Genomic DNA, 57,671 nt, shown 5'->3' on the forward strand with positions numbered 1-57,671 from the left:
CACGGCGCGGACCATCCGGGCCGCACCCCACCCGGCAGCCCACAGCGCGGCCAGCAGGATCAACTTGACCACAAGGCCACCGTCGACGACGGTGCTCATCGTTGCGAGCAGAGCGTCCTGTGGCACCGCCCGTGCGGCGGCGTCGGTAAGCCCGAGGGCCGAGTCGGTCAGATACGAGCGGGGGGTGCTGACCGCGTCGCGTATCAGCAGATAGCCGGGGCCGAGCAGGGGTCCGAGAATCAGAACCGCGAGAATCAAGCTGTAGACGGCCGGGACGAGAGGTGCACGAGGCCGGACGGTCATGGGCCGCCACATTACGTGGTGCACGGGCTCGTCTCGCACGGTACGTAGTGCATCATAAGCGAATGCCACGCCAGACCCTCACCAGCTCAGCGGTCGCTGGGGTGACGATGGTGACGGCGGGCTCGATGATCGCGAATATCGCCTCCTACCTGCTGCATTTGCCCGCGAGCCGTTGGCTCGGCCCTTCTGGGTACGGGGAGTTCGCGAGTCTGTTGGCCGCCCAACTGGTCCTCGCCGTGCCTGCGCTCGCGTTGCAGACCGTGGTCGCACGTGAGGTGGTCCGGGGAAAGGGTGCCCACGCCGTGCGACTGCTCGGGTACCGATGTGCCGTGATCGTCGCGGTGGTGGCCGCAGTTCTCGTCCCCGTGGTCTCGGTAGCACTCGACACCGGCTTTCTTGCCACATCCTCGGCGCTGATCGCAGCCCCGCTGCTGGTCCTGCTCGCCACCGAGCAGGGGCTCCTGCAGGGTGCGGCGCGTTTCGGTCCGTTGAGCGGCGTCCTCGCAGCTGCAGGCGTCGCCAAGGTGGTTCCAGCCGTCGTGGTGCTGGCCGCAGGGGCCGGGCCCGGCCTGGCCCTTGCGGCCAGTGCGGTCGGAACTGGTTTGGTGGCCCTCGTTGCGAGACTGATCGCCGACTCGGGTGTTCAGGGGGAGGCGGGCACTCGAATCGGCGTCGTGGCCGTCCTGAAGGCGTCGCAGGTGCAGTTGGCGCTGATCGCGCTGTCGTCGATGGACCTCGTGGTGGCCCGGATCGTCCTCAGCAACGACGACGCGGGCCTCTACGCCCTCGGCGCAGTTGCCACCAAGGCGGCGTTCTGGCTACCCCAGGCCGTCGGTGTGGTCCTCTATCCCCGAATGGCGAACCCTGCACAATCTGTGCAGGCAATCCGATCGGCTCTGGCAATTCTCGTGGGCTTGGGCGCGGTGCTCGTGGCGGGGGTCGCGGTGGCCGCACCCCTCGTTCCACTCGTCGTCGGCTCCGCCTACCAGCCTGTCCAGTCGCTTCTGTGGGCTTTCGCGTTGCAGGGTGCCTGTTTGGCCGTCCTGCAGGGGGCACTTCTATCGGCGATCGCGGGTGAGCGAACTCACCTGGCGGCGATTGCCTGGGGCGGATTGGCAGTTGAGATGACAGCCATGCTCACCGTCGCGTCCACTATCGGACAGTTCATCGGAATCGCGGTAGTAGTGGCAGCGAGCACCGCGCTGGTCGTGGCCGTCCGTGCGGTCCGCGGCGCGCGACGAGATGCCGTGACCGCCTAGACCCGACTCGCATCGAGCTGCGGGCGGTGTGTGCTCCGTGTATGCCGAAGGGGACCTCGATCCTCATCGAGGTCCCCTTCGGTACCGATTACGCGACGTTCGGCTGCCCTGCGTTACTGCAGCCGAACAGCGTCACTGTTCGTCGCCCTGCCTACGCGGGTCGGTGACGGGAATCTCTTCCGTCTTGTCCGCGGTCCAGTCGTGCTGCTCCGTGGGGGCATCATCATCCTGATAGTGCCGACCCCCCTGGCTCGGGGGCACATCGTCGTCACCGTTGGCGGATGCGGGCTGATCGCTCTTCCCGCCACGAAGTCCCAGAACGATTCCGGCGATCAGGGCGATCAGCCCGAGGACGCCGGCGATGATCGGAACGGTGCGACCGAACGTGTTGATCGTATCCAAGCCGTCCCTGGCCTGCTCGATCTGAGCCTCGATGGTCTGCTCGTCGAAGGGCAGCGTCGCATTCAGGACGTCGATCTCCGGATTTGCACTGTTCCGGGCATAGTACTGGTGCATTTGTTCCTGGCCCTTGACGATGACACCGGTCTGGGGCTCGACCCACACGTCGCGCACATTGGCGTACCAGCGAGTCATCGTCACCGGGATGGTGCCACCGGGAACGCCCCAGGCCTCAGCGGGCAGCGTCAGCTTGTTGGTCGGCGAGTCGACCACCGCCGACAGGTCCACGGGATCGATGGTCTGGCTGTAGTGGTACACCCTCAGGCCGTTGATCTCCGTCTCCTCGACGAAGTTGATGTCCTGAGTGGTGCGAGAGTTCAGGTCGAAGTAGGGGTAGCTCTTCTGCTCCGAGTCGAACGGGAACTTGTACTGCAGTCCGTCGCGCGGAACTTCCTGGGCGGGCTGGTCTGCGTCAACCTGGATGGTGCCCACCGGGTCGTTGGTCGGCATCGACGTCTTGCGGTCGATGGTGGTGCGGTCCACGATCGCGGACAGCAGGCCGGTGTCGCCCTGCACGTCGGTGCGGAACAGTGTCTGACCTGCCTGCAGCGTGACCTCTGTGGCGTTGGAAGGCTCTTCGGTGGTCACATAGCGCTGCGACACCAGAGGAACGTCGGTATCGACCTGCGCACTGCCCGCGAGAAGAGACGCCGCGTCGAGCACGCTGCCGGTCCCCGAGGCGATCGTGGTCACTTCCAGGTCCAGGGGCGTCTTCTTCAACTGGCCCACCGTGTAGGTGGGAATGAGAATAGCGACGGCCAAGAGGAAGGCACCGAGGCCCACCAGAATAGAAGCAAGTATCCGGCTCGGCCCTGAGCGCTTCGCCATGCTGTCTCTCCTAACTCAAATCTGTCGATTGAGATTCCCCCACCGGCAGCATGGCTGCACGGATCGCATGGAGTCCATATCGACACCACGTGAGGCAAAACACTAACAGTCCCGGGTGCTTGTTTGCCGCATCGGATAGTAGTCGCGTCGCCGGATTCACAATGAGCTGGCATGGTAGGAGTTTTTCGTCACAGCGCAGGTGTTAGGCACACTGTTCCTGATGAGTACATCGGTCACGAAAATGGAAACACCTGCGCCCCCTGCCGCACCGGTCCCTCGCGGCTTCATTCCTGCGCTCGAAGGGCTGCGCGGTGTCGTGGCGCTCGGTGTGCTGGTGACGCACGTCGCGTTCCAAACCGGGTTTACGCAGGTTCCCGTCGTGGGGCGAATGGTCGAACGATTGGACCTGACGGTGGCGGTGTTCTTCGCGTTGTCAGGATTCCTGTTGTGGCGCAGCCACGCGGCGGCGGCCCGTGGCATGGGTCCGACGCCGAACGTCTTCCACTACTGGATCTCGCGTGTGACGCGCATCCTGCCGGCGTACTGGGTTGCGGTGGTCGTGGTGCTCCTGTTTCTGCCGACTGCCGACGGGAGCTTTCGTACGTGGTGGGCGAACCTGGGCCTGGTCCAGGTGTTCGTGCCGCTCACGCTGACCAGCGGCCTGACCCAGATGTGGAGTCTGTCGGTGGAGGTGGCCTTCTACCTGACGCTCCCGTTACTGGCAATCATGCTGTTCCGGTTGCGGGGTTCGGCTGCGCGGCTGCGTGTTCCGGTGATACTCGCGATGATCGCGGTGAGCCTGGTGTGGGCGTTCCTGCCCGTCCCGGCCCCGAATGGTATACATCACGAAAACTGGTTGCCTGGCTATCTGCCGTGGTTCGGATCCGGGATGTTGCTGGCAGAGTTGTCGGTAAGTTCGCCGGGAAGAATCCACCGCTGGGCGCGACACCGGGTCCGGATGTCTCTGGTAGCCGCGACGGCATTCGTGCTCACGGCGACCGATCTTGCGGGGCCCGCGGGGCTGGAGCGTCTCGAGCCGTGGCAGTTCGCCATCAAGGTCGTGCTGGGAGCGGTCATCAGTTTCATGCTCATGGCCCCGTTGGTACTGTCCGACAGGTCGCGGCCCCGGTTCCTCGAAAGTCCTGTCGCGTTGGCTGTCGGCCGCTGGTCGTACGGCATCTTCATCTGGCATCTCGCGGTGCTTGCGACGGTCTTTCAGGTATTCGGTCTGGTGCCGTTCGCCGGCAACTTCGCGTATGCCCTGGCGCTTACTGCCCTGATGAGCATCGCGGTTGCGTCGGCAAGCTACGCATTGGTGGAAGAACCGGCACGCCGCGCGGTAAGGCGCTGGGAGATGCGGCGCAACAGTGTCGTACGCCCCAGCGGCAACACGGCCAGCCCCGTGGCAACCAGTGCAACCAGCAGCGGGAACTGAACGAGGAACGAGTGCCCGACGTATCCGTCGGGCGCACGCCACGGGCCGGTGGACAGTATCGCCATGCCGAGCATCGCCGACGCACCGGCGATGCCGACCAGGATCCGTGCGGTGGCGGTGGTTCCGCGTAGGCGGACGAGCGCGGCGACGAGCGCGGTCATCGTGACAGTCGTCGCCGCCCCGACGAGTCCGCCGATCAGGGTGGCTGTGGCCAGGATTCCCAGCCATCCGACCGAGGCGCTGGCCCACGGCCTGGGCGGCGAACCCGGGTCACGCCCGCGACTCGGCGAGCGACGCGGCCACAGTGCAACGGCGATCAAAGGGATGAGCAGCAGCAAGCCACCGAAGATTCCCAGTCTGTACCACCGATCGGTGGGGAAGTCGAGGCTCAGCGTGCCTTCGGTTCCTGCAGGAACAATCCACCCCTGCTGCCATCCGTCCACAACGACCGGAGTCAGTTCGGTGCCGTCAGGGGCTGTCGCGACCCAGCCGATATTGGTGCTCTCAGGAACGACGACCAGGCGCTCCGAGTCCGAGCGCTCAATAGTCAGTTCCCGGTGGTTCTCGGTCCACGCGGTCGTTGCGACCTGCTCGGTCGGAACCGACGATGGCTGCGCCCCTGCGTTGAGCCGCAAACTGTCGACGAAGAACGCAGGCCCCGGTTCCACCGAGACGTCCTGGGAGCCGGCGTCCAGAGTCACCGGAAAGCCTGGGTCGCACACGGTAGCGGGTATCGGAGCGCCGGAGAGAATCTGTTCGACAGGTGCAGTGATGCTGGTACGAACCGCTTGGCCGCCGATCGAGATCACAGGCCCCTCGGCGCAGGATACGGATACGGTTCGGGCGCCCGGATCGTCGGTCGGGCCCGAACCGGGCAGCAGTGTGCCGTCCTGACCCAGCACTGCGACATCCGCGAGTCCGGCCGGCTGTGGCTGAGCGAATCCGAGAACGTTCCTGTCGATGATGTTCGGCCAGGACACCAGACTGAGCACTATCCGGTCGGTCACCAACGGTTCGAGGGAGACGGTTCCGTCATCCTCATCCACGTCACGCACCTGCGGACCGCTCCCCAGGTCGACGGCGACCCGGTCTGGGGCGGATGGTACGCGGCCCAGACTCGGTGTCAGTTCGAGACCTGTGACGAGCGTGGGTTCGGGAAGGTCGATGACGAGGGTGGGTTTCGAGCCCGCACCGCTCAAGGTCTCCAGCGCCGAAAACCAGCTGGTTCGCACGTCCCCGTCGGTCGCGGCGAATGCGGAACCACGCAGGTCACCGATGTCGCTGGTACCGTGCGCGGTGGGCCGATCCTGTTGGGTGAGCAACTCCTCTAGCGCGGCCCCCTGTCGAGCCCGCACCGTTAGTTGAGGTGTGACCGTAGTTGTTTCGGGTACCGACAACGTTCGTTCGAAGACGCCGACCTCTTCGGGCGGCAGGAGGAGGGCGTTGCTGCACCGGACTCGGTCGGGGGCCTCCGCGCAGGCGCTCCGGCCAGGAAGTTCCTGGCTCAGGTCCCAACTGGAGACGGACGCCCCAGCAGGAGTAGGGGGCAGCGCCGTGTGATACCGAATAGGGATGGTGACAGGGGCCCCTGGATCCGAGAAGTCCTCCACCGACAACTCACTGATTCCGAACTGCGTTCCCGCGGAGCCGTTTTGGGTCCGGGTCGCGGTTATCCGCACCCAGGGCGTGGCACCTCCCGGCACGGATACCGTGATCGGCTCTCCTGGGGCGTCCACCTTCACTGCCGTGGTGCCGTTGGGCGTTGACACCTCCATCCAACGCACGGGGACGCCGATCGCGGCAGGGCTCGTGGTGATGTGGAGTAGAGAACTGGTGAGTGGGGTGTCGAAGTCGATCTGGAGCCACTGGCCGAGCGCTCGCTCCATGACGTTACTGAACCAACCCGTCGCAGGGTCACCGTCCACGGTAGCCGCAGCACTGCTCGCTGGGGACACGTCGCCCAGTTGGGTGGCGTCGGACGCGGCGCTGGAAACGCTCAGTCTCGCGCCTTCCCACTGCCCCTCCACCAAAGGCGTGTCAGCGACCGCGTAATCGGGCACCAGATTGAAGGTGCGCCGCGGGTCGTCGGGAGTGCGCAGCGCCGAACTGTGATTGTCGACCTGCCCGTAGTCGGTTTCACGGTCTCTGGGGGTGTCGGTGACGATGACGTCGTCGACCGACAATCCGGCCCGTTCCGCATCGGCCGCCAGTAGCACGGGTCCGTCCCCGGGCAGTACATCGTTCTCCCGTAGACGCTGCAGCGACTCCGGACCTCCTTGCACGCGGGGAATCCCGTCGAGGTCCGCCGTATACGGACCGCTGGTGACCGGAGAGCCATCTGGCATCGACACCTCGAAGATCTCGATGGCCGGGTATCGGGGCCTCAAGTCGTTGTCGACCACCATGCCCTCGACTTCTCGGGGCCCGATGTCCTCGCCGAACTCGGCGACCAGCTCGAATCCGGGGGAACCGGTGATCGCCTGGTGGACCAGTATGGGCCGGGCCGACCGCGACGTGTCGGGGTCGAGATCGTTTCGGAGGACGAGGTAGTGGATGCCCTGCCCCAGCAGGGTTTGCGCCATGCCGTCCGAGGGCCTGCCGTCCGCGATGAGTCGCTGGATGGAATCCATCGCCCGAATGGCGCCGGGAGGGATGAGGGGGACCGCATCGCGTGAGGCCCACGGTGTGGATGCCAGCGCCTGTAAGGGCTCGTCTCGGGTAAGTCCCCAAACCTGGCTACCGAACGGTGCGCCTGGAACGAGGAGAGCGCGCTTCGCGTCGGAGGCGTCGGGACTCGTGCCCCCGGCATTGTCCGCCAACCACGTGGCGGCCTGATGCCAGTAGTCGGGTACAGCGGTGTAGGTGCCGCGAGGGGCGAGTTTGCCGGTCCATGCCAGCGACGTCGCCAGGGTGAGGGCGACAAGGATCAGGCTGGCGACCGCAACCATGGGTTCGCGTTCGGGGTGTGCGGCCGCGCTGCGCCAGCGCGCGCGCGGTACCGATCCGGGCAGCGGAACCTTCGCCAGTAGATGCGCCAGGCCGAGGACGAGCGGCAACCGGACGAGCGGCTCGAGTTTGTGCACGTTCCTCAGGGGGGCACCGCCCGAGTCGAGGAACAGTCGCACCTGGTCGGCGAACGGGGAGCTCAGCTCGCCGACGTATCCGGCTGCAAGGCCCGCGACACCGACCAAAAGGATCAGTGTCAGCCGTCCGCGAGCGGGCATCGATCGCATGCACAGCCCGGCAAGACCTGCGGCGGCAATGAGGCCTGTTGCGGCGACCGCCGCGGGTTGGGTGACGAGGACGGCGCCGGCAATGCGTTCGGGGGAGACGAACGGGGTCCAACTGTCGGTGCCGCGCAGGACTTCGGCCAGCGTCGTCCATTGCGTCGTCACCGAGGAGGACTCGATGTAGTCGAGGAACGGGGGGCTCACCTTGCCGAGTAGGAGCAACGGAACGATCCACCAGATGGTGGCCAGGATCAGGAACGGCAACCACCACGCCGTGAACGTCCACCATCGACGGTTCGGCCGGTGGGAAATCCACCACAGGGCCGCGACGAGGCATGCTGCCAGGGTCGCGACTGCGTTGACGGCACCCATCAGCGCGACCGCCAGTGCGGACTGCGCGGCCAATCGTGCGGGTGAGCGCAAGGACGGGTCCCCGCGCCCGACACCACTCACACGACCTGTGTTGCCAACCTGCCCGAAGGCCAAGATCAGTGGCAGAAGCACCCACGGTGCCAGCATCATCGGGAGGGTTTCCGACGAGATCGAACCCAATGTGGTCAGGACCCGGGGGGAGAACGCGAATGCGACTGCGGCGATGAGGCGGGAGGAGCGACTACCTATGCCCAGAGCCTCGGCGACCCGGATGATCCCCCAGAACCCGGCAACGAGCAGTAGGGCCCACCACACACGCTGAGTGATCCATGCCGGAACGTTCAGGATGTCGCCGAGCGCGAAGAACGAACCGTGCGGGAAAAAGTACCCGTAGGCCTGGTTCTGGACCTGGCCCATCGGAGCCTGGCTGCTCCACTGATGTGCCGCCCGCTCGAGGAATCCGATCGGATTCTGGGAGAGGTCGTACTTGGTATCGGCGGCCAGCCGGCCCGGGGATTGAAGAAGGGTGAGAAGAAGCGCTACGACAGAGGCGCCGAACAGCCACCGTCGTGACAGAGGCTCCCCGGAGGGCGCCATGGAGTACATGGCAGCCGAGCCGGGGGAAGTGCGGGAACTCGCGAAGCCGGCTCTCTCAGCGGCTGCCGTACTCAACCTGGTTCAGCAGTGAGGAACTTGGGTTGCCGCCCGGTTCGACCACGGGACGGGTGTTCTGCTGTGCGGCTGCGGTGATGCCGAGCGTCGCCACAGTGCCGAGCGCGAGACCGACCACGGCACTGACCGCACCGGGCACAAGGAACTTCCCCATCAGACATCTCCCACTGTCGTGTCATCGGCGTACACGGTTGCTCCCGCGCACGAACTGCTCGGGTCAAGGTATCACCCGGTGACCGCAGAACTGCAGATTGGTGCCCGGTGACCGCGTTCTGTCGCCTCTCCGTCGTGCCCCTTCTCCAGGGCGAGTGCACGGAGCAGGGTGCGCAGTTTGGTCGTTGTCTCGTCGAGTTCGGATACCGGGTCCGACTCGGAGACGATGCCTCCGCCTGCAGTCGCGATCGCCTCGCGACCGTCCGCGGCGATCTCTGCGCATCGTATTGCCACCACCCAGTCGCCATCGCCTTCGGCGTCACACCATCCGACGGTGCCGCCGTAGAACCGCCGGTCCTCCTCGATGTCCCTGATGGTCGCCAGGGCGAGGTCGGTGGGCGTTCCGCAAACGGCGGGAGTCGGGTGCAAGGCGGTAGCCAGGTTCAGGGCGCTCGTCGCGGGGTCACGCAGCGTGCCCTCGATCGGGGTATTGAGATGCCACACCTCATGTGTATTGGTCAATACGGGGGAATTCGGAACGGACAGATCCGTGCACAGCGGGGTCAGTACCTCTCTGATCCAGGCCGTGACGAAAGCGTGCTCGGCCAGGTTCTTGGCGGATTCCAGCAGGGAGCGGCCCTCTTGTTCGTCGGCAGTGGGATCGAGGCGCCGCGGTGCCGTTCCAGCGAGTGGGCTGCAGGTGACTCGTTGCCCCCGCCTGCTGAGTAGAACTTCGGGACTGGCGCCGACGAGGCTGTGGTCACGGAACCCGGCGCCGGCAGCAGTGAGGTCAACGGCGAATCCGTTGGCGGTTGGATCCAGGCGAACAAGTCTCGCGACCAACGCCTCCGCGGAGATGGGGGTGTCGGCCCCCAAAGTGACGCTGCGTGCGGCGACAACTTTTTGGAGAGTGCCCCCGCGCAGGCGCTCGACGAGCGACTGGACGCGGGCCACGTGCTCGGCGGGAGTAGGAACCTCCCGGGTCAGGCGCACACTCGGGAGGTCGGGGACGGTGTCGGGTCGCCAGGGCCCCTCGGTGAATTTCCAGGACTCGGGTGCTGTCAGAGCGGCAGGCTTCTCCGGATCGAACGGCAGAGCACCGACGATCAGCTCCGCATCACCATTCGCCAGCGCGGTGACAGAGGCCGCAGCATTGTCGTATGTGTGCCGCGCGCCGAACGTACGCAACGTTCGGTCGGCGCGGGAAAGTAGAAAACCGTCCATGGTGGACCTGACAGTAGTCGGGTGCGTCCGACTACCTCCCGGGAGGCACGATCAGCACCGGACGGTGGCTGTGTCGCAGGACGTGATCAGCGACACTGCTGTGCAGCAGCGACCGGAGTCCCGTCGTACCGCGGGTGCCCGTGACGATGATGTCGACGGCGAGTTCGTCGGCGGTTTCGACGATCGCCGCCCAGACGGTGGTGGTGCATTCGACGCACCGGCCTGCGGTGCTCAGGCCTGCGGCCTCCGCGAGTTCGGTGCCTTCCGCGTTGATGACCTTGGCGTCGGCGAGTGCGACGTCTTCGGTCTCCTCGTCTGGTACCCACTCCGGCTGCATCACACCCGAGATTCCGGACATGCGTGCGGCCTGCCGAGCCATCGGCTCCCACACCGTCACCAGCACCGCGCGATTGGAGGCGATGAACCGACCTGCGTACTGCACCGCACGTTTGGCGTCAGCAGATCCGTCATACGCAATCAAGATCAAACCAGCAGGCACGAGGACCTCCTGAGTACGGGTTTGTGCTACTCCCAGGTTAGCAAGACGGCAAACGGTGCTAGCTGGTTTCGGGCCTGTCACGAGGGCGTCGATGATGGGCCGGGCTACCGTCTAGTCATGCGGATCAAGTATTCACTCGCGCTCACCGCGTGCGTCGGCCTGCTCGCCGGATGTTCGTCGGGTGGTGTCGACGCGGTTCCGGAAGCTGCACTCGCCGCGCCGCTCTCGCAGTCCACTGCGGCGGCTTCCGTAGCTGAGCCGGTCACGTGCGAGGAGGAGTTCTTGCAGTCGTTGTCGTTGCGGCACAAGCTTGCTCAACTGTTGACCGTCGGTGTCACCGGAACAGCGGACGCTGTGAGGGTGGTTCGTGATGAACAGATCGGCGGCATCTTCATCGGTAGTTGGACCGACCGGTCCCTTCTTGCGAACCGCGAGGTCGCTCAGGTCGCGTCGGAGTCGCGCCTGCCGTTGATGGTGACCATCGACGAGGAGGGCGGCCGTGTCTCTCGCGCCGAATACCTTCTCGGGCCTGAGCCGTCCGCCAGACAGACAGCGGCGACGATGACGGAGGAGCAGACCTATCAAATGGCTCTCGAACGCGGCCGGGGGCTGAAGGAGTTGGGCGTCACAGTCAATTTCGCCCCCGACGTCGATGTGAGCAGCCAACCCGACAACAGCGTCATCGGCGACCGCTCGTACTCCGACGACCCTGACGTCGTCACCCGCTATGCCGGTGCCTATGCCCGCGGAATGCGGGACGCCGGAATTCTGCCCGTAATCAAACATTTTCCCGGCCACGGGTCTGCGTCTGGCGACTCGCACACCGGCGCCGTCACCACCCCGCCGCTCGACGAGTTGCGTACGAAGGATCTCATTCCCTTCCGCGACCTCGGTCCAACGGGTGTCGGCGTGATGCTCGGCCACCTCGAAGTTCCTGGGCTGACGGCTCCGGGCATTCCCGCGAGCATCAGCCCCGACGCGGTGGCCCTGCTACGCGATGGCAGCGGATACGGTGCGGCGCCGTTTACCGGACCTATCTTTACCGATGATCTGAGCGGAATGAAGGCGATCAGCGACCGCTATGACATAGCCGAGGCCGTTGAGATCGCGTTGGAATCGGGTGTGGACGTCGCACTGTGGCTCACTAACGACGACGTTCCGCGGGTGCTCGACCATCTCGAAAGTGTTGTGGAATCGGGCAAGTTGCCTCAACAGCGCATTGACGATGCGGTTCTGACGGTTGCACGTGCCAAGGGGGCGCTCGGCTGCTAGTGCCGATGCAATTGCAGCCAAAGGAGAACAAGCGGCTGCGGAACAATTAGCGCGATTCGGTGACGCCGTGTCGTCCGTCGATCGAACCCATCTTCTTACCTTCAAGTAAGATTGCGGATCGACAATCGATGGAGGACGTATGGCTGACGGCACCAAGCGACTGCCCCGCGCAGTGCGTGAGCAGCAGATGCTGGATGCGGCTGTTGACGTCTTTTCCGAGAGAGGATTTCACGAGACGTCGATGGACGCGATCGCGGCCAGGGCAAAGATCTCGAAACCGATGCTGTACCTGTACTACGGCTCCAAGGACGAACTGTTTGCCGCCTGCATTCGGCGGGAGGGCCTTCGTTTCGTCGAGGCGCTCGCGCCGGCGGGGGATCCCAGTTTGGCTCCGCGGGAACAGTTGCGCTGCGCACTGGAGGGATTCCTCGGATTCGTGAGTGCGCACCGCAAGTCGTGGATGGTTCTGTACCGCCAGGCCATGGGACAACAGGCATTCGTCGGCTCGGTGAAATCGAGTCGAGACCGGCTGATCGAGTTGACTGCGCGCCTGCTCGAATCGAGTACGCGGGACCCGGACACGGGCCAGGATTTCGAGTTGATCGCCATCGCTCTCGTCGGCGCGGGTGAGGCCGTGGCCGACCGTGTAGCGGGTGGCGAGATCGAGGTCGCAACGGCGGCGGATCTGCTCGAGTCTCTTGCGTGGCGCGGCCTCGCAGGAAAGAAGAAGTCCGAGTGAATGTACCTTTCAGACGCATTTGCGGCGCCGAAAGGTACATTCACTCGGAATCAATTACCGCAGCGTCGCGGTGAGGTGGGGGTAGCCCTTCGTCGGGTGCTTGATCGACAGATCCCAGCCGTCGTCGGACTGCTCGGCGTACACGTTGAGAGTGGCCGGTAACAGAATCGGCTTGCCGAAGCGGACGCTGTAGGTGACCGCATCCGGAATCCGCCCCTCCACCGAGCCGAGAACGGCAGCCGCGCTCCACATACCGTGCGCGATGGTCTTCGGGAATCCGAAAGCCTTGGCGCCCAATGACGACACGTGAATCGGGTTGCGATCACCCGACACCGCGGCGTACCTGCTGATCGTCTTCTGATCGACCCGAAGCGTTCGCAGTGGGTTCTGCGGTTCCGGTTTCGAGGTGGGCTCGGGACCGGGCTGCCCGGACAGCGATGTCTTCTGCTGACGCAACAGCGTGGATGTCTGCTCCCACACGAGTTCGCGCCCGACCCTGATCTCGCTGATCACATCGATCAGCAGGCCCTTGCGGTGCTCGCGTAGATTCGCCGCGCGCACCGACACATCGAGTGGTTCGCTCACCGAGATGGGCCGGAACTGCTTGATGACGTTCTCCGCGTGAACAGATCCGATGGCGGGGAAGGGAAATCCTTCCGACACCATCAACTTCATCATGATCGGGAACACCAGGGTGAACGGGTATGTCACCGGAAGGGTGTCTCCGAAGCGCAGGCCGGTCACCCGGTCGTACGCAGCCAGGTTGTCCGCGTCGACGCGCATCCCGTTCAGAACGAGCGTGGTGTCCGGTGCGTCCTGCCCACTGGCCCCGATCAGCGGCATTGCACTGGCGACTGCACGAGCGTAGATGTCGAGCGTCCTCGGCTTCTCGGTGAGTTGCACGACCTTGCCCACCATCACGCGCCCAGCAGGCTCTGGCCGCAGACCCGGACGACCTGCCCGGTTACGGCGTTGGATGCGGGACTTGCGAAGTAGGCCACGGTTTCCGCGACGTCGACGGTTTGACCACCCTGCAACAGGGAACTCATACGGCGTCCGGCCTCGCGCGTGGCGAATGGAACCGCCGCAGTCATTGCCGTCTCGATGAAGCCCGGTGCGACAGCGTTGATGGTGATCTTCTTCTTCGCCAATACCGGCGCACTCGCCTCAACCAAGCCGATGACGCCGGCCTTCGAGGTGGCGTAGTTGGTCTGGCCACGGTTGCCTGCGATACCGGCGATGGAGGAGACGTCGACCACTCGGCCACCGGCCTTCAGGGCATTCTTGGCGACGAGCGTATCGGTGATCTGTTGCGGTGCAAGCAGATTGACTCCGATCACCATGTTCCAGCGGCCCTCGTCCATGTTGGCGAGCGTCTTGTCGCGGGTGATACCCGCGTTGTGGACGATGATGTCCGCGCCGCCGTGTCGCTCGAGGACGAACTCGGCCAATTTGTCGGCCGCGTCGTCCGCAGTGACATCGAGCGCGAAGGACGTGCCGCCAACCTTGTTCGCCGTCTCGGACAAGGCATCTCCAGCGGCCGGGATGTCTGCGCAGATCACATGGGCGCCGTCACGGGACAGGACCTCGGCGATCGTGGCGCCGATCCCGCGGGCCGCGCCCGTCACGATGGCGACCTTGTCGGCGAGGGGCTTGTCCCAGTCGGCGGGTGCGACGGAGTCTTCTTTGCCGACCCGGACGACCTGGCCGCTGACGAACGCGGACTTGGCCGAAAGAAGGAAGCGGAGGGTCGATTCGAGGCCTGAGAGTCCGGTGGAGGCCTTCGGTGAGACGTAGACGAGCGTAGCCGTGGCTCCGCGCTTGACCTCCTTGCCGACGCTGCGCGTGAAGCCTTCGAGTGCGCGCTGGGCGACGTGTTCGTCGACACCGGACGTTTCTTCCGGGGTAGTGCCGATCACGAGGACTCGTGCGCATGGTGCGAGGTTGCGGATGACGGGCTGAAAGAACTCGAACATCTGCTCGAGTTCGGTGACCGAACCGATGCCGGTTGCGTCGAATACGAGACCGCCGTACTGGTGGTCACCTGTGCTTGCCGAAGGGTAGTCGGACAGCAGTTGACGCAGCGGTTCGGCGATACGGCCCTTTCCACCGATCAGGAGCGGACCGGGAAGCGCCGGTTCGCCGTGCTTGTATCGCCGAAGGTTCTCGGGGCGCGGCAGTCCCGCCTTCGTGGCGATGAATGCCCCAGGCGCCGATGAGAGGAATTGAGAATAGATGTCGGGAGCTCCCTTGCTGGCTGCCACTGTCCTACCTTCTGTCTCGTTCGTCTGTCGTCATTGTGGTCAGTCACCGGGCATCGAATGCGGTGCGGTGTCGACAAGAAACTTACTCCTGAGTAAGAATAGTAGCCAACAGGTAATCACACCAGATCCTTGGAGACGTTCAGTGACCAGCAAAGCTCGCACCAACTCGAAGTCCGCAGCGGCGGCGAAGCCACGCGGAAAGCAGCAGCGTCCCGTCGCCATCGTCGGCGGGAATCGAATTCCCTTCGCCCGCTCTGACAAGGCGTACGCGCATGCGTCCAACCAGGACATGTTCACAGCCACCCTCGACGGTCTGGTCAGCCGTTTCAACCTGCAGGGAGAAAAGCTCGGCGTCGTCGTCGGCGGCGCAGTCCTCAAGCACAGTCGTGACTTCAACCTGATGCGCGAATCCGTTCTCGGCAGCGCTCTGAGCCCCTACACCCAGGCTTTCGATCTACAGCAGGCTTGCGGCACGGGACTGCAGTCGATCGTTGCAGTCGGTGACGCCATCGCGGCAGGGCGGATCGATTCCGGAGTGGGCGGAGGCGTCGACACCACATCCGATGCACCGATCGGCGTGAACGACGAACTTCGCGAGTTCCTGTTGTCGCTCAACCGCGCGAAGACCACCAGCGACCGCATCAAACTCCTCGGCAACGTCCGCCCGTCCATGCTCGGCGTCGAGATCCCACGCAACGGCGAGCCCCGCACAGGCCTGTCCATGGGTGAGCACGCAGCCATCACGGCCAAAGAGTTCGGTATTCGCCGCGAGGACCAGGACGAATTGGCTGCAGCCAGCCACAAGAACATGGCCGCCGCCTACGACCGCGGATTCTTCGACGATCTGGTGACCCCGTTCCTAGGCCTCACCCGCGACGACAACCTGCGCCCTGGTTCGACAGTCGAGAAACTGTCGACACTGAAGCCGGTCTTCGGGGTGAAGGCAGGCGACGCGACGATGACCGCGGGCAACTCGACTCCGCTCACAGACGGCGCGTCTGCGGTCCTGTTGTCCAGCGATGAGTGGGCGGCGGAGCGCAAACTGCCGGTGCTCGCCCATCTCGTCGACTCCGAGACCGCAGCCGTCGACTACATTCACGGCAAGGACGGGCTCCTGATGGCGCCGACATATGCCATCCCGAGTCTGCTGGCCCGCAACGGCCTCACACTGCAGGACTTCGACTTCTACGAGATCCACGAGGCTTTCGCATCTGTCGTGCTGGCGACGCTCCAGGCCTTCGAATCGGAGGAGTACTGCAAGGAACGGCTCGGTCTCGACGGGGCACTCGGTTCCATCGACCGAAGCAAGCTGAACGTCAACGGGTCGTCATTGGCGGCAGGGCACCCATTTGCCGCTACCGGCGGGCGCATAGTCGCATCGCTGGCCAAGGCGCTCGCCGAAAAGGGATCGGGACGTGGCCTGATCTCGATCTGCGCGGCCGGGGGCCAAGGTGTGACGGCAATCATAGAGGCCTGAACCAACCGGTCTTTCCGGTAGCTGGCAGAACCAACAGGCCGCTCTGTTCGCTGGGTGAACGGGCATCCGGCGGCGGCTAGTTCGTTGGATCTCCAGGATAATTTCTACAACGGGTGTAACGCTGGGGGATAGCTGGCGATACCCCTATGAGCCCCGAACTGCTGCCTGACCCCCGACCTGGCAGCAGCGCGGGGCTCTTTCCGTGTCCGGCGACGGTAGTCTGTCGGAGGGTCGCGGGGTCTGAACCGGACGTCGCTCGAATCGGATCGCGCCTGAAATGCAACGAGCACCAAAGGCAAGCCGAGGCCCGCACGAAGGATGATTCGGTGAGAGGGCCAGGGTGAGCGACGAAGACGGCAAGACAGGGAGTTCTGCACCTGAGGGGGAGCCGCCCGAGCCGAACTCCGATGAAGCCCCCACCACGCAGTTGAATTTGGGTGACCTGGGCAAGCGCCTCGACGGAGTGCACCCCGTATCGCCGGATTCGGAATCCCCGGCGTCGGCAGGGCCGGAGGCCGACGACGAGGCCACGCAAGTGATCCCTGTGGTCGCTGCGGACCCGTTCAACGAGCAGACGCAAGCGTACGCAGAGGTGGTCCCGGAGCCGACCACATCGGCTCTCGTCACGGAGCCGACTACGTCGGCTGCGAGCGACAATCCCCAGATCCCGCCGGCTACACCCACTCCAGGGTCCGCCGCCAGCTCAATGCGCCCGCCCTGGGTGAAGATCGCCGCGATCGCGGGAGGAATCGTCGCGGTGATCGTCGTGGCCTACGTGACGGATCTCATGCTGTCTTCCGGCAAGATTCCTCGTGGGGTGACCGTTGCCGGCGTCGACGTAGGTGGTTCGACCCGCGAGGCGGCCGCCGTCATGCTGGAGGATCAAATCGGGCCGCGCGTGAACAGGCCGGTGGCGGTGCAGGCCGGGGACGTGTCGGCAGAAGTAGTGCCTGCCGCCGCAGGTCTAGGCGTCGATTGGGACTCCACGCTGGACCGGGCCCATTCGCAGCCCCTCAACCCGTTCACCCGACTCGCATCGTTCTTCACCACCGACGAGATCGGCGTGGTGTCGACCAGAGACGACGAAGCGCTGGCTGCGGCCATCGACGGCCTACGCGGACAGACCGACCGCGAGCCTCGTGAGGGAACCATCGTGTTCGAGGACGCCACGCCCGTGCCAGTCGATCCGTTGCCGGGGCAGACCCTCGACAGTGAAGGCGCGGCGGCGGCGTTGACACGAGAATGGGCATTCGGTCGGACGGTCGAACTGCCCGTCGATGTGCTGCCCGTGGCGGTGACCGAGGAGGGCGTCTCGACGGCTTTGCAGGAGATCGCTACGCCCGCGGTTTCCACGGACTTGGTGGTCGACGGACGTGACGACGAAACCGCGACCGTGCCGCGTGAGCAGATTGGCGCCATCCTCGGATTCGAACCGGACGGAAACGGCGGTCTGAAGCCCACGTACGACATCGAGGCCGCCACCGACATCTTGGCGCCTCAGCTGAAATCGACAGAGGTCGAGCCCGAAGATGCGACGATCACGCTCAGTGGGGGATCGCCAACAGTCGTTCCGGCCGTCGTCGGTGACCTCGTGCAATGGCCCGAGACTCTGGAAGGACTCCCAGAGTTGTTGCGCGGCGACGGTTCTCACACAACCGATGCCGTCTACGGCGAAGTCGAGCCTGACCTGACGACCGAAGATGCGCAGGCGCTCGGGGTCGAGGAAGTGGTCAGCGAGTTCACCACCAGTGGGTTCTCTGCGGCGTCCGGCACCAACATCAGACTTGCGGCCGCCCAGATCAACGGCGCGTTGGTTCTACCCGGCGAGACGTTCTCGATGAACGGGTACACCGGTCCGCGTGGCAGAGCTCAGGGATATGTGGAGTCGGGAATCATCAACCACGGCCGCCCGGATACCGCGGTGGGCGGCGGGGTGAGCCAGGTGGCGACGACTTTGTACAACGCCGCGTACTTCGCCGGTATGGAGGACGTCGAGCACACCGAGCACTCGTACTACATCTCGCGGTACCCGGAGGCCCGTGAGGCCACCGTCTTCGAAGGGGCCATCGACCTCAAGTTCCGGAACCCCTTCGACACCGGTGTCCTGATCGAGGCGATCGGTGGAAGTTCGGAGCTGACCGTCAGGATGTGGGGAACCAAGACGGTCGACGTCGAGTCCATCACCGGCAATCGAACGAGGCCGACCCAACCGGACACGATCACCCTGCCTGCCGGTGACAGTTGTATCCCCTCCAGTGGAGCGCCGGGATTCACCACCAGTGACACTCGTGTGATCTCCGATCACGCCACGGGACGGGAGATCTCTCGCACCACGAGGACTGTGCGCTACGACCCCGTCCCGGTCGTCAAGTGTGAAGAACCGGCCCGTGCGTCCGAGTCCGCAGTGCGCTCTCCTGCCGCGTTGGCCAGGCCTGCCGATCAGACTCCTGCCTCTACGCGTGCCCCGTCCACCTCGGCCGGTAACTCCGAGACCACCAAAGTCGAGCAGGCCACGAAGACGACTACCCCCAAGCCGACCTCGGAACCGTCCGACGACGAGTAGTCGCGCCGTCGGACGGCAAGTGATCGCGCCATCGGATGGCAAGTGGTCACGCCGTTGAACGGCAACAGGCACAGCAAACGAAAGCGCCCCTTCTCCGAACTGGAGAAGGGGCGCTTTCGAGAAGAAATCAGGTGCTGATCAGAAGGCGGCTTCGTCCAGCTCCATGATGTCGTTGTCGAGATTGGTGATGATGCCGCGGGTGGCGGTGAGCTCGGGCAGAACGTTCTTGGCGAAGAAGGACGCGATGGCGACCTTTCCTTCGTAGAACGACTTGTCCGCGCCGGATGCACCCTCGTCGAGCGCCTTGATCGCGATCTCCGCCTGGTGCAGCAGCTGCCAGCCGACGAGCAGGTCGCCGACGGCCATCAGGAAGCGGACTGAGCCGAGGCCAACCTTGTACAGCTCGGTCGGCTGCTCCTGTGCGCCCATGAGGTACCCGGTGAGGGTGGCAGCCATGGTCTGAATGTCCTCGAGGGCGGTGGCGAGCAGAGCGCGCTCAGCCTTGAGGCGACCATTGCCTGCCTCGCTGTCGATGAACTTCTTGACCTGGCCGGCAACGTGCGCGAGAGCCACCCCACGGTCACGGGCGATCTTGCGGAAGAAGAAGTCCTGCGCCTGGATCGCGGTGGTGCCCTCGTAGAGGGAGTCGATCTTCGCGTCGCGAATGTACTGCTCGATCGGGTAGTCCTGCAGGAAGCCGGAGCCACCGAAGGTCTGCAGGCTCTCGGTCAGGTACTGGTAGGCGCGCTCGGAGCCGACACCCTTGACGATCGGCAGCAGCAGGTCGTTGATCCGGTGTGCGAGGTCCTTGTCGGCGCCGGACACCAGTTTGGCGACGGCCGCGTCCTGATGGGCCGCGGTGTACAGGTAGACGGCGCGCAACCCTTCGGCGTACGCCTTCTGCATCGCGAGGGCGCGACGGACGTCCGGGTGGTGCGTGATGGTGACACGCGGAGCGGTCTTGTCGGTCATCTGCGTCAGGTCGGCGCCCTGGACGCGCTCCTTGGCGTAGTCGAGAGCGTTGAGGTAGCCGGTGGAGAGCGTGGCGATGGCCTTGGTGCCGACCATCATGCGGGCGTGCTCGATGACGTCGAACATCTGCGCGATGCCGTTGTGGATCTCGCCGACGAGCCACCCCTGCGCGGGAATGCCGTGGCCTCCGAAGGTGAGTTCACAGGTGGTAGATACCTTCAGGCCCATCTTGTGCTCGACATTGGTGACGAAGACGCCGTTACGTTCGCCGAACTCGTTGGTCTCGAAGTTGAAGTGCGTCTTCGGGACGTAGAAGAGGCTGAGTCCCTTGGTGCCAGGTCCGGCGCCCTCCGGGCGGGCCAGGACGAGGTGGAAGATGTTCTCGAACAGGTCGTCGGACTCGGCGGAGGTAATGAACCGCTTGACGCCCTCGATGTGCCACGTGCCGTCGTCCTGCTTGATGGCCTTCGTGCGCCCGGCGCCGACGTCCGATCCGGCGTCGGGCTCGGTGAGGACCATGGTCGCACCCCAGCCACGCTCGACGATGGTCTTGGCCCACTCCTTCTGTTCGTCGGTGCCGTTGTCGTACAGCACGTTCGCGAAGGCCGGGCCGGCCTGGTACAAGTGCGCGGCAGGCTGTCCGCCCAGGATCAGCTCATTGATGGCCCATACGGCGGCCCGGGGGACGGGGACGCCGCCGACCTCCTCTTCGAGCCCCATGCGGTACCACTCGGCGTCATACAGGGCGCGGAACGACTTCTTGAAGGATTCCGGCAGGGCGACGGTGTGGGTCTCGGGGTCGAAGACCGGCGGGTTGCGGTCGGCGTCCGCGAACGACTCGGCCAACGGCCCCTCGGCGAGGCGAGCGACCTCGCTGAGCATGCTGCGGATGGTGTCGGCGTCAAGATCGCCCCACACCCCCTCGCTCAGCGGCTGCTCGAGTCCCAGAACCTCGAAGAGGTTGAACTCGAGGTCGCGGACGTTGCTCTTGTAATGGCCCATGTCTTCTGTCTCTCCCAGTGAGATGGTGCGGTCTATCAGCCAGTACCGCCCAAGTTATTACTCGTCGGTAACATCGACCGATGTTACGCCCCATTTTCTTGCCTGCCAAGACCTGGGCGGTGCGCGAGCACCAGCGTGTCGACCGCGGTACCGCCCGCGGTCTCGCGATAGCGGCGTTCGGCGACGTCGATGTCGAGCCTGCCTTTTGTCGATGCTACCAAATCGTCTGGTGTGTAGAGGATTTCGAGATCGAGTGGACCTCCGACCCCGTGCGACAAGTTAACGGCGTCATGCCCCAGAATCATGAGGATTCCGTCAGGTTTCAGGGCAGATATGGCGCGGTTCACAACCTGCCGACGGTCGATAGGGGCGAGTTGAAGGTAGATCATGAGGACGAGGTCGTACTCTCCGCCGAGGTCTGCATCGGTGGCATCGGCAACCCGGTAGTCGAGTCGTTCGCGGACCGACCGGGGCGCTTCGGCGGCCACTCGGGCGGCCTTGCCGATGGCTACGGTCGAGTAGTCGAGACCGGTCACCTCCCAGCCTCGGGTGGCGAGCCAGAGGGCGTTCGCGCCCTCACCGCACCCGAGGTCGAGTGCGCGACCGCGGGGCAACGAGGTGGCCTGCTCGACCACCACCTCGTTCGGTGGCGCGCCCCATACCAGTGCACTCTGTGAATATCGTTCGTCCCATGCCTTCGCATCCATGGGACCGACGCTAGTGCGAGGCCTACGCCAGGCTGGTGTGCATCAGAAGGACGTTGTAGTTGCTGTGAACAGTGGTGAGGAAGTAAAGATCCGGGCCCGCCGACCACGGGTGGATGTAGGCCCCGTATGCGCTCGGCAGTTCTCTGGTGTCGATGAGGACTTCGGGTTGGCTCCACGGTCCGGTGAGTGACGGCGAGCGCCTCATCACTACCGAGTTGAACTCATCGGTGGTCAACATGAGGTATTGGCCGAGGAATTCGTTGTAGGCGACGGACAGTTCGCCGACCCTGCCGCCCATGATGGGTCTGGCAGCGTCGGGGTTCGACTCGACCCACTCTTCACCGTCGAAGTACTCGTAGGCGGCGAGGTCCATGATCTCGTCTTCGGGGACGCGCGCAAGGTGGACGAGCCCACCGCGTCCGGACGGTGTTCCGTACTGGTAGACGAAACCGTCCTCCTTGACGAACGCGCTCATCTGGAAGTTTGCGTTGCCGCCGATGTTCGGTCGCTCCGTCTCCGGTGCGACGATCCAATTCTCTCCGTTGTCGTGTGAGTAGGCGAGGCCGGAGAAATTCGTGTTCCAGGATCCGGCCTCACCCCAATCGCGCACCGACATCATGCTCAGGATCTGAGTGTCACCGACAGCGACGCCGGCTGTGGGGATGCGACTGATCTCGACGAACGGGATCTTTGGGCTCGGGACCAGCTCTTTCGCCTGGCCGAAGATGTCACGTGGGGAGCTGTCGAAGGTCATCCCGTCGGACAGATTGCGGTCCGAGCTGCGGAACAGGGTACTGCTGCGCCACGCCCATATGCTGCCTGACAGCAGGTTGGGTAGGCCGAGCCCGGCTGTGTCTCCGAACGCGGTCAAAATCTCCCCGCGGCCGTTGTCCCACATGATGCCGAGATCGGTGCCGAGGACGTTGACGTCCTGGGTGCGGTTGGCGCTGAGTAGGCCGGTCTGCTGTGCGACGGCGCGCGTACGCCCGTTGAGGTCGGGGATGCCGTTGGTGCCGTTCAGTCCGGGTATCGGATTGACGACGTTCGGGTTGGCCGCCGCGGGCTCGGTAAACGCGAGCAATGACACCACGACGCTGGTGAGAGACGCTGCTGCGAGAGCTTTGGTTCGCTTCAAGGGGGGACACTCCAATCTCTAGCAACACAGGCAGAACTTCGTGGCCCGGAGATCACTACTGGCGGGTGATCGGCTGCTTGCTGGAAATCGCAATGAAGTCTAACAATTCGGCTCAGCTAGGCGTGTCGATTTGACTAGTGCCCCCGTTCCACCCCAGGTCCACGTCCTGTTCGGGACCGATCGGGACGGGTGTGATCGACGGATAACACCACCTGTGTTACACGCGATGACGTGTTCGACGTAACGTGTTCAAATGGCAAGTCCACACCTCGCGTAACCACGCGGGACCTGATGAGGAGATCGATCGATGGGAAAGCAGATCGCCACCGCGGCTGGAGGTAGGCAGTCCGCCCTTCTCGGGCTGGGTGTATACCGGCCGGAACGGGTGGTAACCAACGACGAGATCTGTGAGTTGATCGACTCGACAGACGAGTGGATCCAGTCTCGTTCGGGCATCAAGAACCGTCGATTCGCGGCGGAAGACGAGAACGTCGTCACGATGTCCATTGCAGCCGGACGCGACGCGATCGCTGCGAGCGGGATCGAGCCCGAGCAGATCGGGTGCGTCATCGTTGCCACGTCGACGTACCTTCTGCTGACGCCTCCGGCAGCAGCAGTGGTCGCCGACGCACTGGGCACCAGCGGGCCCGGCGCGTTCGATCTCAGCGGCGGGTGTGCGGGCTTTTGCACAGCTCTGACGGTGGCGTCGGATCTGGTGCGAGGAGGGTCCATCGACTACGCGCTCGTGGTGGGTGTCGAGAAGATGAGCGTCACCACCGACCCGACCGACCGTGGCACCCGCTTCATCTTCGGTGACGGCGCCGGAGCCGTCGTCGTCGGCAAGAGCGACGTCGCGGGTATCGGACCGGTGGAATGGGGTTCGGATGGCGCTCAGTCCGGCGCCATCGTCCAGGACATGGATTGGTACGAATACATAACGACGCCGGGCGCCACACGTCCGTACATCAAGATGACCGGAACTGCAGTGTTCCGCTGGGCTGCCTTCGAGATGGGCAAGGTTGCGCTCACCGCACTGGAGAAGGCCGGGCTGTCCGTGGACGACCTGGACGCGTTCGTCCCGCACCAGGCCAACTCGCGGATCACGGAGGTGATCGCCCGGAGCATGAAGCTCCCCGAGAACGTCCCGGTTTCCAATGACATCGCCGAGAGCGGCAATACCTCGGCAGCATCGGTTCCGCTGGCGATGGCTTCCCTGTTGGAGTCGGGCGACACGAAGCCGGGCGACACTGCCCTCCTTCTCGCCTTCGGCGCAGGACTGTCCTACGCGGCGCAGGTCGTCACGATGCCGGAGTTGGCGAAGAACTGACCGTTGCCGCGGTCTCGCACGGCCGCGGCTCTTGGTCTCGTCATGCCGCGGCGCTGAAGCAGGCCTGGCGATCGGCCGACCACACTGTGTTGGTGTAGCTACGCGGCAGTAGTGCTGTGCAGCAGGGGAATCAGCAATTCGTCTTCGGTGAGCGCACCGTGCTGCCCCGGGAGAGCGGACAGCCTCGATTCGACCTGTCGCCGGACCACGGCGACATCGCCCTGCGCGATGGCAACCACGTGTCCGATGCGGTCGTGTATCTCGGATCGCACCGCGGGCCCGAAAAGCCCCGCGGCGAGTGCTTCATCCCTCGTGCCGATCCACATGCGGTGCCCCAGTTCGGCCCTCCAGCGATCCGCGACGTCGTCGGCGCTTCCCTGTCGTGTGTGGACGTGCCGGCACCGCGGCTCACCGGCGAGTGTCACGACATCTTCCGACAAAGCAGGTGTGGCGTCGAAATCGATCTTGCCCTCGTCTTCGACGGTGACCATGCCGTGGTCCGCCGTGATGTAAACCGTGCTGCCGGTGCCCGCAAGATCTGTGACGAGATTTTCGACGAAACGGTCGACGAGGGTCAGCTGATTGAGCCATGACTCGGAGCCGGGCCCATAGATGTGACCCAACGTGTCGATTTCGCTGATATAGCAGTACGTCAGGGTCCGATCTCCACCCCTGGTCGCGGTGACGACATGGGCGATCAGGTCGCCATAGGCGTGTATGCCCGTGAACGCGCCGCCACGCAGAACTGCACGGGTGAGTCCGGACCCGTCGAATGTCGAGGGTGCCACGGAGTGGCATGAAATGCCTGCTGCTGTAGCGCGTTCGAAGACCGTGGGTGCGGGCTGGGCGACCTCGGGTACCAGGCGCTCGCGTTCGTCCCTCGCGTGTCCCGATTGCCAGGACAGCCAGTTGAGGATGCCGTGGACCTCACGAACGTACGACTGATAGCCGGTGATGCCATGACTGCCGGAAGGCAGCCCGGTTCCGAGGGACGCGATGCTCGTGGCTGTCGTGGTAGGAAATCCCGCGCGGATCGGGCGACCGGGCAGGCCGGCGAGAAATGGCGCATGCTTCCGGTGGCGATGCAACAGATTCCAGCCGAGCCCGTCGATCAGCAGGACCACGGTGTGTCGACTGTCTGGCAGGCTCAGGCGATTGGCTTCGCCGGCGACCCCCAGCGAGGCGAGGACGGACGGCATCAGGGCGGACAGCGTGGGCTGGGAGTACACGTCGAGCGGAGGCGCCGAAACGGTCATGCGTCCACTATGGCGGATCGCTCGAGGCAATGGCGTGGTACGCGGGCGCGGTACAGGCTTCGGGTAGCCCCGTGGTTCGGGACCGCATGGAAGGTGATGGGTGTGTCTTCGGACCGAGCCGATCCTGGAACAGGGAAACGCCAGTTCACATCTGCCGCGTGACGGAGAACCGGTCCCGGGTTGAATCGTGACAGGAGTCACGTGCAAAGCTGTGGGGATGGTGGATATTGAACGGCCGCAGTTGGAGGGCACCGTTGCTGTAGGCGAGGGGCGTCGACTCGGTTTCGCAGAGTTCGGTTCGGCCCAGGGGAGAGCTATCTTCTGGTTGCACGGCACACCTGGCGCGAGGCGTCAGGTTCCGATGGAGGCAAGGGCATTCGCCGAACGCGAGCACGTCAGGTTGATCGGGATCGACCGGCCGGGTGTGGGGTCGTCGACGCTGCACCACTACGGCGCGGTGATCGACTTCGCCGACGACCTCCGAACGGTCGCGGACACGCTGGGTGTCGATCAGATGGCAGTTATCGGACTCTCTGGTGGCGGGCCCTACACGCTGGCCGCAGCACGAGCGATGCCCGATCGAGTGGTCGCGACGGGCATCATTGGAGGTGTCGCTCCGACGAAAGGCCCCGACGCAATCCGCAGCGGGCTCATGGATTTTGCGTCGCTGGTGGCTCCGGCGCTGGCTGCGGGCGGCATTCCCGTCGGAGTTGCAGCCAGCTCGGTGATAAGGCTCGCCAGGCCGTTCGCGTCTCCGATCATCGACCTCTACGGGCGGTTGTCGCCAGAAGGCGACCGCCGGCTGCTTGCACGCCCGGAGTTCAAGGCGATGTTCCTCGACGATCTTCTCAACGGCACCCGCAAGCAACTCAGTGCGCCGTTCGCCGACATAGTGCTGTTCACCAGGGACTGGGGATTCCAACTGAGTTCGGTGACGACTCCGGTGCGATGGTGGCACGGCGACTGTGACCACATCATCCCGATGCGGCACGGTCAGCACATGGTTTCGCTACTGCCCAACGCCGAGTTCCACATGATGAAAGGTGAGAGCCATCTCGGTGGCCTGGGCATGTCGGAAGAGATCCTCCGATCGCTCCTCGACATCTGGGACAAGAAGGAAGCTGCCGATGGCTGAGAACGAGACACAGGACAGCCCGGGCCGGGCCCGTCAGAATTCGATCTACCGCGACGGCATTCTCGGCCGTACACCGTCCGTCCCCACCGACTTCGACACTCTCGAACGGTCCGCAAGGAAGAAGATGAGCGCGAAGGCCTGGGCCTACGTTCACGGTGGCGCAGGCCTGGGTCGCACGATGCAGGCCAACCGAGACGCATTCGACAAGTGGCAGATCGTTCCCCGCGTATTGCGCGATGTCTCGAAACGCGACATCAGTGTCGAGCTGTTCGGGCGCAGGATCCCGGCGCCGGTTCTCCTCGCTCCCGTCGGTGCCTCCGAACTGGCGCGACCCGAGGCAGATGTCGCGATTGCCGCGGCGGCCGCCGAACTGGGTGTGCCCTATATCTTTTCAAACCAGGGCTGTGCGCCGATGGAGGAGAGCGCGGCTGCGATGGGCGAGGCTCCCCGGTGGTTCCAGTTGTACTGGAGCACAGACGACGATCTTGTCGACAGCCTCCTCCAGCGGGCCGAGAACATCGAGGCGGACGCCGTCGTGGTCACCCTCGACACGACGATGCTCGGCTGGCGCCCGGAAGACCTCAATTTGGGCTCGCTCCCCTTCGCGCAGGGTCAGGGAATCGCGCAGTACACATCGGACCCGGTCTTCCGCAGGATCGTGCGTGACAGGATCAAGGCTGCGGTGGGCAAGCCGGATGTCGAGGTGACACTCGGCGCGATCCGGTCCCTGGTGTCGATGACTTGGCGCTTCCCCGGCAGTTTCCTCGACAATCTGCGGTCGCCCGAACCCAGGGCCGCCGTCGAAACATTCTTGGACATCTACTCGCGACCGTCGTTGAGCTGGGCAGACATCGAGACCCTCCGCGACAGAACGTCCCTGCCGATTCTCCTCAAAGGCGTACTCCACCCGGACGATGCCCGTCGCGCGCTCGATGCGGGGGTCGACGGCATTGTCGTGTCCAATCATGGTGGTCGACAGGTGGACGGCAGCGTGTCTTCGCTGGACGCGCTGGTGGACATTGCGCCCGTCGTCGACGGCAAGCTGACGCTACTTCTCGACAGCGGAATCCGTACCGGAGCAGACGTCTTCAAGGCTCTTGCGCTCGGCGCGGACGCGGTGACCCTCGGCCGTCCGCACCTGTACGGTTTGGCCCTGGCCGGTCAGGCCGGTGCGCGGGATGCCACGGCGAACGTGATTGCCGAGTTCGACCTCACGATGGGACTGAGCGGTCTGAAATCCGTTGCCGAGATCGATCGGAACGCCCTGCGGCGCGCATAATTCGTCCACTTCGGGGACGGTCATGCGCCCCAGTTGCGGGCCGTGTCAGCCTTCGCAGCCCACGCCGTCGCCGTCGCGGTCGAGGTGGGCGCCGTAGCCGGGAGTACCGATGCGGACCGGCGCCGCACCCGCAGCCTTGGCTGCCGCACAGTTCTCGTAGTGCACAGCGTTGTGCGGTGCCATGTCGCTGGGCAGGGTGAGTTCTGCCGACGGCGCGACGGGTTCCGGCGCCGCTATAGGCGTGAGTGCAGTGGCAGGAGCCGTTGCCGAAGTGGGCCGTGCTGCTCCGCAGTCCTGCAGTATCCGCGCCATCGCGTCGTGTTCGGCCTGCGTGACCCATAACCCATAGGCGGCTTTCACCTCCACCTGAGCGGCCACGTACGTGCATCGGTAGCTCTTGTTCGAGGGCAGCCATGTTGCTGCGTCGCCGTCCGACTTCTGCTGATTGGCAGGACCGTCGACAGCGAGGAGGTTCCTCGGGTCATTCGCGAAATTGGTGCGGGTGTCGGTATCGAGTTGTTGAGCACCCTTCTGCCAGGCATCTGACAGTGCGACGACGTGGTCGATCTGCACGGCATCGGACGTGTTTTCGCCGCGCACGAAGGAAATGGTCTTTCCGGTATACGGGTCGAGCAGCGTTCCACTTTGCACAGTGCAGTCGTTGCTGCCCGGCTTGAACACGATCTCGCGAAGATCGCGTCGGAGGATGTCGTTCCGGGTGTCGCAACCGTTGCGCCCGCCCTCCACGCTGACGTCGTCGGTCCATCTCGCCCCGAACTGTTCTCGGTCGTAGCCGGTTTTCGGAGCGCGGCCCTTGATCTCGAGGTCGGCGAGTTGGCGCAGTGCATCGCTCGCGTCGGCATCGTTGGCTGTGACTTCAGACGATCGGTCGTCCGGTCCCGGGTTGAGAAAGGCGACCGCAGACGCGATCAGGATGATCGCCGCAACGATCCAGGGCCACTTCTTGCGTGTGACAGGTGTTGAAGACGCGGGTGTCGGCATGCGTCAGAGTATGTCTGAATACTCCGGTGCATTGGCGGAACGACCCTGCCCGCCACTCCGTTGGAGGGCGGGCAGGATCGAGCTGTGCGGACGGGTCGAACGAGACGAATATCACAGTGTCTGTCGACTAGGTCGCTCAGAGTGAACCCAAGCCGAAACCTCCGAAGCCGGGACCTCCGAAGCCGGGACCTCCGAAGCCGGGACCTCCGAAGCCGGGACCGAAACCGAAACCGGGACCAAAGTGTCCGGGCGGTCCGCCGAATCCGGGACCTCCGAAACCGTGCGGTCCGCCGAAACCGGGACCTCCGAAACCGTGCGGTCCGCCGAAACCGGGACCTCCGAAACCGTGCGGTCCACCGAATCCTCCGTGGCCACGCACAAGCTCGACGGAAGGCGCCGAGTGCGATACGACGGGCGCGGCGGTAGCCGGCGCTACTGCGATCCCGAGGGGCAGTGCTACGAGCGCTCCTGCGACAACAATCTTGGCCAGAATCCGGCGTGAGGATGCATGCGAATTGTTCATGATGTGGTGCTCCTTGCTCCGTATCCGGGTCCTTCGTCTTCATTAGGCGCCGGATCCGGCTAGACGCGCCCTTTCGTGATTGGCGGGTCCATGCGACCACGGTACGCTCGCTGAGCGTTGTGGGGGTGGGGGGAATTCGAGCGCGATCCTGCGGACCCGCTTGATGATTCGAACGAAGCTACCGCCTGTGTGCTCACATCAGCGTGCCCACATCAGGGGTAGCTTCCGTCCGTCCGTTTCACCTGTTCCCGGCCGACCGCGGGCTGCGCAAGCCGATCGGTTGAGATTTCAACAAGTTGGTGAATGTGCCTCAGTAGCGGGGGCCGGGGTGGTAGCCGGGACCTCCGAAACCGGGTCCAAAGAAGTGTCCGGGAGGTCCTGGGTGGAATCCCGGTCCGTAACCGCCTGGTCCGGGGTGCGGTCCGTAACCTCCGGGGCCACGCACGAGTTCGACGGAATATGCCGAGTGCGATACGACGGGCGCGGCGTTAGCCGGCGCTACTGCGACCCCGAGGGGCAGCGCAACGAGCGCTCCTGCCACAACAACCTTGGAAATCTTGGCCAGAATCCGGCGTGAGGATGCGTGCGAATTGTTCATGATGTGGTGCTCCTTGTTCGGTATCTGGGTCCTTCGTCTTCACCAGGCGCCGGATCCGGGTACACCCGCCCCTTCGTGGCCGGCGGGTCATGCGACCACCGTACGCTCGCCGAGCGCTGTGGGGGTGAGCGGAATTCGAACGCGATCCTGCCGACCGCCTTGATGATTCGAACGTAGCTAGCGACTGTGCGCTCACATCAGGGGCCGCTTCCGTCCGCCCGTTTCATCATTTTCGGGCCGACGACGGCCTACGTAAGCCGATTCGGTTGAGTGTTCAATAAGTTCGTGAATGTGCTCTTCAGTTGTGGGTAGACGGCGGCAAAGACTCCGTATTGCGCCTCGTAAGTTGCGCATGCCGATTCCCGCGGCTCATACGATCGGGTGACGTGGAACAGTCCCGGCGGCGCGTAGGTCTCGTACCAACCCAGTTCGCGTCCGGCGATGATGGCGGCTCCGTGTGCCGCCGCGTTCTCCGGTTGGGACACAACCTGGAGCTCGCGTGCCAGGACATCTGCCAGTATCTGCATCCAGATGGTCGACTTGGCCCCACCCCCAACTACGTACAGCGTCTCGGCCGTTGTCCCCAACGCTTCGAAGAGTGATCGATAACCGAAGCAAACGCCTTCCATGACCGCTCGGATGAGGTCGGCGCGGTCGGTCTGATTGGAGATGCCGATATAGCAGGCGCGGGCGTTGGGATCGTGAAAGGGGGAACGTTCGCCGTTCAAGTACGGCAGGTAGATTGTGCCGTTGCTTCCGATGGGCGACTGCTCTGCGGTCGCGTTCAGCTGCGCATAGTCCATTCCCTCCGCTATCTTGCCGCGCACCCACTCCAGATTTCCTCCAGCTGTAAGCATGGGTGCAACCCGGATGAGACGTTGCCGGTCGGGATGACGCAAGGTGAAGATGCCGTTTCCTGCGTCGGACGCTGAAAATTGAACCGTGTCAGGCGAAGTGGATGCAATCCAGCCACTGGTACCGAGGTAGCAATAGGAGCGATTCGGTTCGCCCGCACCAACACCAACAGTCGCGGCGGCGAGGTCGCCGGCACCCGCGAAGACAGGCAGCCCCGCCGGCAGCACGAGTTCTCGCGCCACTGTAGTTGTCAGTGTCCCGATCTGTTCGTGCGCCGGGGCCAGACGCGGTAGCTTCTGCGCATCCAACCCCAATCTTTCCAAGAGTTGTGTCGCCCATTCATTTTCGTTCAGATTCAGCAGACCGGTGGTACTGGCGGTGGTGTAGTCGCAGCTGGCGACACCACACAGCCGCCAGCTGACATAACTGTGCGCACCGAGGAGAATTGTTCGAGTCGCCGTCAATCGATCCGGCTCATGCATCTGCAACCAACGCCACTTCGCCAGCACGCTCGACGCATCCTGCGTATTCCCGGTGAGGTGCAGCAGCTCCTCGCCGTCTATCTGTGAGTCGATTTCCTGCGCTTCGCGTTTCGCTCGTGTGTCCGAGTAAAGGATGGCACGCCCAATCGCATCTCCAGTACCTACGAGGATCAAATCCTGCATCTGGCCGCTCAGTGCAATGCCGACCAGATCGTGTGCGCGCAGGTCGGCCACCTGTCGAAGCTGAGCGAGAGCATCTCGGGTCGCCTGCCACCACGCGCTGGGCTCCTGCTCGATGCGATCGCCCGAGTGGGCGTAGGTTTCATAGCCTGCATATCCGCTGACCAGCAACCGACCATTCTGCTCGACGAGCGCGGCTTTCGTGCCTGTGGTGCCGATGTCCAGCGCGATGACAGCCTGCATTGGAATGTTCGCTTTCCGTCAGGGAACTCGACGTTGCCTACCAGTCGCGTTGCAACTCCATCGTGCTGCAATGCAAGCTTCCGCCATTCTTCTGGATCTCGTCGTACTCGACCGGGATGGCCTCGACGTCGAACTTCGACGTGAGAAGCTCCGCGGTGCGCGGAAGGTGAGCACCGATCAATACTTTTCGAGGAGCGATGGTCAAGGAGTTGACTGCCCACTCCTCGCCCTTGGGCACCTCGACCGTCTCGATTCCGAGCCGATTCAACTCGACAATGAACTCGTAGGGAAGTTCAGCGCTCTCGACGAGCGCCAGATCATGATCGAGCATGACCATGCTTCCGTCGATATGGATGCAATACCCGGGAAGCGGAACCTCGATGACATCCATTCCAACAGCTTCGAGTTGCCTGCGGATCTGGAGAAGCCCCTCGCGGTTGCACCGGATGGATGTGCCGAACGCCGCCAAGTCGGAGCGCAGCTTCAGGAAGCTTCCTCCCTCCGCGACGGCGGTACCGGTCAGCGTTCCGAGGATGGGCATACCCGCGGAGGCGACGCTCTGCGTGATCGACTGTTCCTCGCCCCGCCGCATTCGAGGAGCAAGACGCAGAACGACCGCTCCGCCAGGAACGGTGATCAGTGGATCGCGGGTGTAGATCGACTTCGTGAATGTCTCGGGAAGTTCAGGCGCCATCAACACTTCGATGCCCTGGCTCTCGAGGGTGGCCACGTAGCCGTCGTATTGGGCGACTAGTTTTTCCCAGTCGGGTGCGTTGCGGTCTCTCCAGTACCAGTTGCCTCCGGGGTCGACGCAGGCTTGGAGTTCTTCGTTCCAGGCGTCTGCGCGAATCTTGCGCAGTCCGGGGTTCGGCGGCCGCATGAGAACCGTGCGGAGCTGACTTACCTCATCGGCTGCGCCCCAGACTCGCCCCCAACTGGAGCGAAGTTCTTCAGGATCGAGAAACCCGGGTTGGGGCTCGGGTCCGAGAACTTCGTGAACGTTCTTAGGGTTCGACATGGGAGTCATTCCTTTGTTCTTATCGCAGCTGGCGGGGGATTGCTCTCTCAATCGTCGAGGAGTATTGGGCGGCGCTTCGCCGACAGAAGCGACACGACCGTGATTACGGAAAGTGCAACAAGAATTGAACCTGTCCACCAGATCGAGTTGTCGGTAATGTCCAGAACGAATGTGGCAAAGAAGGGAACGAGTCCGGCAATTACACCCGCCATGCTATACGCGATCCCGGTGGCCGTTTGCCGCACGTGTGCTGGGAACAGCCCGTTCAGGACTTCACCACACGCCGCATACGATATGGAAATCAAGGCGGAACCGGCAATCATCGCGAATGCGACTCCGTACTGGGAACCCCCGACAACGATTGCAAAGATGGGTAGGGCAAATATGGCGGATGCCGTTGCCCCGAGCAATCCGACATTGACACCACCGATCCGGTTGGCGAGTAACCCCCAAACCAGGAACAGCAGTACATTCGTTGCTGATCCGACAAGCGAGGCATTCAAGAGTGGTGTCGGATCCAACCCCAACTCGCGCGTGGCGTAGTTGAGGACGAACGTATTCACGAAATAGTATCCGGCAACGCCGAGCAGGGCGACGCCGATTCCGATGGACAACGCCTTCTTGTACGTGCTCGCAACCATCCCCAGTGGGGCCGAATGGTGCTCTGATTCCGAGACTTCGACTGTGGGGCCATCAGGGAGCGCACGACGAAGCCAAACGACAATGAGCATGAATGGCAGTGCCATGATAAATGGCACTCTCCAGCCCCAATCGGAGAACGCTTCCGTAGTGAGAACGGCTGTCAGGATGCTGAACGTAATGGTTCCGACGAAAATACCCGCCGGATTTCCGAGCTGCGGGAGCATTGCATAGAAGCCTCGCTTACCTGACGGAGTCTGCTCGGTGATCATTGCAGAGGCACCACTCCACTCGCCTCCCATGGCAATTCCCTGGATGAGGCGAAGACCGACCAGCAAAATCGCGCCGATGATCCCGATCGAATGAGAACCGGGAATGAACCCGACCAGAGAGGTCGAAATTCCCATCATCCAGATCGTGATCATCAAGCTTCTCTTGCGACCGACTCGATCGCCTATATGGCCGAAGATGATTGCGCCGAGTGGGCGTGCGACGAAACCGATCGCGAAGGTGGCGAATGCAGCGAGCGCCCCCGCTACCGGATCTTCGGACGGGAAGAAAACATCACCGAAAACCAGGGCTGCGGCGGTTCCGAACAAGTAGAAGTCGTACCACTCCATTGCCGTACCGGTGAAGGCCGCCAGGGCAATGCGTCGATGCTTCCCTCCCTCGAATGTCGTACGGAGACGCTGAGTGCCTGTATAGACGTCCACTTCAAGACCTTTCGCTGCAGACTCTCGACGGCGTCCGCTCGGTTGAAAGTCTCGGTGAGTTCGGTGCCAATGGTCGGCGATTCATGTGTTTCGTGGTCAATGACGAACACGATGCCTGAGCCCGCTACCTGCGGCAATTGCTATTCACACACGATTTGGGCGCACCGATGTGCAAGTGAACATTTCTCTCGAACCGGCGGGAAGTCGAACAGCGCGTTGATGTCCGGGGTTCCTCTGTATTCGTCGGCAGGAATCCCGTTCGAACACCCAGGCTACCGAGCTTGTTGCGGTCGGAGAGAAAGAGGGCGGTGGAACGATGTATGGCCGCCTACCCCGGTGCGGGTCGGCGGCCATATACGTGCGGCAGTTCGAGTCTGTCGCTCAGGACGGGCTGGCCAGTGGATCGAAGCTTCCGTCTAGTGACGACCGCGCCGGGTTGATCGTGATCACCGACACCCACTTGCCGCGAGACTGGGCGACGTAGGCGTGGGTGCCGTCGGGTGTGATCGCCACAGCAGTCGTTGATTGTGCCGGCCTCGAGAAGCGCCACTTCCAGTGGCCGATCGGGACGGTGTCGGTGACAGTGTTTGTGCTCGTGTCGATCACCCACACCGTGTTGTTGGACGGGTTGGCGACTAATGCGCGGTTGCCGTCGGGGGTGATCGCCACCCCACCCGTGATGTCGCCGACGTCGATGGTGGTGGTGACGGTGTTGGTGGTGGTGTCGAGCACGGACACCGAGTCGCCGGCGAGGTGGGTGATGTAGGCGTGGGTGCCGTCGGGTGTGATCGACACCTTGCTCGGGTGGTCGCCGACGTCGATGGTGGTGGTGACGGCGTTGGTGGCGGTGTCGAGCACCGACACCGAGTCGCCGGCGAGGTGGGTGATGTAGGCGCGGGAGCCGTCGGTGGCGATCGCCACGCCGTTCGGGAGGTCGTCGACGTCGACGTCGATGGTGTCTGTGACGGCGTTGGTGGTGGTGTCGAGCACCGTGAGCGTATTGCTCCACGGATTGGTGATGTAGACGCGAGTGCCGTCGGGGGCGATCGCCACCGCGCCCGGATCGACGTCGAGCTCGATGGTGTCAGTGACGGTGTTCGTGGCGGTGTCGATCACCGACACGCTGCCGGTGCCGTGGGTGACGTAGGCGCGGGCGCTGTCGGGGGCGATCGCCACTCCGCTGGGGAGGCGCCCGACCCGGACGGTATCGGTGACCCTGTTGGTGGTGATGTCGATCACCGACACCGTCTCGCTGCCGCCGTTGGTGACGTAGGCGCGGGTGCCGTCGGGGGTGATAGCGACCGCGTTCGGATTGCTGCCGACCCGGATGATGTCATGGGTACCCCGGCGGCGGAACAGGTCGACAATATTGCGTGGCAACGTGATCGGACTCCTTTGGTCGAGGTAGAGGCGCTGGTGGGTGCCGGCATTGCTGCGGTCTCTTGGGACGCACAGAGGCAGAACTGTGCAGGTTCTCTACTGCTGCGATGGGAATCATTCTGCTGCAGCGTGATTAGTTGGTTTGGGGAGACGGATGATCGCCCATCCTGGCCGGGTGGGCGATCATTTCCCGTGCGGTGGAGCCTGTCGGCCAGGACGGCCAGGTCAGAAGCCGAGGCTACCGAGGGACCCGGTAGACGGAGGGTCGGTGATGTCGAGGGTGACGGGCAGGGTGGCATCGTCACCGATGCCGTTGGTGGCCGTGACGGTGAACGCGAACTGTCCTGCGGCAGTGGGGGTGCCGGACAGGACTCCATCGGCACTGATAGTCAGCCCATCAGGCAGGGGCCCGGCGGTGACGGTGGTGGGGGCAGGCTCTCCGGTGAGGGTGATGGCGTACTCGTAGGGTTGCCCGACGACACCGGCCGGGGGTGTGCCGGTCATTGTGGGTGCCGCGTCGATCGCGAGCACCGACACCGTGTCACCGCGTGCGTTGGTGATGAAAGCGTGGGTGCCGTCGGGGGTGATCGCCAGCCCGGTCGGCTCGTCGCCGACGTCGATGGTGTTCGTGACGTCGTGGGTGGTGGTGTCGAGCACCGACACCGTGTCGTCGAGGGTGTTGGTGACGTAGGCACGGGTGCCGTCGGGTGTTATCGCCACCCCGTGCGGTCCGTCGCCGACTTCGATGGTGGCGACGCTGTTGGTGGTGGTGTCGAGCACCGACACCGTGTCGCCAAAGTTGTTGGTGATGTAGGCGTGGCTGCCGCCGGGGGTGATCGCCACCCCGGTCGGTCCGTCGCCGACGTCGATGGTGGTGACGCTGTTGGTGGTGGTGTCGAGCACCGACACCGTGTCGCTGGAGGCGTTGGTGATGTAGACGCGCTTGCCGTCGGGGGTTATCGCCACCGCGTTCGGGGAGTCGCCGACGCCAATGGTGTTGGTGACGTCTTGGGTGGTGGTGTTGAGCACCGACACCATGTCGCGGGTGAGATTGGTGACGTAGACGTGGGTGCCGTCGGAGGTGATCGCCATTCTCAGCGGGTATTTGCCGACCTCGATGGTGGCGGTGACGTCGTAGGTGGCGGTGTCGATCACCGACACCGTGCCGCCACCGAAGTTGGCCACGTAGGCGTGGGTGCCGTCGGGGGCGATCGCCACCTCGTACGGATTGTCGCCGACGTAGATGGTGGTGGTGACGTCGTTGGTGGTGGTGTCGATAACCGACACCGAGTTCGAGTCTCGGTTGGCAACGTAAGCGTGGGTGCCGTCGGGGGTGATCGCCACCCCGTCCGGGCCGGTACCGACGTCGATGGTGGTGGTGACGGTATCGGCGTGCACGGCCGGGGTGGCCGTGAGCATCAGCCCCGCTGCCAGAGCGGCGACCAACCCTGCCGCGCGCCGTGGCGCGGTACGGGGCTCCACCCACGGGCCGGTGACGCGACGGGGGGAGTCGGCAATGGTGGTGTGCAACATCGTGATAGGACTCCTTCGAAGGGCATGAGGGTGTCGGGGCACCGGCATCTCTGGTGGTCCGAGCCTGTCGGTCAGGACGGCCAGCTCAGTGAGCCGAGGCTGCCGACCGACCCGGTCGACGGTGCGTCGTCGATCTCGATTACCGACACGGTGTTGTCGTTGTTGTTGGTGACGTAGGCGTGGGTGTTGCCGGGGGTGATCGCCACCCCGTACGGTCCGTCGCCTACGTCGATGGTGGTGACGGCGTGGGTGGTGGTGTCGAGCACCGAGAGTGCGTTGCGCCCCGGATGGGTGACGTAGGCGTGGTTGCCGCCGGGGGTGATCGCCACCTCGTACGGTCCGTCGCCGACGTCGATGGTGGTGACGGCGTGGGTGGTGGTGTCGAGCACCGACACCACATCGCCGTTGTAGTGGGTGATGAAGGCGTGGTTGCCGCCGGGGGTGATCGCCACCGCGTTCGGGCCGAAGCCGACGTCGATGGTGGTGACGGCGTGGGTGGTGGTGTCGATCACCGACACCGTGTTGTCGTAGTTGTTGGTGACGTAGGCGCGTTTGCCGTTGGGGGTGATTGCCACCGCGGACGGTCCATCGCCGACGTCGATGGTGGTGACGGCGTGGGTGGTGGTATCGATCACCGACACCGTGTCGCCGCGGAGGTTGGTGACGTAGGCGCGTTTGCCTTTGGGGGTGATTGCCACAGCGGACGGTTCGTCGCCGACGGCGATGGTGGTGACGGCGTGGGTGGTGGTGTCGATCACTGACACCGTGTCGCCGCGGAGGTTGGTGACGTAGGCGTTGGTGCCGTTGGGAGTGATCGCCACCCCGTACGGGAAGGCGCCGAGATCGATGGTGGTGACGGCGTGGGTGGTGGTGTCGATCACAGACACCGAGTCGCCGAAGTTGTTGGTGACGTAGGCGTGCGTGCCGTCGGGGGTGATCGCCACGCCGTCCGGGCCGCTGCCCACGTCGATGGTGGTGACGGTGTCGGCGTGCGCGGCCGGAACCGCAGTGAGTATCAGCCCCGCTGCCAGCACGGCGACCAACCCTGTCGCGCGCCATCGTCCGGTTAGGGGCCCCGCCTCCGGGTCGCCCCCGTAGCGGGACGGGTCGATAGTGCTGGTGTGTGACATCGAGGCGGGACTCCTTCGAAGGATGAAAGGGTTTCTGGGCACCGGCATCTCAGGGCTCTGCACGCGCGGGGCACCGAGAGATGGAAACGAACAGTGTTTCTTCGCGGCTGCGGACTATACGGGTCCTGCCGGTGCAGTGTGGGTTATTCGTCCGAATCGGCACGTCCCGCAGTGGGCAAGGTCAAAGGGTTCATTTCGTGGAACCGCGGGTGCGGGGACGGGCGCAAATCAGGGAGCAGATATTGGATGTCACAAAACGCCACGTGCGGGTCTTCTGCTGCACTCGATTTCAGATTGGCATCACGGTTTCGAGTCACAGGCGGCCTTTTCATGGATGGATTGAAATTCTCGGCTTCTGTTGTTTGGCGGCCGGTGCCCGACCAGTGGACGGAGGTCATGGCCGCCTACTCAGGATTAGGAGCGGGCGGCCATACGGCAGGCGGTCCGAGCCCGTCGGTCAGGACGGTCAGGCCAGAGAGCCGAGTTCGCCGAGCGATCCGGTCGACGATGCGTCTGTGATGTCGAGGGTGACGGGCAGGGTGGCGTCGTCACCGATGCCGTTGCTTGCGGTGACAGTGAACGCGAATTGCCCGGCGGTGGTGGGGGTGCCGGTCAGGACACCATCGGAGAGGAGTGTCAACCCGTCTGGCAGTGTCCCGGCGGTGACGGAGGTAGTGGCGGTGGGCTTCCCGGTGAGTGTGAAGGCGTGCTCGTAGGGTTGCCCGATGGTACCGACTGGGGGTGTGCCGGCCAGTGTCGGTGCCCGGCCGATTGCAATCACCAACACCGTGTTGTCGTAGGAGTTGGTGACGTAGGCGTGAGTGCCGTCGGGGGTGATCGCCACTCCCTCGGGGCCGTAGTCGACGGCGATGGTGGCGACGGCGTGGGTGGTGGTGTCGATCACCGACACGGTGCAGTTGCCGTGGGTGATGTAGGCGTGGGTGCCGTCGGGGTTGATCGCCACCCCGCAAGGGCCGTCGCCGACGGCGATGGTGGTGGTAACGGTGTGGGTGGTGGTGTCGATCACCGACACGGTGTCGTACCCGTGGGTGATGTAGGCGTGGGTGCCGTCGGGGGTGATCGCGACGCCGTGAGCGCGGTAGCCGACGTCGATGGTGGCGACGGTGTGGGTGGTGGTGTCGATCACCGACACCGTGCCGTCGTCGCAGTTCGTGACGTAGGCATGGGTGCCGCCGGGGGTGATCGCCACCCATTGAGGGCCGTCGCCGACGGCGATGGTGGTGGTTTCGGTGTGGGTGGTGGTGTCGAGCACCGACACCGTGTTGTCCCAGTAGTTGGCGACGTAGGCGTGGGTGCCGTCGGTGGTGATCGCCACCCCGCGAGGTCCGTCGCCGACGGCGATCGTGGCGACGGTGGTGTGGGTGGTGGTGTCGATCACCGACACTGTGTCACCGTCGGCGTGGGTGATGTAGGCGTGGGTGCCGTCGGGGGTGATTGCCACCCCGCTAGGGCTGTCCCATGTGTCGATGGTGTCGTCGATGGTGGTGACGGTGTGGGTGGTGGTGTCGATCACGGACACGGTGTTGTCGGCACTGTTGACGACGCAGGCGAGGGTGCCGTCGGGGGTGATCGTCACTTCGTGAGGACCGTAGCCGACGGCGATGGTGGTGGTGACGGTGTGGGTGGTGGTGTCGATCACGGACACGGTGTGGTCGGCACGGTTGGTGACGTAGGCGAGGGTGCCGTCGGGGGTGATCGCTAGTCCGGTCGGTTCGTCGCCGACGTCGATGGTGGTGACGTCATGTGTGGTGGTGTCGAGCACCGACACGGTGTGGTCGGCACTGTTGGTGACGTAGGCGTGGGTGCCGTCGGGGGTGATCGCCACTTCGTGAGGACCGTCGCCGACGGCGATGGTGGTGGCGACGGTGTGGGTGGTGGTGTCGATCACGGACACGGTGTGGTCGGCACGGTTGGTGACGTAGGCGTGGGTGCCGTCGGGGGTGATCGCTAGTCCGGTCGGTTCGTCGCCGACGGCGATGGTGTTGGTGATGGTCTTGGCGGCGGCGTCGATCCTCGACGCGTGGTGGTCGTAGTAGTTGGCAACGTGGGTGTGGGTGTCGTCGGGGGTGATCGCGACGCCGTGAGGCCCGTCGCCTGCGTCGGTGGTGGCGGTGTCGAGCACCGACACGGTGTTGTCGTAGAAGTTGGTGACGTAGGCGTGGGTGCCGTCGGGGGTGATCGCCACTCCCTCGGGGCCGTCGCCGACGGCGATGGTGGTGGTGACGGTGTGGCTGGTGGTGTCGATCACCGACACGGTGTGGTCGGCAATGTTGGTGACGTAGGCGTGGGTGCCGTCGGGGGTGATCGCCACCCCGCAAGGGCCGTCGCCGACGTCGATGGTGGTGGTAACGGTGTGGCTGGTGGTGTCGATCACAGACACCGGACCGACCCAGAGGTTCGTGACGTAGGCGTGGGTGCCGTCGGGGGTGATCGCCACCCCGTACGGTCTGTCGCCCACAGCGATCGTGGTAGCGGCGGTGTGGGTGGTGGTGTCGATCACCGACACGGTGTGGTCGGCACAGTTGGTGACGTAGGTGTGGGTGCCGTCGGGGGTGATCGCCACTTCGTGAGGGCCGTCGCCGACGTCGATGGTGGTGGTTTCGGCGTGGGTGGTGGTGTCGATCACGGATACGGTGTGGTCGGCACGGTTGACGACGTAGGCGTAGGTGCCGTCGGGGGTGATCGCCACTCCCTCGGGGCCTTTGCCGACGTCGATGGTGGTGGTTTCGGTGTGGGTGGTGGTGTCGAGCACCGACACGGTGTTGTCCCAGTAGTTGGCGACGTAGGCGTGGGTGCCATCGGGGGTGATCGCCACTCCCTCGCCGCCGTTGCCGACGTCGATGGTGGTGGTTTCGGTGTGGGTGGTGGTGTCGATCACCGACACAGTGCTGTAGCCGTTGATGTAGGCGTGGGTGCCGTCGGGGGTGATCGCGACGCCGCGAGGGCTGTCGCAGACGTCGATGGTGGTGGCGTTGTCGGCGGCGTAGAACGCCGACACGGTGTTGTCGTAGAAGTCGGCACTGTAGACGGGGGTGCCGTCGGGGGTGATCGCTACATCGGCTACCCGGAGGGCGGCGAGTCCAGCCATGTGCCATCGCTCGGTTCCAGGTTTCGCTTCCAGGTCATCCCCGCGACGGGCAGTGTCGACAATGCTGTTGTGCGACATCGTGATCGAACTAGCGTCGATCGCGATCACCGACACCGAATGACTCGAGTAGTTGGTGATGTAGGCGTGGGTGCCGTCGGGGGTGATCGCCGCCCACCGCCGGAAGTTGACGATGTCGATGGTGGTGGTGACGTCGTGGGTGGTGGTGTCGATCACCCACACGGTGTCGTTGCAGAGGCTGGCGGCGTAGGCGTAGGTGCCGTCGGGGGTGATGGCCATTTCGGTCGGGCAGACACCGACGTCGATGGTGATGGTGACGGTATGGGTGGTGGTGTCGATCACGGACACGGTGTTGTCGGCACTGATGGCTATGTAGGCGTGGGTGCCGTCGGGGGTGATTACCACACTCTCCGGGCCGCAGCCGACGTCGATGCTGGTGACGGTGTGGGTGGTGGTGTCGATCACCGACACGGTGTTGTCGTAGAAGTTGGTGACGTAGGCGTGGGTGCCGTCGGGGGTGATCGCGACCCAGCCAGGGCCGTCGCCGACGGCGATGGTGGTGACGGTGTGGGTGGTGGTGTCGATCACCGACACGGTGTTGTCGGCCTTGTTGACGACGTAGGCGTGGGAGCCGTCGGGGGTGATCGCCACTCCCTCGGGGCCGCCGCCGACGTCGATCGTGCTGGTGGCGGTGTGGGTGGTGGTGTCGATCACCGACACGGTGTTGTCGGCATTGTTGACGACGTAGGCGTGGGTGCCGTCGGGAGTGATTGCCACCTCTGTCGGGCGGTCGCCGACGTCGATGGTGGTGGCGTTGGTGGTGGCGGTATGGAGTACCGATACGGAATCGCCGCCGTGGTCGATCACATAGACATGGGTGCCGCGGGGGGTGATCGTCACATCGTTTACCAGGGCGGCAGTGAATCCAGCCACGCTCCGTCGCCTGGCGCCAGGTTCCGCCTCCGGGCTGCCACCGCGACTGGTATTGGCGGCAATACTGCTGTGCGACATCGTGATTGGACTCCTTTGAAGGATGAAAGGGCGCATGGGCACCGACATCTCATGGGGGCTCATCGCGCGCCGAATGCCGAGAGGCGGGGGCCGAACAGTCTTTCTGCGCGGATGGAGACTATACGGGCCCGACCGGTGCAGTGTTGATCATTTCTTCCGGATCGGTACGTTCCGCAGCGGCGAGGTCACGGGTCTTCCTGCCGCGGCGCTGAGAATGCCTTTCGCTTCCACTGTTGCCCAAACCATTTCGCAGGGCAAGATCGCTTGCTTCAGCGGCGGTGATGGACCAGGCGAGGTTGCTGTCCAGGCGTTCTGCGTGGACTTGATACCGGCGCGGTACCTACGGATCGTCGGACGCGTGGCATCCAAGTGGTTTCGACGAGGTCCGCGACCGGTAGTGGTGCGAATGAAGTTGCAGGGCATGACGTTGCAGGCAACGGGCGGGTGCCAAAGGAAGCTGTCGGGTCCTTCAAGTTGTGCGGCACACCAGTTGGCGATCCACGGGCGCCCCACCGTTACTCGGGTTCCGGTCAAGGTCGATTTTCCCGCTCCTGAGCCGAACAACCCGTAGCAGAATAGGCTGAAAGCAGGTGGGGCCTGACTCGGCTGGGAAGGTTCTGATGCGCGAGGTGCTGGCAGATCTGATGGCGGTGTGGACCGCAGGTGGAACGGCGGGAGTTGGAACCGTGGTCCGCACGTTCCACTCGGCACCGCGACCGCCCGGGGCATCGATGATCGTGGCACCGGATGGGAGCGTCTCCGGGTCGGTGTCAGGCGGGTGCGTCGAGGGGGCTGTCTACGACCTGGCCGTGGAGGTCACCGAATCGGGAGTGCCGGTGTTGCAGCGGTACGGAGTCAGCGACGAGAATGCCTTCTCGGTAGGACTGACCTGCGGCGGAACCATCGACATCTTTGTCGAACCGGTATCGCGCGAGCGTTTTCCCGAGTTGCGTGACGTGGCCGCCGACATCGACGAGCACCGCCCGGTCGCCGTGGCAACGGTGATCGCACACCCGGATGCCAAGAGGATCGGGCGTCGGTTGGTTGTGTGGCCCGAGGAACGCAGCGGTTCATTGGGCTCTGCCCGTGCGGATTGCGCCGTCACCGATGATGCGCGCGGCATGCTCGCGGCAGGCATCAGCACGGTGTTGACGTACGGGGCGGACGGACAGCGCCGCGGCGAGGGTATGGAAGTGTTCGTTGCCAGCTACGCGCCCAGGCCTCGCATGCTCGTGTTCGGTGCAATCGACTTCGCCGCCGCCGTGGCCCGGCAGGGTGCATTCATGGGATATCGGGTAACGGTCTGTGATGCGCGCCCCGTATTCGCGACAACTGCGCGATTCCCGACGGCGGACGAGGTAGTCGTCGAGTGGCCGCATCGGTATCTCGCTGAGCAGGCTGATTCCGGCGCAATCGACAGTCGGACGGTGATCTGTGTGCTCACCCACGATCCGAAGTTCGACGTCCCGCTGCTCGAGACGGCGCTGCGCTTGCCCGAGGTCGCATATATCGGGGCCATGGGATCGCGCCGAACCGACACGGACAGGCGCGAACGCCTCCGCGAGGCCGGTTTGAGTGACTCCGAACTGGCTCGGTTGTCCAGCCCGATCGGACTCGACATCGGCGCCCGGACACCGGAGGAGACGGCAGTATCGATCGCGGCCGAGATCATTGCGCACCGGTGGGGAGGTACCGGACGCCGACTCGCGGAGGCGAGTGGACGGATTCACCACGATGAGCCGGTCGACTCTCGCGTCGATCACGCCTGACTCCGAGCCGGGACTCCACGGCCCGACGGGCGATCCAGAGCGCCTGACCGACCCATCCATGGTTCATGCGCAAGGAAGCTCGAGATCCTCGAGAATTCCCGTTCTTTTACCAAGGCAATGCATTTGGGCGATGAAACCTGTCCTGGATTTTGGTGCAATCAGCGCACTCCGGATGAGGTGTTTGCCCTGGGCTTGACGGGCAACCCGTTCTTGCGCAGTCTGAAAGGATCCCCCCTTGTGAGGAAGGCCACAATGCAAGTTCCAGGGAAATTTGAGTATGAGCGTGCAACGCGCGTCGAAGACGCAATCGGCCTGCTCGACCGACTGGGCGAAGAAGCTCGACTCGTTGCGGGTGGACACAGTCTGCTTCCGATGATGAAGCTTCGCCTCGCCAACCCCGAGTACCTCATCGATATCAACGACCTCGAGGGTGAACTCGGGTATATCACGACAGAGCCGAAGAAGGTACGAATCGGCGCGATGGTGCGGCACCGTCGGCTCCTGGAATCGGACGAACTCGCGGCGGTGTTTCCCTCTTTCCGTGACGCGGAGAAGGTGATCGCCGACCCGGTGGTGCGCAACCGGGGGACGATCGGCGGATCACTGTGCCAGGCCGATCCCGCCGAGGACCTCACGACCGTGTGTGAGGTCCTCGATGCTACGTGCGTGGTGCAGGGTCCCGGCGGACGCCGCGAAATCCCCGTGTCCGGCTTCGAGGTCGGACCGTACGAGACAGCGCTCGAGCACAACGAGATGCTCATCGAGATCGTGATTCCGGTGCACAGCCACAGTTCGAGCGCGTACGCCAAGGTCGAACGCCGGACCGGGGATTGGGCAGTGGCGGCAGCCGGATCCGCCGTCACCGTGGAGGGTGGTGAGATCGCACGTGCCGCGGTCGGCCTGACCGCTGTCGAACCGGACCCGTCCGGACTCGCGTCGGTCGCGGACTACCTCGTCGGTCGTCCTCCCTCCGAAGAGACGTTTGCACAGGCCGGAGCACTCGCTGCGCAGGCCTGCGCGCCCATCGGCGACGTGCGCGGCACGGCGGACTACAAGCGTCATCTCGCGTCTGAACTCACGATCCGAACCCTTCGTACCTCGGTCGACCGGGTGCTCCGCAGCGACGTCGAGCACGAGTAGAGCTAAGGAAGAGGAATAGCCATGCAGGTGAACATGACCGTCAACGGGGACTCGGTGACCGCCGACGTCGAACCACGCATGCTGTTGGTTCACTTCCTTCGGGACCAGCTAGGTCTGACCGGAACGCACTGGGGGTGCGACACCAGCAACTGCGGAACGTGTGTCGTGACCGTGGACGGAGATCCGGTGAAGTCGTGCACGATGCTCGCGGCGATGGCCGGCGGACACGACGTCCGCACGGTCGAAGGTCTGGAGCAGGACGGCGAACTCGATCCCGTCCAAGAGGGATTCATGCAGTGCCACGGACTGCAGTGCGGGTTCTGCACCCCAGGAATGATGATGACGGCGCGGGCTCTGCTCGACCGGAACGAGAGCCCGGACGAGGCGACGATCCGGGAAGCGATTTCCGGGCAGATCTGTCGTTGCACCGGTTACACCACGATCGTGCGATCGATTCAGTGGGCCGCCGAGCATCGTGACGGCAAGTCCGCCGAGAGCGCGTCCCAGACGAAAGACGAACACGCAGGAAGTGCGTCATGACAAGCACCGATTCACGTCCGGCGCCCGGTGGCGTCGAACTGGAAGACAACGACAAGAAGCCCTGCGGCCACGGCCGCATGCTCCGCAAGGAGGATCCCAGGTTCATCCGAGGTGTCGGCAACTATATCGACGACATCACCCTCCCGGGGATGCTTCACCTTGCGATTCTGCGCTCGCCCGTCGCTCACGCGCGGATCGTGAGCATAGATACCACTGCGGCACAAGAGCTTCCGAAGGTCAAGGCGGTCGTGACAGGTGCGGATCTCGCTGAGAAGAATCTCGCGTGGATGCCGACGCTATCCAACGACGTCCAGGCCGTCCTCGCTACCGACAGGGTGCGCTTCCAGGGTCAAGAGGTCGCGTTCGTCGTCGCCGAAGATCGCTATGCCGCCCGGGATGCACTGGAGCTGATCGACGTCGAGTACGACATGCTCGACCCCGTCGTCGACGTCCGCACGGCGCTGTCCCCGGACGCTCCCATCATCCGCACCGACCTCGACGGCAAGAAGGATAATCACTGTTTCGATTGGGAGACAGGCGATGCCGAGGCAACCGCCGCAGCATTTGCGAAGGCGGACCTCGTGACGAAGCAGGAGATCGTCTACCCCAGAGTGCATCCGGCGCCGATGGAGACGTGCGGCGCGATCGCGGACGTCGACCGAGTCTCAGGCAAGCTGACGCTGTATTCCACCTCGCAGGCTCCGCACGCACACCGGACGGTATACGCCCTCGTCTCGGGTATCCCGGAACACAAGATCCGGGTGGTCTCCCCGGACATCGGCGGAGGATTCGGGAACAAGGTCCCGATCTACCCCGGATACGTGTGCGCGATCGTCGCCTCGCTCGTGTTAGGCAAGCCGGTGAAGTGGATGGAGGACCGCAGCGAGAACCTCATGAGCACGGGATTTGCCCGCGACTACGTCATGGTCGGCGAGATCGCAGCGACGTCCGAGGGGAAGATGCTCGCAATCCGCACCAAGGTGCTGGCCGATCACGGGGCCTTCAACGGAACCGCCGCGCCATTGAAGTACCCGGCAGGATTCTTCGGCGTCTTCACCGGTAGCTACGACATCGAGGCCGCGCACTGCGCGATGACGGCCGTCTACACGAACAAGGCGCCCGGCGGCGTGGCATATGCCTGTTCATTCCGCATCACCGAGGCCGTCTACATGGTCGAACGACTCGTCGACTGTCTCGCATTCGACCTGAAAATGGATCCGGCGGAACTCCGGCTGAAGAATCTGCTGAGGCCGGATCAGTTCCCCTACACCAGTAAGACGGGGTGGGTGTACGACTCGGGTGACTACGAGACCACCATGCGCAAGGCCATGGACATGATCGGGTACGAACAGTTGAGGAAGGAACAGAAGGAGCGCCGGGAGCGCGGTGAACTGATGGGAATCGGGATGTCCTTCTTCACCGAGGCAGTCGGTGCGGGGCCCAGGAAGGACATGGACATCCTCGGACTGGGCATGGCGGACGGATGCGAGTTGCGCGTGCATCCGACGGGCAAGGCCGTGGTGAGGTTGTCGGTGCAGACCCAGGGACAGGGCCACGAGACGACGTTCGCGCAGATCGTGGCGGAGGAGCTGGGGATTCCGCCGGACGACATCGACGTCGTGCACGGCGATACGGACAACACGCCGTTCGGGCTCGGCACATACGGCAGCCGGTCGACGCCCGTGTCGGGCGCGGCGGCCGCGCTGGTGGCCCGCAAGGTGCGGGACAAGGCGCAGATCATTGCGTCGGGAATGCTGGAGGCCTCGGTCGCGGATCTCGAATGGGAGAAGGGCGAGTTCCACGTCAAAGGTGACCCCTCGGCGAAGGTGACAATTCAGGACATCGCGATGCGGGCGCACGGCGCAGGCGATCTTCCGGAGGGCATCGAGGGCGGGCTCGAAGCCCAGATTTGCTACAACCCAGAGAATCTGACGTATCCCTACGGCGCCTACTTCTGCATCGTCGATGTCGATCCGGGTACCGCGGAAGTGAAGGTGCGGCGGTTCCTCGCCGTTGACGACTGCGGCACCCGTATCAACCCGATGATCATCGAGGGGCAGGTGCACGGGGGCATCGTCGACGGCATCGGTATGGCGTTGATGGAGATCATCGCGTTCGACGACGACGGCAACTGCCTCGGTGGGTCGTTCATGGACTACCTGATCCCCACCGCGCTCGAGGTTCCGCCTCTCGAGACGGGCTTCACCGTCACGCCGTCGCCCCATCACCCGATCGGCGCGAAGGGCGTCGGCGAGTCGGCGACGGTTGGATCACCTGCAGCCGTGGTGAATGCCGTGGTGGACGCGCTGGCCCCATTCAATGTCCGGCACGCCGACATGCCGCTCACCCCGTCGCGGGTGTGGGAAGCCATGCAGGGGCGTGCGACTCCACCAATCTGACTCGTGCTCACCTGAATCGGCAGGAGGTTCGATGGAAATAGGTCCGATGGATCTGAAGGAGCGCGCGGAGCAACTGACGCGCGATCGCAGGCCGTTCGTTCACGCCACGGTGGTGCGCGCGCAGCCCCCGACGTCCAGTCACTCCGGTGACGAGGCGATCCTCCTGCAAGACGGGTCGATCGAGGGCTTCGTCGGCGGTCAGTGCGCGCAGAACTCGGTGCGACAGGCGGGCTTGGCGGCGCTGGTGAACAACGAGAGCGTGCTGCTGCGTGTTCTTCCCGACGGCGCTGTGCAATTCCCCGAGGCTCCGGGCGCCTCTGTTGTGGTGAATCCGTGCCTGTCCGGCGGCGCGATGGAGATATTTCTCGAACCGCAATTGCCGGCACCGCTGGTCAGGATCTATGGGGACACACCGATCGCGAACAATTTGGCGAGCATTTCTGCTCTGCTGGGTTTCGACCTCGACAGAAACGACTCTGATATCGAGCACTTCTCCGACACCACGGCGGTGGTACTGGCTGGTCACGGTGGACCGGAACCCGAGACCATCCGCGCTGCGCTCGACGCCGGTGTCGGATACGTCGGCCTCGTTGCCAGTCGGGTTCGAGGCGGCGCGATCCTCGACGAGCTGAATCTGACGGAGGCCGAGCGGGCCCGGGTACACACTCCGGTCGGCCTGAACATCGGTGCCAAGACACCGGCCGAGATCGCGGTGTCGATCGCGGCAGAGTTGGTCAGTGAACTGCGGGTCGGTGGGCTTCGCGCTCCGGTGAACGAATCGGCTGAACCTCCGGCTGTGACCGAGGCAATCGATCCTGTGTGCGGGATGAGCGTGGTGATCGGTGAGAACACCCCGCACCTGAGTCGAGATGGCGAGGACTTCTGGTTTTGCGGGCCGGGCTGTCGAGCGTCGTTCGCGCAGGTGGGGGGCGAGGCATGACGCAGGTATTCGAGGATGTGGCGGAGGTGGTGCGTCGCTTCGATCTCGAGGACTATCTCCTCGATCTCGGCACCGCCTCGGCGCTGTATCTCGCTACCGTGCTACGACGTCCGCTGCTGCTGGAGGGAGAGCCCGGAGTCGGTAAGACGACCGCGGCAAAGGCCCTCGCCAATGTGCTTGGCGCTCCACTGATCCGACTGCAATGCTATGAAGGACTCACGGTAAACGAAGCACTCTACGACTGGAATTACCAGCGGCAGCTACTCACCATCCGGTTGTCCGAGTCGCGGGGCGACAGCCTTACAGAGGACGATTTGTTCACCGAGGAGTTCTTGATTCAACGGGCGATCCTCCAGTGTGTGAGGTATCAAGGGCCGACCCCACCGGTACTCTTGATCGACGAAATCGACCGAGCCGATGACGAATTCGAGGCTCTTCTCCTCGAGTTTCTGGGTGAGGCATCGGTGACTGTCCCCGAGCTGGGAACATTCAAAGCCGAACATGACCCCGTCGTCGTGTTGACATCCAATCGGAGTCGAGACCTGCATGACGCCCTGAGGAGGCGCTGCCTGTACCACTGGATCGACTTTCCGGAGCCCGCCCGGGCCGTTGCGATCGTGCGTCGCACCGTGCCGGTGGCTCAGGAACTCCTCATCGAGCACGCCACAAGATTCGTGGGCCAGGCACGCGAACTCGACCTCGACAAGCCGCCTGGCATCGCGGAAACGATCGACTGGGTTTCGGCGCTCGCCGCGTTAGGTGTCTCCGATCTGGTTCGAGACGACGCGTTCCGTAGCCTGAGCGCGCTTGCCAAGACGCCGGATGACCGCACGACAATCCAGGACGCTTTCGCCGACTACACGCACGGTCTGGCCACACGATGAAAGGGCAGATGCCATGAAGATTGCCAACGAATTCACTGTCAGCGCACCGATCGACAAGGCGTGGGAGGTGCTCTGCGATCTCGATGAGGTCGCCCCGCTGCTACCTGGTGCACAGATGACCGGACGGGAGGGGGACGACTACCTGGGTAAGGTCAAGGTGAAGGTAGGGCCGGTGACGAGCGAGTTCAAAGGCAAGGCGGCCTTCGTCGTCCGTGACGAGAAGAAGCATCGTGCCGTTATTGATGCGAGCGGGCGTGAATCACGGGGATCGGGCAATGCGTCTGCAACCATCACCGCGCAGTTGTACGAAGTGGACAACGGTACCCGAGTCACAGTTGACACCGACATGAAGATCGTCGGCAAGCTCGCACAATTCGGTAGCGGCATGCTTACGCAGGTGTCGGAGAAACTCCTCGGACAGTTCGCGCAGTCACTGGAAAATAAGTTGACAGGTGCCCCCGAGGATCAGACGCAGCCCGGTGCAGAGGGGGTTGCGGGCGCCTCCCCACTCACGGCCGTACACCCGGTAGCCGAGCCGCCCGAGGCGCTGGATCTGATCGAGCTTTCCGGCGCGGCAGGGTGGAAGCGCTACGTTCCAATCGTGGCCGCGGTGCTGGCAGGAATTGTGGTCGCCGTTCTGGTCGGCCGCCGAGGGCGATGACCGCACCTGGACTACTGCGAGGGGTCGACTTGGCGGCGTTCGCCGTGGCACTGGTCGCCAGACTTCGATCCAAGGGAGTCGTCGTCTCTGCCAGTGGTCCAGCGGTTTTCGTGGAGTCCCTACATCTGTCGCCCCCGACTTCGCGGACGCCACTGTATTGGTCCGCACGTCTGACGCTGGTCAACCGCGTGGAGGACCTCGCCGCGTTCGATGCGGTCTTTTCCTCCGTGTTCGACGACGCACTCATGTCGTTGGATCCAGTCGCACGACGTACGACCCCGGGGCGACCGATCTCGCCGACTGGTATCCACGACAGCCGTGACCGGGGCGACGAGGCTGAAGATGCCGACGGCGTGCCGTGGGTGAGGAGACCGGCGATGACGGGCGGCACCGAAGGTTCCGAAGATGACATCGACGACGTGCTCACCGCTGTGCCCGACACCCTTCCCAGCCGTCTTGTCGCGCGTGCGGACGAACCCTTCGCGAAGTTCGACGCCCGCGATCTCCGACTCCTGGGATCATGGCTGGAGAGTGCCGCAGCGCAATGGCCTCGCCGTCGCACCCGCCGTCGCGAACTACATCGCCGTGGTCGCCGTATCAACTTGCGCGCCACCATGAATCGGTCGAGGTCTACGGGATGGGAACCAGTGGTTCTCGCGAGGTCTCGGGCCTGCACTCGCCCGCGTCGCATCGTGATGCTCTGCGACGTGAGCCGATCGATGCAGCCGTACGCAGCGATCTATCTGCATCTGATGCGGGCGGCCGTGCAGCGGCCTTCCGCAGCCAAGCCGGAGGTGTTCGCCTTCTCGACGTCGTTGACGCGATTGACACCGGTACTCGCCCACCGGAGTGCGGAGACTGCGGTTCGGAAGGCGAACGCCGCGGTGGTCGACAGGTTCGGCGGCACCCATATCGCAGGCAGCTTGGGCGAACTGCTGGCATCGCCGCACGGCAACGCATTGCGTGGTGCGCTCGTGGTCATCGCCTCCGACGGATGGGACAGCGACGACCCGGACCGCCTCGCGCACATGCTGGCGCGCGTGCGGCGCCGCGCACACAGTCTGATCTGGCTCAACCCTCGCGCCGGCGACCCACACTTCCGCCCGCTCGCTGGATCCATGGCAGCTGCGCTGCCCTTCTGCGATGCTTTCCTCCCCGCGCATTCGGTGTCTGCGCTCCGCGACGTTTTGGGCGTTATCGGCCACGTGGAATAAGCCGGCGAGGCGTTTCCACGTCGTCAAGGTGTGGCGTTTCCACGCCGTCAAGGTGTGGCGTTTCCACGCCAAGGGTGCCTGGTCGCGACGGCGCCTGTCCCGCAAGCTCGAAGGGACGGCGCACACGGACCCGGGATTCTCAAAAGGAATTCGGAAGTCGGACAAGGGAACACCACTCCCACCTCCGAGCCGGTCCTACGGGCGCTGTTCAACGGTGTTGGATGGCGAGACGCAGGCCTCGGCCGAACGGTCGGGGCTTGGGTCGTGTCGACATCGGGCCTGCCGTCGAGTTCGTTGTTCGTGCCGGTTCCCGATCGCTAGGACTGCGTGCCACCGGGATCGGACCGACCTTCGGCCTCGTCGCGTTCGGCCCACTCCAGCAGGTGCTCGATCGAGTACGCCGCATCGTCGATCCCTGCGTGCAGGTCACCGAGTTCCGCGAAGCGCGCGGGTACCGTCGCCATTGTGAAGTCGTGAGGATTCACGTCGTCGATCTCCTCCCAGGTGATCGGAGTGGACACCGTCGCGTCGGGTACACCCCGAACCGAGTAGGCGCAGGCGATGGTGTGATCGCGAGCGTTCTGGTTGTAGTCGACGAACAACTTGCGAGGATCTCGATCCTTGCGCCACCAGGCGGTCGTCACGTCCTGCGGGGCTCGCCGCTCGACCTCGCGGGCAAAGGCCAGGGCAGCTCGCCGGACGTCGCCGAAACCCCACTCGGGGCGGATCCGCACGTAGACGTGGATGCCACTTCCCCCCGATGTCTTCGGCCATCCCGTCGCACCGAGTTCGTCGAGTAACTCGTGCACGACCTTGGCGACGCGCCGCACCGTGTCGAATCCGCACTCGGGCATCGGATCGAGATCGATTCGCCACTCGTCAGGTCGCTCGACATCGGCGCGGCGTGAGTTCCACGGGTGGAACTCGACCGTGGACATCTGTACCGCCCAGATCACGTCCGCCAGGTGAGTCACGCACAGTTCGTCGGCGTGGCGGTTGTAGCGCGGAAAGTTCACTCGAACCGTTTGCACCCAGTCCGGCGCACCCTGCGGTAGCCGTTTCTGGTGGACCTTCTCACCACCGAGTCCGTCGGGAAAGCGGTGCATCATGCAGGGTCGCTCACGCAGGGCGCGCACGATGCCGGGGCCGACGCTCAGATAGTAGTTCGCAAGATCGATTTTTGTGGCACCCGTGGTAGGGAAGTAGATGCGTTCGGGGTTTGAGATTCGCACGGTCCGGTCGCCGACCTCGAGTTCCACAGCGGGGGACTTGCCCTTGCCGGGTGCCATAGAGTCAACCTAATCGGCCCTCGATCACCGTCGGGTGGTCTTGCAGTAAGGGCGAACCGAGGGCCGGATCACCGGAAGAAAGGTGTGGTACCGCCGTTCCACAATTGTTCGGTGACGTCGTGAAAGCAGACAAGCGTCACCGGGTCGTCACTTCGGCGCAGGATGGACTGGCTGACCAGTGCGTGAACGGTGGTCCCGTCGGAATGGACGAGATCGACCGGTGCGGTGGCGCAGTCTTGGAGGTATTCGACGGCAGCGCGCCCGGTGGTCGTTTCGTCGAGGACGAGGATTTCGGACACCGGGCGTCCACGAAGTGATTCGAGAGAGCGCCCCAGCATCTCCTCGAACGCTGTGTTTGCGTGGACGACGGTCCCGTCGTGCTCTACTGCCAAAACAGGGATCGGCAGGCGCTCGAGCAGGACCAGGGCGGGCAGTTGTTCCAGGTAGCCCATCGGAGAATCCGGGACAGGCTGCCGTCTATCCCCGTGTTCTGCCTCTGCGCTCACTGACTAATCCTTTCAAGCAGTGTCTGTGCCGTCTGTGCCCGTCTGACGTATCGGACGACGTTTCGCAGCACTATTCGTTGCAGGAACGGCCAACGGCCGGGATCGGTCAAGGCTATCCGCGCAGTCTACGGATCGAGTTCCATTAGCACTGTGATCTGGGCCATTCACACTGTGGTTTCGTATGACCGCCCCGGACCCATCCAAGTGATCCGCGATCGCTCGGCTCGGAGTACTTCGACCTCCGGAACGGGGACGTCGAACTTTCCACCCCATTCTCGGATACAGGACATGCCCCGCACAACCTCTTCCTGCAGGTTCCGCTGGAGGATCAGAAGAAAATCGGATTGAGACTCCCCGGATGTAGATCGGGAGCCTAGGTCGGTAGACCGTTTGCCGGGGCACCGTAGCCGGTCGTCGACAGTGCAGGATTGCGTACGTCTATGAGGGAAACGGGCAATGCACGTTCGGCCCGCTCGGTGAACGGGGTGCTTCTGTCGCGGCTTGACACTCAACAGCGAGAAGTGGGTGAGGGGCTCGCGGTAGATCGTGTCGACGTAGTCGGTCAGGTCCGGAACGAATCCGAGGACGTTGGTCCCGACCAGCAGGCTTGCACGGGTATCCTCCGCAGTGAGTATTCTTGCCATTCAAGTACCGAAAACCTCTATACAAGAGTCGATTTCACGTATACGAGCGAAGGCCGCTGCATGGTTCCAGATCTCTCACGGAGTCTTGTCGCTGTTCCGCGGATCGTGGAGGTAGATCTGCCCGACACCACATACCCTGCCGGAATCTGTCGTGCTGATGACTGAAAGGTCACTGTCGGACGAAAGACCTTCCAACGGAGCAATTTCGAATACCGTGTCGGTTCCTGCGAATGGTCGACGATCGAAGGAAGCGCTACGAAGACCCGCCGCTGACCCAGCTGCCGCTGGACCCTTGACAGTTACTGACCGACGGCATCGAATGGGGTTCCTCAGGCCAGGGTCGTATCGACCCGTTGGGTAGTGAAACCAACGATGCACTCGTCCTGGAGTCGCTTCGGCGTAGTCTCGACATCAGGTAAACCGTTGCGCGAGAACCTGACCCACCAAGTTCCGATATCCCTCGATATGTGGCGATTCGCGCAAGTGCCGGTGCCAGAGCAGCGAACCCGATACCCCCGGAACGGGGCAAGCGTTCGCGCTCATCGCGCATGGGAAGCGACTCGGGAATTGTTTAGGCAAAAACTTGGCTCAGTCCAGAAAAGTAGGTAATAGTGGATATGTGCGGTCCATGTCGGAGTACGCCGAATTGCTGCGTGGGGCTGAGCTTCGCGTGACCCGTCCGAGGGTCGCGGTCTTGGAAGCCGTCCGCGCGCGTCCGCATGCCGACACGGAGACGATTTTCGGTGCCGTGCGTACGGAGCTGGAGGGTGTTTCCCGCCAAACCGTGTACGACGTGCTCAATGCGCTGACCGCGGTGGGGTTGGTGCGGCGAATCCAGCCGCCCGGCTCTGTTGCTCGCTACGAGTCGCGGGTCGGCGACAATCACCATCACGTCATCTGCCGGTCCTGTGGCGTCATTGCAGACGTCGACTGTGCAGTCGGCGAGGTCCCCTGTCTGACCGCATCCGACGATCACGGTTTTCTCGTCGAGGAGGCCGAGGTCATCTACTGGGGGCTGTGCCCCGACTGTGTTTCATCGACCGTTCGGCAGCCACACCCATGATCAGTGCTCTATCCACCCACACCCCGGAAGGAATGCTGTGCCTGAGAACACCCGGCCTGTAGAAGAGGCCCAAGCGGGATCTGCGGAGAATGGTTGCCCCGTTGGGGCCGGTCGCTTCAAGTACCCCACCGAAGGTGGGGGGAATCGCGACTGGTGGCCGAACAAGCTCAACCTGAAGATTCTCCAGCACAACCCTGCCGTGGCCGACCCGATGGGCGAAGATTTCGATTACGCCGCCGAACTCGAGACCCTCGATGTCGATGCCCTGAGCAGGGACGTCGACGAGGTGATGACGACCTCGCAGGAGTGGTGGCCTGCCGACTACGGCCACTACGGACCGCTCTTCATCCGAATGTCGTGGCACGCCGCGGGCACGTACCGCATCAAGGACGGTCGCGGAGGCGCGGGGTCTGGCATGCAGCGGTTCGCGCCGATCAACAGCTGGCCCGACAACGCGAGCCTCGACAAGGCCCGTCGGCTGCTGTGGCCGGTCAAGAAGAAGTACGGCAAGAAGATCTCGTGGGCCGATCTGATCGTCTTCGCCGGCAACCGCGCCTTGGAGTCGATGGGATTCAAGACCTTCGGCTTCGGATTCGGCCGAGTTGATGAGTGGGAGCCCGAAGAGGTCTACTGGGGCCCCGAAACCACCTGGCTGGGCGACGAGCGCTACACCGGTAAGCGCGATCTCCAGAATCCGTTGGCAGCGGTCCAGATGGGTCTGATCTACGTGAACCCGGAGGGGCCCAACGGCAACCCGGACCCGCTCACGGCGGCGACGGATATCCGGGAAACGTTCCGCCGCATGGCAATGAACGATGTCGAGACGGCGGCTCTGATCGTCGGCGGCCACACCTTCGGCAAGACCCACGGCGCTGGTCCGGCCGATCTGGTCGGACCCGAGCCCGAAGCTGCACCGCTCGAGGAGCAGGGCCTCGGCTGGAGGAGCTCATTCGGCACCGGTGTGGGTAAGGACGCGATCACCAGCGGCATCGAGGTTGTGTGGACACCCACCCCGACCAAGTGGGACAACACCTTCCTGGAGATCCTCTACGGATACGAGTGGGAACTGACCAAGAGCCCCGCCGATGCCTACCAGTGGGTCGCGAAGGATGGCGCCGGCGCCGGCACGATTCCCGACCCGTTCGACAAGTCGGCGGGCCGCGCCCCGACCATGCTGACGACCGACCTCTCGTTGCGGATTGACCCGGTCTATGAGCAGATCACCCGTCGCTGGTTGGACCACCCGGAGGAGCTCGCAGAGGAGTTCGCCAAGGCCTGGTTCAAGCTGATCCACCGCGACATGGGTCCCGTCGTTCGCTACCTCGGGCCGCTCGTTCCGCAGGAGACGCTGTTGTGGCAGGATCCCATTCCCGCCGTGACGCACGACCTTGTCGGCCCAGACGACATCAAGGCACTGAAGAGCCAGATCCTGTCGTCGGGTCTGACCATCTCGCAGCTGGTTTCGACGGCGTGGGCGGCTGCGGCATCGCATCGTGGTAGCGACAAGCGCGGCGGTGCCAATGGCGGGCGTATCCGCCTTCAACCGCAGAGCGGGTGGGAGGCCAACGAGCCCGACCAGCTTGCGCAAGTGGTGCGAACCTTGGAGGGAATCCAGGAATCGTTCAACTCCGCCCAGGCCGGGAACAAGAGGGTTTCGTTCGCTGATCTGGTGGTGCTTGGTGGGTGTGCTGCGGTGGAGCAGGCCGCCAAGAACGCCGGGCACGACGTGGAGGTTCCCTTCTCTCCGGGACGCGGCGACGCGACCCAGGAGCAGACCGACGTGGAATCGTTCTCCGTGCTCGAGCCCAGTGCGGACGGCTTCCGCAACTACTTCGGGAAAGGCAACCCACTACCGGCCGAATACCACCTGGTCGACAAGGCCAACCTGCTGACCCTCAGCGCTCCCGAGATGACTGTCCTCGTCGGTGGCCTGCGAGTTCTGGGCGCAAACCACAAGCAGTCGAAGCTGGGCGTGTTCACCTCGACCCCCGAATCGTTGACGAACGACTTCTTCGTCAACCTGGTCGACATGGGCACGAAGTGGGCGCCGACGTCGGCCGACGACGGCACCTACGAGGGCCGGGACCTTGCCACGGGTGAGTTGAAGTGGACCGGCAGTCGCGTCGACCTGGTCTTCGGTTCGAACTCGCAGTTGCGCGCTCTCGCCGAGGTGTATGCCGGCGACGATGCGAAGGAGAAGTTCGTGCAGGACTTCATTTCTGCGTGGGACAAGGTGATGAACCTCGACAGGTTCGACCTCGCCTGATCGAGGTGGGTGATCGGTCAGAGGGCCGATCACCCACGGCCTGACCCCGCACTCGGCGAGCTGATTCTCCGCTGGGTGCGGGGGGGCTGCCTGCAACCACTACAGCAGTCACCGCGGCGTGGTCGCGGGCAGATCGAGCCGTAGCCGTGCACCGCCGAGTGGACTTTCGGTCAGTTCGGCGGTGCCCCCGTGGAGCGACGCCTGTTGTGCGATGAGCGCGAGGCCGAGTCCCGATCCGTCGGGGTGAGCGGACGATCCCCGCGCGAATCGTTCGAACAGCGTCGCTCTTTCGTGTTCGGGTATACCGATCCCGTTGTCGTCGACTGTGATTGTGCTTCCCTGGCCATCGTTCCCGGCGAC

General features: G+C 64.1%; 44 protein-coding genes and 1 pseudogene (2 of these 45 running past the window's edge). 19 read left to right on the forward strand and 26 right to left on the reverse strand.

Annotated features, from left to right (window positions below):
• Window positions 1-303, reverse strand: partial view of a hypothetical protein gene (locus tag AB0I57_RS01470; RefSeq protein WP_358328816.1) — the beginning only. Its footprint begins 1,416 nt before the window's first position; 303 of the gene's 1,719 nt are visible here — the first part of the coding sequence; its start codon is at window positions 301-303; its stop codon lies beyond the left edge, outside the window.
• A gap of 62 nt (window positions 304-365) precedes the next feature.
• On the opposite strand from AB0I57_RS01470, the gene AB0I57_RS01475 reads away from it, so the two are divergent.
• Window positions 366-1,562, forward strand: a complete 1,197-nt coding sequence (locus AB0I57_RS01475; protein ID WP_358328819.1) for a polysaccharide biosynthesis protein — start codon at window positions 366-368, stop codon at window positions 1,560-1,562.
• A gap of 132 nt (window positions 1,563-1,694) precedes the next feature.
• On the opposite strand, the gene AB0I57_RS01480 is transcribed toward AB0I57_RS01475, so the two are convergent.
• Window positions 1,695-2,849: a DUF3068 domain-containing protein gene (locus AB0I57_RS01480; protein ID WP_358328822.1), complete on the reverse strand. Its 1,155-nt coding sequence runs from the start codon at window positions 2,847-2,849 to the stop codon at window positions 1,695-1,697.
• Between the two features lie 241 nt (window positions 2,850-3,090).
• Here AB0I57_RS01480 and AB0I57_RS01485 point away from each other — a divergent pair.
• Window positions 3,091-4,119 (forward strand): annotated as a pseudogene (locus tag AB0I57_RS01485) (acyltransferase); the annotation flags it as partial.
• 35 nt (window positions 4,120-4,154) lie between these two features.
• Here AB0I57_RS01485 and AB0I57_RS01490 read toward each other — a convergent pair.
• From AB0I57_RS01490 to AB0I57_RS01505, 4 genes are all read right to left on the reverse strand, one after another.
• Window positions 4,155-8,492: an alpha-(1->3)-arabinofuranosyltransferase family protein gene (locus tag AB0I57_RS01490; RefSeq protein WP_358333020.1), complete on the reverse strand. Its 4,338-nt coding sequence runs from the start codon at window positions 8,490-8,492 to the stop codon at window positions 4,155-4,157.
• 46 nt (window positions 8,493-8,538) lie between these two features.
• On the reverse strand, window positions 8,539-8,712 hold the full coding sequence (locus AB0I57_RS01495) for a DUF2613 domain-containing protein (RefSeq protein WP_358328825.1): 174 nt from the start codon (window positions 8,710-8,712) through the stop codon (window positions 8,539-8,541).
• Window positions 8,713-8,783: 71 nt separating this feature from the next.
• Complete coding sequence (locus tag AB0I57_RS01500) at window positions 8,784-9,935, reverse strand: isochorismate synthase (RefSeq protein WP_358328828.1); 1,152 nt, start codon at window positions 9,933-9,935, stop codon at window positions 8,784-8,786.
• 31 nt (window positions 9,936-9,966) lie between these two features.
• Window positions 9,967-10,434: a universal stress protein gene (locus AB0I57_RS01505; RefSeq protein WP_358328831.1), complete on the reverse strand. Its 468-nt coding sequence runs from the start codon at window positions 10,432-10,434 to the stop codon at window positions 9,967-9,969.
• Between the two features lie 117 nt (window positions 10,435-10,551).
• On the opposite strand from AB0I57_RS01505, the gene AB0I57_RS01510 reads away from it, so the two are divergent.
• Together AB0I57_RS01510 and AB0I57_RS01515 are read left to right on the forward strand one after the other, a co-directional pair.
• A complete protein-coding gene (locus AB0I57_RS01510; RefSeq protein ID WP_358328834.1) occupies window positions 10,552-11,706 on the forward strand; it encodes a glycoside hydrolase family 3 N-terminal domain-containing protein in 1,155 nt (384 codons plus the stop codon).
• Window positions 11,707-11,845: 139 nt separating this feature from the next.
• A complete protein-coding gene (locus tag AB0I57_RS01515) occupies window positions 11,846-12,445 on the forward strand; it encodes a TetR/AcrR family transcriptional regulator (protein ID WP_358328837.1) in 600 nt (199 codons plus the stop codon).
• A gap of 54 nt (window positions 12,446-12,499) precedes the next feature.
• Here AB0I57_RS01515 and AB0I57_RS01520 read toward each other — a convergent pair whose 3' ends face one another.
• Both AB0I57_RS01520 and AB0I57_RS01525 read right to left on the reverse strand, forming a co-directional pair.
• Window positions 12,500-13,363, reverse strand: coding sequence for a MaoC/PaaZ C-terminal domain-containing protein (locus AB0I57_RS01520; protein ID WP_358333023.1), 864 nt, complete (start codon window positions 13,361-13,363; stop codon window positions 12,500-12,502).
• Entirely contained in the window at window positions 13,363-14,709 is a 1,347-nt protein-coding gene (locus tag AB0I57_RS01525) for a 3-oxoacyl-ACP reductase (protein WP_358328840.1), read from the reverse strand. The genes AB0I57_RS01520 and AB0I57_RS01525 overlap by 1 nt, the downstream gene beginning before the upstream one ends.
• Before the next feature lie 142 nt (window positions 14,710-14,851).
• Here AB0I57_RS01525 and AB0I57_RS01530 point away from each other — a divergent pair, with 142 nt between their 5' ends.
• Together AB0I57_RS01530 and AB0I57_RS01535 are read left to right on the forward strand one after the other, a co-directional pair.
• A complete protein-coding gene (locus AB0I57_RS01530; protein WP_358328842.1) occupies window positions 14,852-16,186 on the forward strand; it encodes an acetyl-CoA C-acetyltransferase in 1,335 nt (444 codons plus the stop codon).
• Between the two features lie 706 nt (window positions 16,187-16,892).
• Window positions 16,893-18,749 carry a VanW family protein gene (locus AB0I57_RS01535; protein WP_358333026.1) on the forward strand — a complete coding sequence of 619 codons (1,857 nt, stop codon included), beginning with the start codon at window positions 16,893-16,895 and terminating at the stop codon, window positions 18,747-18,749.
• 138 nt (window positions 18,750-18,887) lie between these two features.
• On the opposite strand, the gene AB0I57_RS01540 is transcribed toward AB0I57_RS01535, so the two are convergent.
• From AB0I57_RS01540 to AB0I57_RS01550, 3 genes are all read right to left on the reverse strand, one after another.
• Complete coding sequence (locus AB0I57_RS01540; RefSeq protein ID WP_358328845.1) at window positions 18,888-20,723, reverse strand: acyl-CoA dehydrogenase; 1,836 nt, start codon at window positions 20,721-20,723, stop codon at window positions 18,888-18,890.
• A gap of 83 nt (window positions 20,724-20,806) precedes the next feature.
• On the reverse strand, window positions 20,807-21,430 hold the full coding sequence (locus AB0I57_RS01545) for a class I SAM-dependent methyltransferase (RefSeq protein WP_358328848.1): 624 nt from the start codon (window positions 21,428-21,430) through the stop codon (window positions 20,807-20,809).
• Between the two features lie 22 nt (window positions 21,431-21,452).
• Window positions 21,453-22,565 carry a DUF4185 domain-containing protein gene (locus tag AB0I57_RS01550; RefSeq protein WP_358328851.1) on the reverse strand — a complete coding sequence of 371 codons (1,113 nt, stop codon included), beginning with the start codon at window positions 22,563-22,565 and terminating at the stop codon, window positions 21,453-21,455.
• Between the two features lie 307 nt (window positions 22,566-22,872).
• Between AB0I57_RS01550 and AB0I57_RS01555 the strand changes: the two genes are divergently transcribed.
• Window positions 22,873-23,892 (forward strand): beta-ketoacyl-ACP synthase III, encoded by a 1,020-nt coding sequence (locus tag AB0I57_RS01555; RefSeq protein ID WP_358328854.1) that lies wholly within the window; start codon window positions 22,873-22,875, stop codon window positions 23,890-23,892.
• A 98-nt stretch (window positions 23,893-23,990) separates the two neighbouring features.
• On the opposite strand, the gene AB0I57_RS01560 is transcribed toward AB0I57_RS01555, so the two are convergent.
• Window positions 23,991-25,148 carry a nucleotide pyrophosphatase/phosphodiesterase family protein gene (locus tag AB0I57_RS01560; protein ID WP_358328857.1) on the reverse strand — a complete coding sequence of 386 codons (1,158 nt, stop codon included), beginning with the start codon at window positions 25,146-25,148 and terminating at the stop codon, window positions 23,991-23,993.
• Window positions 25,149-25,365: 217 nt separating this feature from the next.
• On the opposite strand from AB0I57_RS01560, the gene AB0I57_RS01565 reads away from it, so the two are divergent.
• Window positions 25,366-26,283 (forward strand): alpha/beta hydrolase, encoded by a 918-nt coding sequence (locus AB0I57_RS01565; RefSeq protein ID WP_358328860.1) that lies wholly within the window; start codon window positions 25,366-25,368, stop codon window positions 26,281-26,283.
• The gene (locus AB0I57_RS01570) at window positions 26,276-27,562 is read left to right on the forward strand and encodes a lactate 2-monooxygenase (RefSeq protein WP_358328863.1); all 1,287 of its coding nucleotides are present in this window, start codon (window positions 26,276-26,278) and stop codon (window positions 27,560-27,562) included. The genes AB0I57_RS01565 and AB0I57_RS01570 overlap by 8 nt, the downstream gene beginning before the upstream one ends.
• Before the next feature lie 45 nt (window positions 27,563-27,607).
• Here the strand turns inward: AB0I57_RS01570 and AB0I57_RS01575 are convergent, their stop codons facing one another.
• The 10 genes from AB0I57_RS01575 to AB0I57_RS01620 form a co-directional block, all read right to left on the reverse strand.
• Window positions 27,608-28,564, reverse strand: coding sequence for a DUF1524 domain-containing protein (locus AB0I57_RS01575; RefSeq protein ID WP_358328866.1), 957 nt, complete (start codon window positions 28,562-28,564; stop codon window positions 27,608-27,610).
• Between the two features lie 136 nt (window positions 28,565-28,700).
• Window positions 28,701-29,087, reverse strand: coding sequence for a hypothetical protein (locus AB0I57_RS01580; protein ID WP_358328869.1), 387 nt, complete (start codon window positions 29,085-29,087; stop codon window positions 28,701-28,703).
• A 310-nt stretch (window positions 29,088-29,397) separates the two neighbouring features.
• Window positions 29,398-29,685 (reverse strand): hypothetical protein, encoded by a 288-nt coding sequence (locus tag AB0I57_RS01585; RefSeq protein WP_358328872.1) that lies wholly within the window; start codon window positions 29,683-29,685, stop codon window positions 29,398-29,400.
• A gap of 248 nt (window positions 29,686-29,933) precedes the next feature.
• Complete coding sequence (locus AB0I57_RS01590) at window positions 29,934-31,445, reverse strand: FGGY-family carbohydrate kinase (protein ID WP_358328875.1); 1,512 nt, start codon at window positions 31,443-31,445, stop codon at window positions 29,934-29,936.
• A 37-nt stretch (window positions 31,446-31,482) separates the two neighbouring features.
• Window positions 31,483-32,463, reverse strand: a complete 981-nt coding sequence (locus AB0I57_RS01595) for an arginine deiminase family protein (protein ID WP_358328878.1) — start codon at window positions 32,461-32,463, stop codon at window positions 31,483-31,485.
• Window positions 32,464-32,510: 47 nt separating this feature from the next.
• Window positions 32,511-33,815 carry an MFS transporter gene (locus tag AB0I57_RS01600; RefSeq protein WP_358328881.1) on the reverse strand — a complete coding sequence of 435 codons (1,305 nt, stop codon included), beginning with the start codon at window positions 33,813-33,815 and terminating at the stop codon, window positions 32,511-32,513.
• 381 nt (window positions 33,816-34,196) lie between these two features.
• Window positions 34,197-35,195, reverse strand: coding sequence for a YncE family protein (locus AB0I57_RS01605; RefSeq protein ID WP_358328884.1), 999 nt, complete (start codon window positions 35,193-35,195; stop codon window positions 34,197-34,199).
• A 225-nt stretch (window positions 35,196-35,420) separates the two neighbouring features.
• Window positions 35,421-36,728, reverse strand: coding sequence for a beta-propeller fold lactonase family protein (locus tag AB0I57_RS01610; protein ID WP_358328887.1), 1,308 nt, complete (start codon window positions 36,726-36,728; stop codon window positions 35,421-35,423).
• Between the two features lie 71 nt (window positions 36,729-36,799).
• Window positions 36,800-37,858, reverse strand: coding sequence for a beta-propeller fold lactonase family protein (locus AB0I57_RS01615; protein ID WP_358328890.1), 1,059 nt, complete (start codon window positions 37,856-37,858; stop codon window positions 36,800-36,802).
• Between the two features lie 466 nt (window positions 37,859-38,324).
• A complete protein-coding gene (locus AB0I57_RS01620; protein ID WP_358328893.1) occupies window positions 38,325-41,996 on the reverse strand; it encodes a YncE family protein in 3,672 nt (1,223 codons plus the stop codon).
• A 620-nt stretch (window positions 41,997-42,616) separates the two neighbouring features.
• On the opposite strand from AB0I57_RS01620, the gene AB0I57_RS01625 reads away from it, so the two are divergent.
• The 8 genes from AB0I57_RS01625 (at window position 42,617) to AB0I57_RS01660 (ending at window position 51,543) form a co-directional block, all read left to right on the forward strand.
• Complete coding sequence (locus tag AB0I57_RS01625; protein ID WP_358333029.1) at window positions 42,617-43,765, forward strand: XdhC/CoxI family protein; 1,149 nt, start codon at window positions 42,617-42,619, stop codon at window positions 43,763-43,765.
• A 252-nt stretch (window positions 43,766-44,017) separates the two neighbouring features.
• The gene (locus AB0I57_RS01630; protein WP_358328896.1) at window positions 44,018-44,905 is read left to right on the forward strand and encodes a xanthine dehydrogenase family protein subunit M; all 888 of its coding nucleotides are present in this window, start codon (window positions 44,018-44,020) and stop codon (window positions 44,903-44,905) included.
• A gap of 21 nt (window positions 44,906-44,926) precedes the next feature.
• Complete coding sequence (locus AB0I57_RS01635; protein ID WP_358328899.1) at window positions 44,927-45,445, forward strand: (2Fe-2S)-binding protein; 519 nt, start codon at window positions 44,927-44,929, stop codon at window positions 45,443-45,445.
• Window positions 45,442-47,844: an aerobic carbon-monoxide dehydrogenase large subunit gene (locus AB0I57_RS01640; RefSeq protein ID WP_358328902.1), complete on the forward strand. Its 2,403-nt coding sequence runs from the start codon at window positions 45,442-45,444 to the stop codon at window positions 47,842-47,844. The genes AB0I57_RS01635 and AB0I57_RS01640 overlap by 4 nt, the downstream gene beginning before the upstream one ends.
• 46 nt (window positions 47,845-47,890) lie before the next feature.
• On the forward strand, window positions 47,891-48,784 hold the full coding sequence (locus AB0I57_RS01645; protein WP_358333032.1) for an XdhC family protein: 894 nt from the start codon (window positions 47,891-47,893) through the stop codon (window positions 48,782-48,784).
• Window positions 48,781-49,668 carry a MoxR family ATPase gene (locus AB0I57_RS01650; RefSeq protein ID WP_358328905.1) on the forward strand — a complete coding sequence of 296 codons (888 nt, stop codon included), beginning with the start codon at window positions 48,781-48,783 and terminating at the stop codon, window positions 49,666-49,668. Before AB0I57_RS01645 ends, AB0I57_RS01650 begins: the two co-directional genes overlap by 4 nt.
• 13 nt (window positions 49,669-49,681) lie before the next feature.
• Window positions 49,682-50,329, forward strand: coding sequence for an SRPBCC family protein (locus AB0I57_RS01655; protein WP_358328907.1), 648 nt, complete (start codon window positions 49,682-49,684; stop codon window positions 50,327-50,329).
• Window positions 50,326-51,543 (forward strand): VWA domain-containing protein, encoded by a 1,218-nt coding sequence (locus AB0I57_RS01660; RefSeq protein WP_358328910.1) that lies wholly within the window; start codon window positions 50,326-50,328, stop codon window positions 51,541-51,543. The genes AB0I57_RS01655 and AB0I57_RS01660 overlap by 4 nt, the downstream gene beginning before the upstream one ends.
• A gap of 317 nt (window positions 51,544-51,860) precedes the next feature.
• Here AB0I57_RS01660 and ligD read toward each other — a convergent pair whose 3' ends face one another.
• The 3 genes from ligD to AB0I57_RS01675 form a co-directional block, all read right to left on the reverse strand.
• A complete protein-coding gene (ligD, locus tag AB0I57_RS01665) occupies window positions 51,861-52,832 on the reverse strand; it encodes a non-homologous end-joining DNA ligase (protein WP_358328913.1) in 972 nt (323 codons plus the stop codon).
• Between the two features lie 68 nt (window positions 52,833-52,900).
• Window positions 52,901-53,284, reverse strand: a complete 384-nt coding sequence (locus tag AB0I57_RS01670; RefSeq protein WP_358333035.1) for a PAS domain-containing protein — start codon at window positions 53,282-53,284, stop codon at window positions 52,901-52,903.
• Between the two features lie 218 nt (window positions 53,285-53,502).
• Complete coding sequence (locus AB0I57_RS01675; RefSeq protein ID WP_358328915.1) at window positions 53,503-53,982, reverse strand: hypothetical protein; 480 nt, start codon at window positions 53,980-53,982, stop codon at window positions 53,503-53,505.
• Between the two features lie 619 nt (window positions 53,983-54,601).
• Between AB0I57_RS01675 and AB0I57_RS01680 the strand changes: the two genes are divergently transcribed.
• Entirely contained in the window at window positions 54,602-55,045 is a 444-nt protein-coding gene (locus tag AB0I57_RS01680; protein WP_358328917.1) for a Fur family transcriptional regulator, read from the forward strand.
• A 37-nt stretch (window positions 55,046-55,082) separates the two neighbouring features.
• The gene (katG, locus tag AB0I57_RS01685) at window positions 55,083-57,311 is read left to right on the forward strand and encodes a catalase/peroxidase HPI (RefSeq protein ID WP_358328920.1); all 2,229 of its coding nucleotides are present in this window, start codon (window positions 55,083-55,085) and stop codon (window positions 57,309-57,311) included.
• Between the two features lie 108 nt (window positions 57,312-57,419).
• Here katG and AB0I57_RS01690 read toward each other — a convergent pair whose 3' ends face one another.
• Window positions 57,420-57,671: the final stretch of a HAMP domain-containing sensor histidine kinase gene (locus AB0I57_RS01690; protein ID WP_358328923.1), read on the reverse strand. 1,050 nt of this gene lie beyond the right edge of the window; only the last 252 of its 1,302 coding nucleotides appear in the window; the start codon falls outside the window, past its right edge — the gene reads right to left on this strand; the stop codon is at window positions 57,420-57,422.

The organism is Rhodococcus sp. NPDC049939 (genome assembly GCF_040656415.1).
In the GTDB taxonomy this organism is placed as follows: Bacteria; Actinomycetota; Actinomycetes; order Mycobacteriales; family Mycobacteriaceae; genus Rhodococcus_F.

What these genes read in the sequence shown, in the direction of transcription:
- AB0I57_RS01650 (WP_358328905.1), top strand. Translation starts at nt 48,781, where the DNA reads ATGACGCAGGTATTCGAGGATGTGGCGGAGGTGGTGCGTCGCTTCGAT.
- AB0I57_RS01515 (WP_358328837.1), top strand. Translation starts at nt 11,846, where the DNA reads ATGGCTGACGGCACCAAGCGACTGCCCCGCGCAGTGCGTGAGCAGCAG.
- AB0I57_RS01655 (WP_358328907.1), top strand. Translation starts at nt 49,682, where the DNA reads ATGAAGATTGCCAACGAATTCACTGTCAGCGCACCGATCGACAAGGCG.
- AB0I57_RS01475 (WP_358328819.1), top strand. Translation starts at nt 366, where the DNA reads ATGCCACGCCAGACCCTCACCAGCTCAGCGGTCGCTGGGGTGACGATG.
- AB0I57_RS01585 (WP_358328872.1), bottom strand. Translation starts at nt 29,685, where the DNA reads ATGAACAATTCGCACGCATCCTCACGCCGGATTCTGGCCAAGATTTCC.
- AB0I57_RS01670 (WP_358333035.1), bottom strand. Translation starts at nt 53,284, where the DNA reads ATGGGCTACCTGGAACAACTGCCCGCCCTGGTCCTGCTCGAGCGCCTG.
- AB0I57_RS01610 (WP_358328887.1), bottom strand. Translation starts at nt 36,728, where the DNA reads ATGTTGCACACCACCATTGCCGACTCCCCCCGTCGCGTCACCGGCCCG.
- AB0I57_RS01570 (WP_358328863.1), top strand. Translation starts at nt 26,276, where the DNA reads ATGGCTGAGAACGAGACACAGGACAGCCCGGGCCGGGCCCGTCAGAAT.
- AB0I57_RS01575 (WP_358328866.1), bottom strand. Translation starts at nt 28,564, where the DNA reads ATGCCGACACCCGCGTCTTCAACACCTGTCACACGCAAGAAGTGGCCC.
- AB0I57_RS01540 (WP_358328845.1), bottom strand. Translation starts at nt 20,723, where the DNA reads ATGGGCCATTACAAGAGCAACGTCCGCGACCTCGAGTTCAACCTCTTC.
- AB0I57_RS01500 (WP_358328828.1), bottom strand. Translation starts at nt 9,935, where the DNA reads ATGGACGGTTTTCTACTTTCCCGCGCCGACCGAACGTTGCGTACGTTC.
- AB0I57_RS01620 (WP_358328893.1), bottom strand. Translation starts at nt 41,996, where the DNA reads ATGTCGCACAGCAGTATTGCCGCCAATACCAGTCGCGGTGGCAGCCCG.
- AB0I57_RS01660 (WP_358328910.1), top strand. Translation starts at nt 50,326, where the DNA reads ATGACCGCACCTGGACTACTGCGAGGGGTCGACTTGGCGGCGTTCGCC.
- AB0I57_RS01545 (WP_358328848.1), bottom strand. Translation starts at nt 21,430, where the DNA reads ATGGATGCGAAGGCATGGGACGAACGATATTCACAGAGTGCACTGGTA.
- AB0I57_RS01555 (WP_358328854.1), top strand. Translation starts at nt 22,873, where the DNA reads ATGGGAAAGCAGATCGCCACCGCGGCTGGAGGTAGGCAGTCCGCCCTT.
- AB0I57_RS01560 (WP_358328857.1), bottom strand. Translation starts at nt 25,148, where the DNA reads ATGACCGTTTCGGCGCCTCCGCTCGACGTGTACTCCCAGCCCACGCTG.
- AB0I57_RS01495 (WP_358328825.1), bottom strand. Translation starts at nt 8,712, where the DNA reads ATGGGGAAGTTCCTTGTGCCCGGTGCGGTCAGTGCCGTGGTCGGTCTC.
- AB0I57_RS01490 (WP_358333020.1), bottom strand. Translation starts at nt 8,492, where the DNA reads ATGTACTCCATGGCGCCCTCCGGGGAGCCTCTGTCACGACGGTGGCTG.
- AB0I57_RS01640 (WP_358328902.1), top strand. Translation starts at nt 45,442, where the DNA reads ATGACAAGCACCGATTCACGTCCGGCGCCCGGTGGCGTCGAACTGGAA.
- AB0I57_RS01580 (WP_358328869.1), bottom strand. Translation starts at nt 29,087, where the DNA reads ATGAACAATTCGCATGCATCCTCACGCCGGATTCTGGCCAAGATTGTT.
- AB0I57_RS01590 (WP_358328875.1), bottom strand. Translation starts at nt 31,445, where the DNA reads ATGCAGGCTGTCATCGCGCTGGACATCGGCACCACAGGCACGAAAGCC.
- AB0I57_RS01595 (WP_358328878.1), bottom strand. Translation starts at nt 32,463, where the DNA reads ATGTCGAACCCTAAGAACGTTCACGAAGTTCTCGGACCCGAGCCCCAA.
- AB0I57_RS01510 (WP_358328834.1), top strand. Translation starts at nt 10,552, where the DNA reads ATGCGGATCAAGTATTCACTCGCGCTCACCGCGTGCGTCGGCCTGCTC.
- AB0I57_RS01625 (WP_358333029.1), top strand. Translation starts at nt 42,617, where the DNA reads ATGCGCGAGGTGCTGGCAGATCTGATGGCGGTGTGGACCGCAGGTGGA.
- AB0I57_RS01615 (WP_358328890.1), bottom strand. Translation starts at nt 37,858, where the DNA reads ATGTCACACACCAGCACTATCGACCCGTCCCGCTACGGGGGCGACCCG.
- ligD (WP_358328913.1), bottom strand. Translation starts at nt 52,832, where the DNA reads ATGGCACCCGGCAAGGGCAAGTCCCCCGCTGTGGAACTCGAGGTCGGC.
- AB0I57_RS01565 (WP_358328860.1), top strand. Translation starts at nt 25,366, where the DNA reads ATGGTGGATATTGAACGGCCGCAGTTGGAGGGCACCGTTGCTGTAGGC.
- AB0I57_RS01635 (WP_358328899.1), top strand. Translation starts at nt 44,927, where the DNA reads ATGCAGGTGAACATGACCGTCAACGGGGACTCGGTGACCGCCGACGTC.
- AB0I57_RS01630 (WP_358328896.1), top strand. Translation starts at nt 44,018, where the DNA reads ATGCAAGTTCCAGGGAAATTTGAGTATGAGCGTGCAACGCGCGTCGAA.
- AB0I57_RS01535 (WP_358333026.1), top strand. Translation starts at nt 16,893, where the DNA reads ATGCGCCCGCCCTGGGTGAAGATCGCCGCGATCGCGGGAGGAATCGTC.
- AB0I57_RS01645 (WP_358333032.1), top strand. Translation starts at nt 47,891, where the DNA reads ATGGATCTGAAGGAGCGCGCGGAGCAACTGACGCGCGATCGCAGGCCG.
- AB0I57_RS01520 (WP_358333023.1), bottom strand. Translation starts at nt 13,363, where the DNA reads ATGGTGGGCAAGGTCGTGCAACTCACCGAGAAGCCGAGGACGCTCGAC.
- AB0I57_RS01480 (WP_358328822.1), bottom strand. Translation starts at nt 2,849, where the DNA reads ATGGCGAAGCGCTCAGGGCCGAGCCGGATACTTGCTTCTATTCTGGTG.
- AB0I57_RS01675 (WP_358328915.1), bottom strand. Translation starts at nt 53,982, where the DNA reads ATGGCAAGAATACTCACTGCGGAGGATACCCGTGCAAGCCTGCTGGTC.